Source organism: Phaeobacter sp. NW0010-22 (assembly GCF_040365955.1).
In the GTDB taxonomy this organism is placed as follows: domain Bacteria; phylum Pseudomonadota; class Alphaproteobacteria; order Rhodobacterales; family Rhodobacteraceae; genus OMPR01.
Genome location: NZ_BAABWT010000002.1, coordinates 450,337 through 507,108, shown reverse-complemented (window position 1 = coordinate 507,108; position 56,772 = coordinate 450,337). Strand labels below are relative to the sequence as shown.

At 52.5% G+C, this 56,772-nt stretch carries 57 protein-coding genes and 1 riboswitch (2 of these 58 cut by a window edge); of the genes, 33 read left to right on the top strand and 24 right to left on the bottom strand.

Features of this window, described 5'->3' with window-relative positions; translation table 11 throughout:
* Both mltA and ABWV33_RS06720 read right to left on the bottom strand, forming a co-directional pair.
* Positions 1-649, bottom strand: the 5' portion of a protein-coding gene (mltA, locus tag ABWV33_RS06725) for a murein transglycosylase A (RefSeq protein WP_353329559.1). 398 nt of this gene lie to the left of the window's left edge; only the first 649 of its 1,047 coding nucleotides appear in the window; its start codon is at positions 647-649; its stop codon lies beyond the left edge, outside the window.
* Positions 646-1,302 (bottom strand): Tim44/TimA family putative adaptor protein, encoded by a 657-nt coding sequence (locus tag ABWV33_RS06720; RefSeq protein ID WP_113823818.1) that lies wholly within the window; start codon positions 1,300-1,302, stop codon positions 646-648. Before ABWV33_RS06720 ends, mltA begins: the two co-directional genes overlap by 4 nt.
* 108 nt (positions 1,303-1,410) lie before the next feature.
* On the opposite strand from ABWV33_RS06720, the gene ABWV33_RS06715 reads away from it, so the two are divergent.
* Both ABWV33_RS06715 and secB read left to right on the top strand, forming a co-directional pair.
* Positions 1,411-1,926, top strand: a complete 516-nt coding sequence (locus ABWV33_RS06715; protein WP_353329629.1) for an FxsA family protein — start codon at positions 1,411-1,413, stop codon at positions 1,924-1,926.
* A gap of 55 nt (positions 1,927-1,981) precedes the next feature.
* Complete coding sequence (gene secB, locus ABWV33_RS06710) at positions 1,982-2,485, top strand: protein-export chaperone SecB (protein WP_113823820.1); 504 nt, start codon at positions 1,982-1,984, stop codon at positions 2,483-2,485.
* Positions 2,486-2,509: 24 nt separating this feature from the next.
* Here secB and dnaQ read toward each other — a convergent pair whose 3' ends face one another.
* Genes dnaQ through ABWV33_RS06690 form a run of 4 tightly spaced genes read right to left on the bottom strand, consistent with a single transcriptional unit; the run spans position 2,510 to position 5,247 of the window.
* Positions 2,510-3,235: a DNA polymerase III subunit epsilon gene (gene dnaQ, locus ABWV33_RS06705; protein WP_353329558.1), complete on the bottom strand. Its 726-nt coding sequence runs from the start codon at positions 3,233-3,235 to the stop codon at positions 2,510-2,512.
* Entirely contained in the window at positions 3,228-3,821 is a 594-nt protein-coding gene (gene coaE, locus ABWV33_RS06700) for a dephospho-CoA kinase (RefSeq protein WP_353329557.1), read from the bottom strand. The genes dnaQ and coaE overlap by 8 nt, the downstream gene beginning before the upstream one ends.
* Positions 3,818-4,651, bottom strand: coding sequence for a shikimate dehydrogenase (locus ABWV33_RS06695; protein WP_353329556.1), 834 nt, complete (start codon positions 4,649-4,651; stop codon positions 3,818-3,820). Before ABWV33_RS06695 ends, coaE begins: the two co-directional genes overlap by 4 nt.
* Positions 4,648-5,247, bottom strand: a complete 600-nt coding sequence (locus ABWV33_RS06690) for a Maf family protein (RefSeq protein ID WP_353329555.1) — start codon at positions 5,245-5,247, stop codon at positions 4,648-4,650. The genes ABWV33_RS06695 and ABWV33_RS06690 overlap by 4 nt, the downstream gene beginning before the upstream one ends.
* Before the next feature lie 403 nt (positions 5,248-5,650).
* Between ABWV33_RS06690 and ABWV33_RS06685 the strand changes: the two genes are divergently transcribed.
* The 7 genes from ABWV33_RS06685 (at position 5,651) to ABWV33_RS06655 (ending at position 13,013) form a co-directional block, all read left to right on the top strand.
* Positions 5,651-6,100, top strand: coding sequence for a CopD family protein (locus ABWV33_RS06685; protein WP_353329554.1), 450 nt, complete (start codon positions 5,651-5,653; stop codon positions 6,098-6,100).
* Between the two features lie 121 nt (positions 6,101-6,221).
* The gene (gene rho, locus ABWV33_RS06680) at positions 6,222-7,493 is read left to right on the top strand and encodes a transcription termination factor Rho (protein WP_113823826.1); all 1,272 of its coding nucleotides are present in this window, start codon (positions 6,222-6,224) and stop codon (positions 7,491-7,493) included.
* 28 nt (positions 7,494-7,521) lie between these two features.
* Positions 7,522-8,808, top strand: a complete 1,287-nt coding sequence (mnmE, locus tag ABWV33_RS06675) for a tRNA uridine-5-carboxymethylaminomethyl(34) synthesis GTPase MnmE (RefSeq protein ID WP_353329553.1) — start codon at positions 7,522-7,524, stop codon at positions 8,806-8,808.
* A 12-nt stretch (positions 8,809-8,820) separates the two neighbouring features.
* Complete coding sequence (gene mnmG, locus ABWV33_RS06670; RefSeq protein ID WP_353329552.1) at positions 8,821-10,692, top strand: tRNA uridine-5-carboxymethylaminomethyl(34) synthesis enzyme MnmG; 1,872 nt, start codon at positions 8,821-8,823, stop codon at positions 10,690-10,692.
* Positions 10,689-11,300 carry a 16S rRNA (guanine(527)-N(7))-methyltransferase RsmG gene (gene rsmG / locus ABWV33_RS06665; RefSeq protein WP_353329551.1) on the top strand — a complete coding sequence of 204 codons (612 nt, stop codon included), beginning with the start codon at positions 10,689-10,691 and terminating at the stop codon, positions 11,298-11,300. The genes mnmG and rsmG overlap by 4 nt, the downstream gene beginning before the upstream one ends.
* Positions 11,293-12,096, top strand: coding sequence for a ParA family protein (locus tag ABWV33_RS06660; protein ID WP_113824037.1), 804 nt, complete (start codon positions 11,293-11,295; stop codon positions 12,094-12,096). Before rsmG ends, ABWV33_RS06660 begins: the two co-directional genes overlap by 8 nt.
* A gap of 20 nt (positions 12,097-12,116) precedes the next feature.
* Positions 12,117-13,013 (top strand): ParB/RepB/Spo0J family partition protein, encoded by an 897-nt coding sequence (locus tag ABWV33_RS06655; RefSeq protein ID WP_113824036.1) that lies wholly within the window; start codon positions 12,117-12,119, stop codon positions 13,011-13,013.
* Here the strand turns inward: ABWV33_RS06655 and ABWV33_RS06650 are convergent.
* The 4 genes from ABWV33_RS06650 to rph are packed head-to-tail and all read right to left on the bottom strand — an operon-like array spanning position 13,003 to position 15,831.
* Entirely contained in the window at positions 13,003-13,356 is a 354-nt protein-coding gene (locus tag ABWV33_RS06650) for a YbaN family protein (RefSeq protein ID WP_353329550.1), read from the bottom strand. The genes ABWV33_RS06655 and ABWV33_RS06650 overlap by 11 nt on opposite strands.
* Before the next feature lie 3 nt (positions 13,357-13,359).
* A complete protein-coding gene (gene hemW, locus ABWV33_RS06645; protein ID WP_353329549.1) occupies positions 13,360-14,517 on the bottom strand; it encodes a radical SAM family heme chaperone HemW in 1,158 nt (385 codons plus the stop codon).
* Positions 14,507-15,121, bottom strand: coding sequence for an RdgB/HAM1 family non-canonical purine NTP pyrophosphatase (gene rdgB / locus ABWV33_RS06640; protein ID WP_353329548.1), 615 nt, complete (start codon positions 15,119-15,121; stop codon positions 14,507-14,509). Before rdgB ends, hemW begins: the two co-directional genes overlap by 11 nt.
* Positions 15,118-15,831: a ribonuclease PH gene (gene rph / locus ABWV33_RS06635; RefSeq protein WP_113824032.1), complete on the bottom strand. Its 714-nt coding sequence runs from the start codon at positions 15,829-15,831 to the stop codon at positions 15,118-15,120. Before rph ends, rdgB begins: the two co-directional genes overlap by 4 nt.
* A gap of 115 nt (positions 15,832-15,946) precedes the next feature.
* On the opposite strand from rph, the gene hrcA reads away from it, so the two are divergent.
* Both hrcA and ABWV33_RS06625 read left to right on the top strand, forming a co-directional pair.
* Entirely contained in the window at positions 15,947-17,011 is a 1,065-nt protein-coding gene (gene hrcA / locus ABWV33_RS06630) for a heat-inducible transcriptional repressor HrcA (RefSeq protein ID WP_353329547.1), read from the top strand.
* 9 nt (positions 17,012-17,020) lie between these two features.
* Positions 17,021-17,584 (top strand): nucleotide exchange factor GrpE, encoded by a 564-nt coding sequence (locus ABWV33_RS06625; protein ID WP_113824030.1) that lies wholly within the window; start codon positions 17,021-17,023, stop codon positions 17,582-17,584.
* A gap of 46 nt (positions 17,585-17,630) precedes the next feature.
* Here the strand turns inward: ABWV33_RS06625 and mutS are convergent, their stop codons facing one another.
* Positions 17,631-20,246 (bottom strand): DNA mismatch repair protein MutS, encoded by a 2,616-nt coding sequence (mutS, locus tag ABWV33_RS06620; RefSeq protein WP_353329627.1) that lies wholly within the window; start codon positions 20,244-20,246, stop codon positions 17,631-17,633.
* Positions 20,247-20,407: 161 nt separating this feature from the next.
* Here mutS and ABWV33_RS06615 point away from each other — a divergent pair, with 161 nt between their 5' ends.
* Positions 20,408-22,663, top strand: coding sequence for an NADP-dependent malic enzyme (locus ABWV33_RS06615; protein WP_353329546.1), 2,256 nt, complete (start codon positions 20,408-20,410; stop codon positions 22,661-22,663).
* A gap of 3 nt (positions 22,664-22,666) precedes the next feature.
* Positions 22,667-23,539 (top strand): ribokinase, encoded by an 873-nt coding sequence (locus ABWV33_RS06610; protein ID WP_353329545.1) that lies wholly within the window; start codon positions 22,667-22,669, stop codon positions 23,537-23,539.
* Here ABWV33_RS06610 and msrA read toward each other — a convergent pair.
* A complete protein-coding gene (msrA, locus tag ABWV33_RS06605; RefSeq protein WP_353329544.1) occupies positions 23,536-24,198 on the bottom strand; it encodes a peptide-methionine (S)-S-oxide reductase MsrA in 663 nt (220 codons plus the stop codon). The genes ABWV33_RS06610 and msrA overlap by 4 nt on opposite strands.
* 158 nt (positions 24,199-24,356) lie before the next feature.
* Between msrA and ABWV33_RS06600 the strand changes: the two genes are divergently transcribed.
* Positions 24,357-25,070, top strand: coding sequence for a sulfotransferase-like domain-containing protein (locus ABWV33_RS06600; protein ID WP_353329543.1), 714 nt, complete (start codon positions 24,357-24,359; stop codon positions 25,068-25,070).
* A gap of 62 nt (positions 25,071-25,132) precedes the next feature.
* Here ABWV33_RS06600 and ABWV33_RS06595 read toward each other — a convergent pair whose 3' ends face one another.
* Complete coding sequence (locus tag ABWV33_RS06595; RefSeq protein WP_353329542.1) at positions 25,133-25,414, bottom strand: SCP2 sterol-binding domain-containing protein; 282 nt, start codon at positions 25,412-25,414, stop codon at positions 25,133-25,135.
* A 79-nt stretch (positions 25,415-25,493) separates the two neighbouring features.
* On the bottom strand, positions 25,494-26,717 hold the full coding sequence (locus ABWV33_RS06590) for an argininosuccinate synthase (protein ID WP_113824023.1): 1,224 nt from the start codon (positions 26,715-26,717) through the stop codon (positions 25,494-25,496).
* Between the two features lie 141 nt (positions 26,718-26,858).
* Between ABWV33_RS06590 and ABWV33_RS06585 the strand changes: the two genes are divergently transcribed.
* Both ABWV33_RS06585 and ilvA read left to right on the top strand, forming a co-directional pair.
* Positions 26,859-27,599, top strand: coding sequence for a hypothetical protein (locus tag ABWV33_RS06585; RefSeq protein ID WP_353329541.1), 741 nt, complete (start codon positions 26,859-26,861; stop codon positions 27,597-27,599).
* Between the two features lie 58 nt (positions 27,600-27,657).
* Positions 27,658-28,884 (top strand): threonine ammonia-lyase IlvA, encoded by a 1,227-nt coding sequence (gene ilvA / locus ABWV33_RS06580; RefSeq protein WP_353329540.1) that lies wholly within the window; start codon positions 27,658-27,660, stop codon positions 28,882-28,884.
* A 3-nt stretch (positions 28,885-28,887) separates the two neighbouring features.
* Here ilvA and ABWV33_RS06575 read toward each other — a convergent pair whose 3' ends face one another.
* The gene (locus tag ABWV33_RS06575; RefSeq protein ID WP_353329539.1) at positions 28,888-29,214 is read right to left on the bottom strand and encodes an Hpt domain-containing protein; all 327 of its coding nucleotides are present in this window, start codon (positions 29,212-29,214) and stop codon (positions 28,888-28,890) included.
* A gap of 168 nt (positions 29,215-29,382) precedes the next feature.
* Between ABWV33_RS06575 and ABWV33_RS06570 the strand changes: the two genes are divergently transcribed.
* Positions 29,383-30,654, top strand: coding sequence for a PP2C family protein-serine/threonine phosphatase (locus tag ABWV33_RS06570; RefSeq protein WP_353329538.1), 1,272 nt, complete (start codon positions 29,383-29,385; stop codon positions 30,652-30,654).
* A gap of 13 nt (positions 30,655-30,667) precedes the next feature.
* Here the strand turns inward: ABWV33_RS06570 and ABWV33_RS06565 are convergent, their stop codons facing one another.
* Positions 30,668-31,117 carry an NUDIX domain-containing protein gene (locus ABWV33_RS06565; protein ID WP_113824019.1) on the bottom strand — a complete coding sequence of 150 codons (450 nt, stop codon included), beginning with the start codon at positions 31,115-31,117 and terminating at the stop codon, positions 30,668-30,670.
* 77 nt (positions 31,118-31,194) lie between these two features.
* Here ABWV33_RS06565 and hslO point away from each other — a divergent pair, with 77 nt between their 5' ends.
* From hslO to ABWV33_RS06525, 8 genes are all read left to right on the top strand, one after another.
* Positions 31,195-32,181 (top strand): Hsp33 family molecular chaperone HslO, encoded by a 987-nt coding sequence (gene hslO / locus ABWV33_RS06560; protein ID WP_353329537.1) that lies wholly within the window; start codon positions 31,195-31,197, stop codon positions 32,179-32,181.
* Complete coding sequence (locus ABWV33_RS06555) at positions 32,174-32,770, top strand: CoA pyrophosphatase (RefSeq protein WP_353329536.1); 597 nt, start codon at positions 32,174-32,176, stop codon at positions 32,768-32,770. Before hslO ends, ABWV33_RS06555 begins: the two co-directional genes overlap by 8 nt.
* Positions 32,767-33,930: a CCA tRNA nucleotidyltransferase gene (locus tag ABWV33_RS06550; RefSeq protein ID WP_353329535.1), complete on the top strand. Its 1,164-nt coding sequence runs from the start codon at positions 32,767-32,769 to the stop codon at positions 33,928-33,930. The genes ABWV33_RS06555 and ABWV33_RS06550 overlap by 4 nt, the downstream gene beginning before the upstream one ends.
* 191 nt (positions 33,931-34,121) lie before the next feature.
* Positions 34,122-35,960, top strand: coding sequence for an ABC transporter ATP-binding protein (locus ABWV33_RS06545; RefSeq protein ID WP_353329534.1), 1,839 nt, complete (start codon positions 34,122-34,124; stop codon positions 35,958-35,960).
* On the top strand, positions 35,957-37,789 hold the full coding sequence (locus ABWV33_RS06540) for an ABC transporter ATP-binding protein (RefSeq protein ID WP_353329533.1): 1,833 nt from the start codon (positions 35,957-35,959) through the stop codon (positions 37,787-37,789). The genes ABWV33_RS06545 and ABWV33_RS06540 overlap by 4 nt, the downstream gene beginning before the upstream one ends.
* 38 nt (positions 37,790-37,827) lie before the next feature.
* Positions 37,828-39,060, top strand: a complete 1,233-nt coding sequence (locus ABWV33_RS06535; RefSeq protein ID WP_353329532.1) for a class I SAM-dependent RNA methyltransferase — start codon at positions 37,828-37,830, stop codon at positions 39,058-39,060.
* Positions 39,061-39,080: 20 nt separating this feature from the next.
* Positions 39,081-39,866 (top strand): ion transporter, encoded by a 786-nt coding sequence (locus ABWV33_RS06530; protein WP_353329531.1) that lies wholly within the window; start codon positions 39,081-39,083, stop codon positions 39,864-39,866.
* Positions 39,867-39,927: 61 nt separating this feature from the next.
* Positions 39,928-40,446, top strand: coding sequence for a L,D-transpeptidase family protein (locus tag ABWV33_RS06525; RefSeq protein ID WP_113824011.1), 519 nt, complete (start codon positions 39,928-39,930; stop codon positions 40,444-40,446).
* On the opposite strand, the gene ABWV33_RS06520 is transcribed toward ABWV33_RS06525, so the two are convergent.
* The 7 genes from ABWV33_RS06520 to cysQ form a co-directional block, all read right to left on the bottom strand.
* Positions 40,443-41,879, bottom strand: coding sequence for a nodulation protein NodH (locus ABWV33_RS06520; RefSeq protein ID WP_353329530.1), 1,437 nt, complete (start codon positions 41,877-41,879; stop codon positions 40,443-40,445). The genes ABWV33_RS06525 and ABWV33_RS06520 overlap by 4 nt on opposite strands.
* 6 nt (positions 41,880-41,885) lie before the next feature.
* Positions 41,886-43,583, bottom strand: a complete 1,698-nt coding sequence (locus ABWV33_RS06515) for a DUF5927 domain-containing protein (protein WP_113824009.1) — start codon at positions 43,581-43,583, stop codon at positions 41,886-41,888.
* Positions 43,580-44,566 (bottom strand): glycosyltransferase family 2 protein, encoded by a 987-nt coding sequence (locus ABWV33_RS06510; protein WP_353329625.1) that lies wholly within the window; start codon positions 44,564-44,566, stop codon positions 43,580-43,582. Before ABWV33_RS06510 ends, ABWV33_RS06515 begins: the two co-directional genes overlap by 4 nt.
* Before the next feature lie 210 nt (positions 44,567-44,776).
* The gene (locus ABWV33_RS06505; protein WP_353329529.1) at positions 44,777-45,817 is read right to left on the bottom strand and encodes a glycosyltransferase family 2 protein; all 1,041 of its coding nucleotides are present in this window, start codon (positions 45,815-45,817) and stop codon (positions 44,777-44,779) included.
* Positions 45,818-45,824: 7 nt separating this feature from the next.
* A complete protein-coding gene (galE, locus tag ABWV33_RS06500) occupies positions 45,825-46,808 on the bottom strand; it encodes a UDP-glucose 4-epimerase GalE (protein WP_353329528.1) in 984 nt (327 codons plus the stop codon).
* Positions 46,809-46,820: 12 nt separating this feature from the next.
* Positions 46,821-47,621 (bottom strand): 3-deoxy-manno-octulosonate cytidylyltransferase family protein, encoded by an 801-nt coding sequence (locus ABWV33_RS06495; RefSeq protein WP_353329527.1) that lies wholly within the window; start codon positions 47,619-47,621, stop codon positions 46,821-46,823.
* Positions 47,621-48,418, bottom strand: coding sequence for a 3'(2'),5'-bisphosphate nucleotidase CysQ (gene cysQ, locus ABWV33_RS06490; RefSeq protein WP_353329526.1), 798 nt, complete (start codon positions 48,416-48,418; stop codon positions 47,621-47,623). Before cysQ ends, ABWV33_RS06495 begins: the two co-directional genes overlap by 1 nt.
* A 122-nt stretch (positions 48,419-48,540) precedes the next feature.
* Between cysQ and ABWV33_RS06485 the strand changes: the two genes are divergently transcribed.
* Entirely contained in the window at positions 48,541-49,362 is an 822-nt protein-coding gene (locus ABWV33_RS06485; RefSeq protein ID WP_113824003.1) for an ABC transporter permease, read from the top strand.
* Positions 49,359-49,979: an SH3 domain-containing protein gene (locus ABWV33_RS06480; protein ID WP_353329525.1), complete on the top strand. Its 621-nt coding sequence runs from the start codon at positions 49,359-49,361 to the stop codon at positions 49,977-49,979. The genes ABWV33_RS06485 and ABWV33_RS06480 overlap by 4 nt, the downstream gene beginning before the upstream one ends.
* Here the strand turns inward: ABWV33_RS06480 and ABWV33_RS06475 are convergent.
* Complete coding sequence (locus ABWV33_RS06475) at positions 49,976-50,578, bottom strand: alpha-ketoglutarate-dependent dioxygenase AlkB (protein WP_353329524.1); 603 nt, start codon at positions 50,576-50,578, stop codon at positions 49,976-49,978. The genes ABWV33_RS06480 and ABWV33_RS06475 overlap by 4 nt on opposite strands.
* 214 nt (positions 50,579-50,792) lie before the next feature.
* Here ABWV33_RS06475 and dnaK point away from each other — a divergent pair, with 214 nt between their 5' ends.
* The 6 genes from dnaK to ABWV33_RS06445 all read left to right on the top strand — a co-directional run.
* Positions 50,793-52,703, top strand: a complete 1,911-nt coding sequence (gene dnaK, locus ABWV33_RS06470) for a molecular chaperone DnaK (protein WP_113824000.1) — start codon at positions 50,793-50,795, stop codon at positions 52,701-52,703.
* Positions 52,704-52,778: 75 nt separating this feature from the next.
* Complete coding sequence (dnaJ, locus tag ABWV33_RS06465; protein WP_113823999.1) at positions 52,779-53,933, top strand: molecular chaperone DnaJ; 1,155 nt, start codon at positions 52,779-52,781, stop codon at positions 53,931-53,933.
* A 141-nt stretch (positions 53,934-54,074) separates the two neighbouring features.
* Positions 54,075-54,176, top strand: a riboswitch (TPP riboswitch).
* Between the two features lie 49 nt (positions 54,177-54,225).
* Positions 54,226-55,026: a bifunctional hydroxymethylpyrimidine kinase/phosphomethylpyrimidine kinase gene (gene thiD / locus ABWV33_RS06460; RefSeq protein ID WP_353329523.1), complete on the top strand. Its 801-nt coding sequence runs from the start codon at positions 54,226-54,228 to the stop codon at positions 55,024-55,026.
* Positions 55,023-56,000 (top strand): FAD-dependent oxidoreductase, encoded by a 978-nt coding sequence (locus ABWV33_RS06455; RefSeq protein ID WP_353329522.1) that lies wholly within the window; start codon positions 55,023-55,025, stop codon positions 55,998-56,000. Before thiD ends, ABWV33_RS06455 begins: the two co-directional genes overlap by 4 nt.
* Positions 55,984-56,178, top strand: a complete 195-nt coding sequence (gene thiS, locus ABWV33_RS06450; RefSeq protein ID WP_353329521.1) for a sulfur carrier protein ThiS — start codon at positions 55,984-55,986, stop codon at positions 56,176-56,178. The genes ABWV33_RS06455 and thiS overlap by 17 nt, the downstream gene beginning before the upstream one ends.
* Before the next feature lie 3 nt (positions 56,179-56,181).
* Positions 56,182-56,772: the 5' portion of a thiazole synthase gene (locus ABWV33_RS06445; RefSeq protein WP_353329520.1), read on the top strand. Its footprint extends 174 nt past the window's final position; 591 of the gene's 765 nt are visible here — the first part of the coding sequence; its start codon is at positions 56,182-56,184; the stop codon falls past the right edge of the window.

The window sequence follows — 56,772 nt, the reverse complement described above, 5'->3', positions numbered from 1 at the left end:
TGATGACCTGCGCACTCACTTGATGCGCCTTATAGACACCTCGGCGGACCAACTCGACCCCCACAGAGCGATAAGAATGACCATTTGCGCCGCCATAACCAACCCTTACGGATTGCCCGTCAGGCATACGTATTCGCCCTGATCCCTGAATCTGCAGAAAGAACAATTCAACCGGATCATCGACCCATGCGATTTCCAGACCACGATTATCCATCACTCCACTGGTCAGGATTTCCCGACGGCTCAACCAAGTTGAGGCTGCCTTTGCTTCGCGCGGTAGTTTATAGATCGGGTATTTAAATCGATCGGTCCGATACCGTGATCCATCGAGTTCGGGTTCGAAATATCCAGTAAACATGGCATCTTTCCCGTCTTCGATCAAAACAGGCCGAAAAAACAATTCGAAAAAAGAACGCGCTGTTTCTACGGTTTGAGATTGAGCAACCGCGCATAGCGACTGCCAATCCGGGTCATTAAAATCACCGCAGGTATTCATGAACACAGACAACGCCGCGCCATGATCATCTTTTGACCAGCCATCAAGCTGATCAAAAGATAGAATTTTATGTGAGAGTTCGGGGTCGGACGCTGCGCCCGATGCGGTCATCATGGCACCAGCCAATATAACCGACCGGAGCGCGGCAATCATGCGTCCGTGGCGACAAGCAGCCAGTTTGGATCATCTGTGCCCATCGCACGGGCAAAGGTCCAGCTGTCTTTCTGACGCTTGACTGTATTTGGATTACCTTCGACGATATCCCCGCCGCGATCACGCACAACCGATGTGAGCTCGGCGACAAATCGCATGGTTATTTCTGCTTTGTTGGTGTCTTTGTCGAACGCAACATCCACGATGCTGGTTTCGCGTACACCGATAAACTCAGCTTCGATGCTCAGACCCTGATCTTCGCGGTGGGACACCACCGAGACAAAGGTTTCGAATACATCCTCGGCGAGGAACGGTTGAATATCGTTCAGATCCCCACGTTCAAAGCCCATAACGATCATCTCATAGGCACCACGCGAGCCTTGTACGAAATCACTGACCGAGAAACCCGGTTCAATGCGCTTCATCGCTGCCAGATTTTGCGCCAGCTCGCTGTCTTCGGGAACATGGTCGGTAATATCGCGATCTGGTCCGCCGTCGATGACTTCAAAATCACGGCGCGTCTTAGACGCAGGTTGCATCGGTTCAGGCGGTTTTTCATAACCTTCCCGTGTGCCTAAAACGTTTTTAAGGCGCAGGATCAGGAATACGGCAATGCCGGCCAAAACCAAAAGCTGGATCAGGGGTGAGTTCATTTCATCCTCGTTTCAGGCATGAGGCTTTGTAAGCTGGGCCTCAGACCCTTATGTAGGTCACGGATAGGGGCAAGTCCACCGTCCAGCCTATAGGAAAGGAAAGTGAAAATGTATCTGTTCTTGGCTTTTTTGCTGGTTCCGATTGTAGAAATCGCCCTGTTTATTCAGGTGGGCGGGTTGATCGGGCTATGGCCAACGCTTGCAATCGTAGTGATCACTGCGGTTTTGGGTACATGGCTGGTGCGGACACAAGGTCGCATGGCAATGGGACAATTGCAGCAATCTTTCTCCACTTTGAATGATCCGACTGAACCTCTCGCGCATGGAGCGATGATCCTTTTTTCTGGTGCTCTGCTTTTAACGCCTGGATTTTTTACCGATGCGGTTGGGTTTGCCTTGCTGATCCCTGCCGTTCGTGTGGGTGTGTTTCGTTACCTCAGCTCCAAAGTGAAGGTGTCGCAATTCCAGATGGGAACTGGGGCACAATTCCACCAAACACGCCACGGTCAAGGCCCAGCTTACAAACAAGGGGATGTGATTGACGGTGATTTCGAAGAAGTCCGCAAGCCGCGTGATCCTAATGCCCCAGCATCAGGTTGGGTCGAGGGTCCTGACCGCCATTGAGGTGATCTGACCAAGCTGATAAGCATTGGCAGATTTGATTTTGAGGAGTAGTTCCATGGCCGACAACGGCGAAGATACAGCGGCACAAGCCCCAGCAGCACCGCAGGTCCAGATGAGCGTTTTGTCGCAATTCATCCGTGACTTGTCCTTTGAAAATGTGATGGCTCAAAAGGGCACTTCGGGCGAAGTTCAGCCTGACGTCAACGTTCAGGTTAATCTGGATGCCAAAAAGCGCCCGGCAGATCACCAGTACGAAGTTGCGATCAAACTGAACATACAGTCCAAAGCTAAAGGCATGGAAGACGTTCTGTTTGTGTTCGAATTGGACTATTGCGGCATCTTCCACGTCGAAGGTGTGCCGGAAGACCAGCTGCACCCGTTCCTGTTGATCGAATGCCCTCGGATGCTGTTCCCGTTCCTGCGTCGGATCGTCAGCGACATCACCCGTGACGGTGGCTATCCTCCGCTCAACCTCGACAACATCGACTTTGTTGCTTTGTATCGCAACGAACTGGCGCGCCTGCAGGCCGCACAAGCAAACCAAACAGCAGACGCCTGATCTGTTTAACGCACCTGATACCGATCAGGTGCGTTTCCACAGGGCGCCATCTCCCAATTTATCGACAAAACCCTGATGTGCCACGCGCTCTTCTTCAGTCACGCGCGACGGTAAGGGGTTGGGCCGCGCTGTCGGACGCCAAATCTCGGTCACGCCCTGCTCATTCGATGTAGCGGCACTGGATAGCGCAAAATCAGGTTGCCGCCCCCCAATAAGTTCAAGATAGACCTCGGCCAAAATCTCGGAATCGAGCAGAGCGCCGTGCAAAGTTCGCGACGTATTGTCGATGTGAAACCGTCGACACAACGCATCCAAAGTTGCCGGGGACCCCGGGAATTTTTTCCGGGCGATCGCCAATGTATCCAACGCTTGCGACATAGGAAGCTCTGGCAAACCCATCCAACGCAATTCGGCGTTCAGGAATTTCATATCAAAGGACGCGTTGTGGATCACCAGAGTTGAATCGCCAATAAAATCCAAAAACGCCTGACCAACCTGCGCAAACAGGGGTTTGTCTTTCAGGGTTACGGCCCCGGGCTTAGGCGGTTGCGGCGGTTCCAAAAGGTCCGGGCCGATACCATGAACCCCAAACGCGCCTTCGGGCATAGAACGTTGTGGGTTAATGTATTGATGATAGGTTTTGCCGGTGGCCATGTGGTTCCACAGCTCAACCGCCCCGATTTCAACAATCCGATCACCGCTATCGGGATCAAATCCAGTTGTTTCAGTATCAAGTGCGACTTCACGCATCTTTCAATCCTGCTCTTATCTTGGCCACGATGTCACGCACCTGCGAGCGTGCTTGGTCCAATGTATCTGTCTGGATGACATAATCTGCTTGGGCGCATTTTTCGTCATTGGGCATCTGTTTTGCCCGGATCTGTTCAAACTGGGCCAAGGTCATTGTTCCGCGCGCTAAAACGCGGTCCTGTTGAACCTCGGGAGAGACCGAAACACAGGCCACTGCGTCCATGGCTGCGTTGCCGCCCGTTTCAAACATCAACGGCACATCAAACACCAAAATGTCAGCTGTTGCGGTTTCCTTGAACTGAGCGCGATCCTGACCAACCAATGGATGCACAATCTGTTCAATCTGCTTTAACGCGTTTGGGTTTTCACCAATGATCCGCTTTAAGGCGACTCGGTTGACGGCGCCATCTTCGATAGCATCCGGAAACGCAGCCCCCATCGGGTCAACGGCAGCGCCACCAACCACATACAAGCGATGTACCGCAGCATCCGCATCCCAAAGGGCACAGCCCTCGTCGACGAACATCTGAGCTGTGGTGCTTTTTCCCATGCCTATGGACCCGGTCAGTCCTAAGAGAAAATTCATCTCAGGGCCGCTGCACGTGTTGCAGAATCCACCGCTGGACGTTCACCGAACCACCGTTCAAATCCAGGAACAGCTTGATGAAGCAACATGCCAAGCCCGTCTACAGTCACACAGCCTGCTTCTTCGGCTTCGAGCAATAGATTTGTTTTGAGCGGGGCGTAGACAAGATCGGTAACCACCGCGTCTTTCTGTAATCCATCAAGTGGGACACGTAATTCACGTTGGCCCATCATGCCCAAAGAAGTGGTGTTGACCACTAACTTGGCCTCTTCAATCACATTGCCGGCCTGAACCCATTCGACCACGCGTATTCTCTGACCGAAATCTTCACGCAGTTTGTCTGCCCGCAGGCGTGTTCGGTTGGTGAGAATGATTTCGGGCACGCCAACCTCGCACAGGGCTGAAACCACCGCCCGGGAGGCACCGCCAGCGCCAAGAACAACGGCAGGTCCCGAGGTCGGATCCCAATCCGGCGCCCCAGCGCGCAGGTTTTCCATAAACCCGTATCCGTCGGTGTTATCCGCGTGGATTTTGCCATCCGGTAGGAAAATCAGTGTATTTGCCGCTCCGATCAGCGTTGCGCGATCTGTAATCTGATCCGCGATCTGCATCACCGCCTCTTTGTGGGGAACAGTGATGTTCACACCTACAAATCCAGCCTTTGGCAGGCTGCGCAGAACTTGTTCCAAATTCTCAGGCGCCACATCCATTGGAATATAATGTCCATCAAGCCCATAGGTCTGCAACCAGTGACGATGAAGCCGCGGAGACCGTGAATGCGCGATCGGGTGGCCAATCACCCCGGCCAATGGAATCTTGTGTTCGGTCATTGTTCGATTACCCCCCGCAGCGTCAGGAAATTAAGTAGCTCCAGTAGGGGCATACCCAAAACGTTAAAATAGTCTCCGTCAATGTTCGAAAACAGACGAACACCTTCTTCTTCAAGTTTATACGCCCCAACCGCATGTTGAATACTGTGCCAATTTCGGTCGACGTAGTCTTGCAGGTAAGCATCAGAGCTGTCGCGCATCCGCAACCGAACTTGACCGACATGACGCCAAATTGGTTCACCATCCTGATAAATCACCGCAGCCGACAGCAACATATGCCGATTACCGCGCATCGCTTGTAGCTGTTGCACTGCATCTTTGGGTGATTTCGGTTTGGAAAGCAGCTGTCCGTTAAAGTCCAACACCTGATCACAGCCCAGAACCATGGCCCCGGGGGTTTTGTCACTGATCTTGCGCGCTTTCATTTCCGCCAGAGCATCGGCGATATCGCGCGGCGATGCCTGTTCAGCACGCAAAGCATGCTTAATAGTTTCTTCATCGACCCGTGCCACTTTAACTAAAAATGGGACGGCGGCGTTTTCCAGCAGCTGAGCCCGAATAGCGGACCCCGACGCAAGAATAAGGGGGATAGACATGTGGATAACCCCGTCTGCAAGGCGTTGAGTGTTCTTGCATGGTTTGTATGGTTTTACGCTTGCCACGCAACCCCAGAGGTTTCGTGAAAATCTTCTCTGAGTCGTTCAAGCTCTATCCTTTTGGGGTAAGGATAACTTTAAAACTTAGAATAACTCACAGACTCACACTCCATCAACAAGTTATCCCCAAAATGCGCTCACATACATCAATATTAAGACATTGATTTCAAATAACTAAATTCAAAAATTCCAAACATGTGTGTGAACCGAGATGGATTTACCCTCATGGGGATAAGCGCTTGGGTAACATAATTATCCACGAAAATTATCCTCCCTACAAAACCATCATCCTTTCTCTTCTTATATTTATTTAATAAGGACTCCCTGACACCGCGAGGATCACATGACGGATTTACTCTTCACGCTGTACCCTTGGGTAAAGTCACTGCACATCATGGCGGTTCTGTCTTGGATGGCTGGACTGTTCTATTTGCCCAGATTGTTTGTTCATCATGTTGAGCAGGCACAGTCAGTCGAAGGTGCATCAGAAATCTTTACAATGATGCAGGGAAAGCTGCTTTATATCATTATGAGACCAGCAATGATCGTCGCTTGGGTCTGTGGCCTGATCATCGTGGCAACGCCTGGGATTGTTGATTGGAACTATTTCTGGCCTTGGACCAAGGGCGCAGGGGTAATAGCTATGACAGGGTTCCATATTTGGCTCGCCAAGCGCCACAAAGACTTTGTTGCGGGTCAGAATACTCTGTCAGGCCGTCAGTACCGCCTCATGAACGAGGTTCCGACCGTTTTGATGATCATCATTGTCCTATCGGTCATTCTGAAATTCTGAGTGATATTTGACTCAGACGTTCAGCTCGCCTATGTAACCGCCAACACGCCCGTCCTGGGCGAAGTGTATTCCATTTTTGAATGTCTGTGACGCGCTACTGGCGCACAAAGGTCGTATATCCATGACAACTGAATCCCTGAACCTTGCTGATCTCAAGGCGCAAACCCCCAAGAACCTGCTTTCCATGGCAGAAGACTTGGAAATCGAAAATGCATCCACGATGCGCAAGGGTGAGATCATGTTCCAAATTCTGCGCGAACGCGCGGATGAGGGATGGGCTGTAGGCGGCGATGGCGTTCTTGAGGTGCTGCAGGATGGTTTCGGCTTTTTGCGGTCTCCTGAAGCAAATTATTTGCCGGGTCCAGATGACATCTATGTTTCGCCTGACATGATCCGCCAGTATTCGCTGCGCACCGGTGACACGGTCGAAGGTCAGATGAAAGCACCTATGGACACAGAGCGCTATTTCGCTTTGACCAACGTGACCAAAATCAACTTTGAAGACCCTGAAAGAGCGCGTCATAAGATTGCATTCGATAACCTGACACCGCTCTATCCTGATGAGCGGCTTAAGATGGAAGTCGAAGATCCAACGATCAAAGATAAATCAGCACGTGTGATCGATCTGGTGTCACCAATTGGTAAGGGTCAGCGATCCTTGATCGTGGCGCCGCCGCGGACTGGTAAAACAGTGATTTTGCAGAACATTGCGAACTCGATCGAGAAAAACCACCCCGAGTGCTATTTGATCGTTCTGTTGATCGACGAACGGCCCGAAGAAGTTACGGACATGCAGCGTTCGGTTAAGGGAGAGGTTGTGTCGTCGACCTTTGACGAGCCTGCCACACGCCACGTTGCTGTGTCTGAGATGGTTATCGAAAAAGCGAAGCGCCTTGTCGAGCATAAACGAGATGTTGTGATCCTTCTTGATTCGATCACAAGACTTGGTAGAGCATTCAACACCGTAGTGCCATCTTCGGGTAAAGTTCTGACCGGTGGTGTTGATGCAAACGCTCTGCAGCGTCCCAAACGATTCTTTGGTGCGGCCCGGAATATCGAAGAGGGTGGATCGTTGACAATTATCGCCACTGCTCTGATTGATACCGGCTCACGTATGGACGAGGTAATCTTTGAAGAATTCAAAGGGACTGGTAACTCAGAAATTGTTCTGGATCGTAAGATCGCTGATAAACGAGTGTTCCCAGCTATCGACATTCTTAAATCTGGAACACGTAAGGAAGAACTGTTGGTCGACAAAGGGGATCTTGCTAAGACGTTTGTGCTGCGCCGTATTCTTAATCCGATGGGCACCACAGACGCGATTGAATTCTTAATGTCCAAGTTGAAGCAAACCAAATCGAATGGTGATTTCTTCGACTCGATGAACACATAAATTCAGGCTAAAATCTCGGGGCCTTCGAATGGATACAATATTCGCCTTGGCCAGTGCGCAAGGGAAAGCTGGCGTAGCCGTGATCCGGGTATCCGGACCACGGTCTAAGTCTGCAGCTGAACAACTGTGTGGTTGTCCGTTACAAGATCGTGGTATGACGCTACGGTGTTTGCGTGGGTCTGATGACAACAGGCTGGACGATGCGCTTGTCCTAACATTTGCAGCGCCAGCCAGTTTTACCGGTGAAAATGTTGTTGAATTTCAAATACATGGAAGTGTTGCAACAGTAAATGCAGTGCTTCGTGCTTTGTCTGATATTGATGATCTACGTTTGGCAGAGCCAGGTGAATTCACCCGCCGTGCCCTAGAAAACGGTAAGCTTGATCTGGCCCAGGTTGAAGGGTTGGCTGACCTTATCGAGGCTGAAACCGAAGCACAGCGTAAGCAAGCGCAAAAGGTTTTGGCCGGTGACTTGGGTAGGTTGGCTGATCGCTGGCGCAAAGATTTGATTCGTGCGGCGTCCTTGTTAGAAGCCGTGATTGATTTTGCAGATGAAGATGTTCCCGTTGATGTGACACCCGAGGTGTTGGATTTGATGGCTTCTGTGATGGATGATCTAGAAAAAGAAGTTTCTGGTGTAGGTATTGCAGAACGGATTCGTACGGGATTTGAGGTTGCAATCGTTGGCCCACCAAATGTCGGAAAATCTACTTTGTTGAATGCCTTAGCTGGTCGGGATGCAGCGATAACATCCGAATATGCTGGCACGACGAGAGATGTGATTGAGGTTCGAATGGACCTTTCTGGATTGCCTGTGACATTGTTGGATACTGCTGGTATTCGCGAAACCGAAGACGTTGTCGAAGGTATGGGAATCGCTCTTGCCCGAAGACGGGCAGAGGCAGCGGATTTGCGGGTGTTTTTGGTTGAAGATATCAAAACAGTAGACGTGCAACGTCAACGCGATGATATTCATATACTTCCAAAAGCAGATGAGCGGAGCTGTGTAGATGGCGCGATCTCAGGAAAGACAGGGGTAGGGGTGTCTGAACTTGTAACATCTGTGTCTGATATCTTGTCTGAACGCAGTATGGGTGCAGGTACAGCAACGAGAGAAAGACACAGAACTTCCATGCTGTATGCGTTGCAATCAATGACAGAGTGTAGGGCTGTTTTGAATTCTGGGCCGGATATGTATGATATAGCGGCAGAAGAACTTCACACCGCCATCAGATCCTTGGAAGCCTTGGTGGGTCGGGTCGATGTTGAGAACTTGTTGGACGAAATTTTCGCGAGTTTCTGTCTTGGAAAATAGGGAGTGTTTCACGTGAAACATTCAGACTTTGATGTAATAGTTATTGGTGCCGGACATGCTGGCACCGAGGCGGCACACGCGTCTGCACGAATGGGCGCCAAGACCGCGCTGGTTACGTTCAGTAAAAATGACATTGGGGTGTTGTCCTGTAACCCAGCTATAGGTGGTCTTGGTAAAGGTCATTTGGTCCGAGAAATAGACGCGTTGGATGGCGTAATGGGACGTGTTGCCGATGCGTCTGGAATACAATTTCGCCTTCTGAACAGACGCAAAGGGCCAGCAGTCCAAGGACCGCGCACCCAAGCAGATCGCAAATTATATCATAAACATATGCTTCAAGAGACAATGTCCCGATCAAACCTACATGTAATTGAAGGTGAAGTGATTGATATAGGTGTTAAGGATAGTAAAGTCGCAGGAGTAATCCTTGCTAATGGTGATGAGATTTCTTCACTTAAAGTAATCCTCACATCGGGCACTTTTCTAAGAGGCAAGATACTAATTGGATCTGAATCCAATAGCGGAGGCCGAATGGGGGATAAACCCTCTATTCGTCTGGCGAAGAGGCTTGAAGATCTGGACTTGCCTTTAGGGCGCTTGAAAACAGGTACACCGCCTCGTCTGGATGGAAAAACGATAAAGTGGGAAGGTCTAGAAAAACAAAAGGGTGACGACACACCGACGTTCTTTTCTTTCATGACGAAAGCAACCAGTACGCCACAAATCTCATGTTCGATCACGCACACAAACGAACATACACACGAGATAATCAAGGAAAATCTCGAAAAATCAGCGATGTATGGCGGACATGTAGAGGGCGTCGGACCTCGATATTGTCCGTCTATCGAAGACAAAATTGTGAGATTCTCCGACAAGACTTCTCATCAGATTTTTCTGGAGCCGGAAGGAATTGATGACACGACTGTATACCCAAACGGGATTTCTACATCACTTCCTCTTGAGATCCAGAAGAAATATGTACGATCCATTTCAGGTTTGGAGAAAGTCGAAATTCTGCAACCTGGGTATGCAATCGAATATGACTACATCGATCCGCGAGTTTTAAGTGGAAACCTAGAGCTAGACCGGATTTCCGGCCTCTACCTAGCCGGTCAGATCAACGGAACGACCGGATATGAAGAGGCAGCAGCTCAAGGCTTGGTAGCTGGGTTAAGCGCAGTGCGCTCTCTTAGGGGACAGGAACCGCCGATGTTTGAGAGATCTTCGAGCTATATCGGGGTAATGATCAATGATCTTACGACACGAGGTGTTTCTGAGCCATATCGAATGTTCACTTCACGTGCTGAGTTCCGACTTTCCCTTCGTGCTGATAATGCCGACCAGAGGTTAACTGATTTCGGTTTGTCTCTTGGGTGTATTGAACAACCGCGTCAGGGAGTTGCGTCTGCTAAGATAGAGAAGCTCAAGGGCGTGACTCATTGTCTGAACAGTCAAAGCTTTACTCCAAAACAAATTCAAGATGTTGGGATATCAGTAAGCCAGGATGGAAGCCGCAGAGATGGCTTAGCTATCTTAGCTTTCCCGGATGTTCAATTCGAAGACATTCTGCGACTAATCCCACGTCTTGCCGATGTTGACCCAGAGACCCGCCGTCAAATAGAGCGAGATGCACTATATTCTCACTATATTGAACGGCAGGCCCGGGATATATTGGCGATGAAGCGTGATGAGGGCATAGAAATCCCACCTGATTTCGATTACTCCGCTTTGTCCAGCCTATCTAATGAGCTAAAAACAAAGATGGAACACCATCGACCTAGGAATCTCTCTCAAGCGTCTAAGATTGAAGGTGTAACTCCTGCGGCCTTGACGCTCTTGCTAGCACACATCCGAAAGTCTGAAAAAGTTCGGAGACGACAGTGAATATCACCGCAGATAACTTGGATGTTTCACGTGAAACATTCGAAAAATTGGAAGCATTTGATGAACTTCTGAAAAAGTGGAATCCCAAAATAAATTTAGTTTCTCGGAAGAGCTTAACTGATGTGTGGGTTCGGCATATATCAGATTCTCTTCAGGTCTACAGGTGCTTAAACGCCAGCGGACATTGGGTTGACCTGGGAAGCGGCGGCGGTTTCCCAGGAGTGATCGTCGCAATAGTAGCGTCAGTAGAAAACCCCGGGTTGAACGTTACACTTGTTGAAAGTGACCAGCGAAAATCGGCCTTTCTCAGGACGGTATTGCGTGAAACTGGATCGGTAGGCACGGTAATAGCTGATCGCATTGAGAATATAGAACCACTCGATGCCGATATCTTATCCGCACGTGCTTTGTCGGACCTTCCTAGGCTTTTGGAGTTTTCACAAAGACACCTGAAATCCACTGGCATTGCATTGTTCCCCAAGGGGGCAACATGGAAAAAAGAAGTCGAAGAGGCAAAGCAAGAATGGAACTTTGACTTTGAAGCAGTTAAAAGTGTGACAGAACCCTCTGCAGTTGTACTAAAGATCAAAGGAGTTGAACTTGCCTGATCTTTCACGCCCAAACGGACCGAGAATTATCGCCGTTGCAAATCAAAAAGGCGGTGTTGGTAAGACCACAACTGCAATAAATTTGGCATCTGCGTTGGTTGAAACTGGCCTGAAAGTTCTGATTGTAGATCTAGATCCACAGGGAAATGCGTCAACTGGGTTGGGGATTGAGGACCGGGCTGCCACTACCTATGAGCTGCTGGTAGATGATCTGCCGATAAATGATGTAATTCAAGAGACTGAAATACGGGGGTTGTCGATTATTCCCGCGACGGTTGACTTGAGCTCTGCAGATATCGAGTTGATTTCAAACGAAAAACGAAGCTTTCTGTTACATGATGCGCTACGCCAAACCGCGATGGATAGGTATGGGTGGGATTACATTTTGATTGATTGTCCTCCATCTTTGAACTTGCTCACTGTCAACGCGATGGTAGCTTCTGATGCTGTATTGGTTCCTCTTCAAAGTGAATTCTATGCACTAGAAGGGCTTTCACAACTTATGCTTACAATTCGTGAAGTACGTCAAACAGCTAATCCAAATCTCAGGATCGAGGGAGTTGTTCTGACGATGTACGACAAGCGAAATAACCTCTCTCAGCAGGTTGAAAAGGATGCACGAGACAATTTGGGTGAGCTCGTATTTGAAACTAAAATCCCACGGAACGTACGTGTTAGCGAAGCACCGTCATATGCAGTACCGGTGTTGAGCTATGATACGAACTCAATGGGTGCGGTTGCTTATCGCGAACTTGCCGCAGAACTGCTAAGTAGACACACGAACGTTGTATCTTAAGCAACTAGGAGGACTCTGAATTGGCATCCAAAAACTCAAAACCGCGTGGGTTGGGCCGTGGCCTCTCTGCTTTGATGGCTGATGTTTCTCAAGACTCAGGCATTCAGGAACCATCCATTTCCCGTCGACCGGATCAAACTGTCCCAATCGAGAAATTGAAGGCTAACCCTAATCAGCCTAGGCGAACCTTTAATCAAGGGGACTTGGATGATTTGGCGGCGTCGATCAAAGAAAAGGGCATTCTTCAGCCTTTGATCGTGAGGCCAATTTCAGGTGGAGATTATGAAATTGTAGCAGGAGAGCGGCGCTGGCGGGCAGCTCAAATTTCTCAGCTACATGATGTTCCTGTTCTGGTTCGTGAGCTAGATGACACCGAAGTTCTAGAGATAGCGATTATCGAGAACATCCAACGTGCTGATTTAAACGCTGTGGAAGAGGCGGCGGGCTTTCGGCAACTGATGGATAAGTTTGGTCATACGCAGGAAAAGCTAGCTGCTGCTTTGGGTAAAAGTCGTAGCCACATTGCCAATCTTTTGCGGTTACTCTCTTTACCCGAAGATGTTCAAGAACTCGTTGTCGCCGGGGATTTGTCAGCAGGGCATGCCCGTGCGTTGATTACGTCTGAAAACCCATCTGAGTTGGCAAAGATCGTCGTTCGTGATGGCTTGTCTGTCCGCGCGACTGAAGCTCTGGTAAAGCGCCAACAGCAGCCTGACACACCGGCAAATACCACGCCTAAGGCAAAGCCAACTGGCGAAAAAGATGCAGATACAAGAGCACTTGAACGGGATCTGTCAGCGATCTTGGCGATGAAAGTGGCAATCAATCACAAGGCTGGAACCGAAATGGGGCAGGTGACTTTGACCTATGAAAACCTGGATCAACTCGATGATTTGTGCGCTAAACTTAGCCGCTAGGGCGTGTCCAGATAAAAGTAAGAACGCCACCTAAGACGATGAATTGAATGGCAATGACATGAGAGGGCACTCCCATGATCACTGAAAATAGAAAAACGGCAGCTATCGAAATGGTAGCTGCCTTTTTAGCTTTCGGACGAATAGCGCCCGAATTTTGCCAATCTAGGATCATTGGACCAAACAGGCGGTGCGTGACCAACCAAGTATGCAGTCGCTCGGATGATTTCGCGAAGAAGAATGCGGCCAATAATAAAAATGGGACTGTTGGGAGAAGAGGGAGAACAACGCCGATCAGGGCTAATCCCACACACATCAACCCTAAGAGTGTCCATAGATACTTCATTGGTTAATCCGTGAGTAAATGGCGAATTACCGCGTTCAAAACAGCACGACCATCTTCTGTAGTTTTTAGCATGTGGTTCTCTAAAACGACCATGCCAATTTCGATAAGATGATCGACTTTTTCCTTGGGGAGTTCAGATCCAAGGATCCGTTGGTACCTGTCCAAATCTAGACCTGTTTTCACACGGAGCCCCATCATCAGGTATTCTTCCGCATGTTCTAGTGGATCTAAGGCCGTCCGTGTTTTTTCACCGGATCCCTGATCGACAAATTGCAACCAACGTTGAGGTGCTAAGGGGGCTTCGATCGCGTAGCGAGTTCCACCTAGGGTCAACCGCGCATGAGCACCGGGGCCAATACCTATGTAATCCCCATAATTCCAGTAGATCAGGTTGTGTCTTGATTCAGACCCTAATTTGGCATGATTAGAGACTTCGTAGGCGGGCATACCGTGCGCTTCGCAGATGTCTTGTGTCGCATGATACATATCGGCGGCTGAGTCATCTGTGGGCAGGCCGCGCAATTTTCCTATCGCATATCTGTCCGCGAAGGCCGTGCCTTGTTCGATGGTTAGTTGATACAGCGAAAGGTGATCGATTGCCATCGAGAGGGCGGAGGTCAGTTCGGTTCGCCATTGCGCTAGTGTTTGTTCTTGGCGGGCATAGATCAAATCAAAGCTGACGCGATCAAAACAGGACCGAGCGATATCAAAAGCGGCTCGGGCTTCTGATACTGTATGGATGCGGCCCAATCGGCGTAGGTCCGTATCATTGAGAGCTTGAATACCCATCGAGATGCGGTTCACGCCAGCCTGTTTAAAGCCTTGGAACTTGCCTGCTTCGACTGAACTTGGGTTCGCCTCAAGCGTGATTTCTATGTCGTTTGCCCCGGACCAGTGAGATTGAGCAGCTTCGATGACGACGGCAACTGTATCTGGATCCATAAGGGATGGGGTGCCGCCACCGAAGTAGATGCTGTTCAGAACCCGATTAGGGGTTTCAAGTGCGATCCTATCGAGTTCCGAAATATAGGCTCTAACCCAGGCCTTTTGGTCGATTTTTCGGACAACATGGCTGTTGAAGTCACAATAGGGGCATTTGGCCTCGCAAAAGGGCCAATGCACGTAGAGGCCAAAACCCCCATGGCGCCAATCATCCGTCAAAGCAGCCCTTTACAAATTGAGCGACCGCTTTTCCGCGATGGCTGATCTTGTTTTTTTCCCAGCGGTCCATCTCGGCGAATGTAATGTCATATCCGTCAGGGACAAACATTGGATCGTATCCAAAGCCATCTTTTCCACGCATGGGCCAGGTCAAGCTACCTGGGGCAACGCCTTCGAAGACTTCGTCATGACCATCAGGCCATGCAATGACAAGCGTGCTGCGGAATTGAGCCAAACGTGGGTGTGGCGCGTTTGCTGCCTCTAGCTCGGTATGGGCGCGGGTCATGGCCATGACGAAGTCACGCCCATTTCCAGTCTCTGCCCAATCGGCCGTATACACACCGGGCGCACCGTTCAATGCATCGATGGTGATGCCTGAGTCATCCGAAAGACAGGGTAGGCCGGTTGCTTTGGCCGCGGCATGTGCTTTGATCCGGGCATTGCCGACAAATGTATCTTCGGTTTCTTCGGGTTCGGGCAGATCCATATCGCTTGCTCCGACCACTTTGACGCCAAAGGGCTCAAGAAGATGTATCATCTCCTCAAGCTTACCTTTGTTGTGCGTGGCGAGAACAAGTGTCTCGCCTTCGAACTTGCGGATCATGCTGCGGCTGCCTTTTGCATCGCGGCCAGCTCGCCCACGCCTTTTTCAGCAAGGTCCATCAACTGGTTCATTTGATCACGGCTAAAGACAGAGCCTTCCGCGCTCATCTGGATTTCGATCAACTTGCCGGACCCCGTCATGATGAAGTTCCCATCAACGCCGGCTTCGGAATCTTCGGGGTAATCCAAATCCAAGACGGGCTGACCCGCATAGATACCACAGGAAACAGCGGCGACAGGATCCACCAGAGGATCGGAAATTACATCACCAGCTTTCATTAGCTTGTTTACGGCCAGACGCAGAGCAACCCAACCGCCAGTGATCGAGGCGCAGCGGGTGCCGCCATCTGCTTGCAGAACGTCACAATCCACGGTGATCTGACGCTCACCCAAGGCGACGCGATCCACACCAGCGCGCAGGGCACGACCGATGAGGCGTTGGATCTCAACGGTGCGACCGCCTTGTTTACCACTGGCGGCTTCACGGCGCATGCGGGTGTTGGTTGCACGTGGCAGCATGCCGTACTCAGCTGTGACCCAACCCAGACCCGATCCTTTGATAAACGGGGGCACGCGATCTTCGATTGTGGCAGTGCACAGAACGTGGGTGTCGCCCATTTTGATCAGGCACGAGCCCTCGGCGTGTTTGGTAAAGCCGGTCTCGAAAGATACGGCACGCATTTGGTTCAATTCTCGTCCTGAGGGGCGCATGGGATTTCCTTTGTTATCTAGGCTGGGGATAACGTCGTGCGGGGCGGGGATGCAAGCCCGATTGACCTTTGCTGCAAGTGCACTTTAATGGCAAACGAACTTAAGGTGACCTGATATGTCGGAAGCTGGCAAAATTCTGGAAGAGATGAACGATCGCTCGCGCGAAGTTTTTCGCATGGTCGTGCAATCGTACATTGATAGTGGTGAGCCAGTAGGCAGCCGCACGTTGACCCGCACCCTGAGCGAAAAGGTGAGCGCGGCAACAGTTCGAAATGTCATGCAAGACCTTGAGTATCTTGGATTGCTTGATAGCCCACATGTCAGTGCGGGTCGCGTCCCAACGCAGTTGGGATTGCGGATGTTCGTGGATGGGCTGCTAGAGGTTGGCGATTTGAACGCGACGGATCGCAAAAAGATCGACGCGACGCTTGGTGATAACTCACGCGATGTTGGCGGTATGTTGGACCGGGTTGGGGCGGCTTTATCTGGCGTAACCCAAGGGGCGTCGTTGGTCCTAACCCCAAAGCATGAGGCGGAAATCCGCCATATAGAGTTCGTGTCGCTCGCCCATGACAGGGCGTTGGTGGTTTTGGTGTTCTCGGACGGGCATGTCGAAAACCGGTTGTTTACACCGCCCCCAGGCCAAACGCCCAGTTCCATGCGCGAGGCGGCGAACTTCCTGAATGCGTTGATCGAAGGAAAAACTCTTAGCGAAGTGCGCAGTACAATTCAGCGTGAAATTCTGGCGCGACGTCAGGAAATCGATGTACTTGCCGGTGAGATGGTCGAAAGTGGATTGGCTGTTTGGGATGGTGAAGGCGAGGATTCAGAGCGACTCATCGTGCGGGGACGGGCGAATCTATTGGGGGACGCCGCACCCGAAGATGAGTTGGACCGTATTCGAACCCTTTTTGACGACCTGGAACGCAAACGTGATATCGCTGAATTTCTCGAGTTGACCGAGGATGGCGAGGGTGTGCGCATTTTTATTGGATCAGAGAACAAACTTTTTTCACTTTCGGGTTCCTCTCTGGTCGTGTCTCCCTATATGAACGCTGATCGAAAGATCATCGGTGCGGTTGGGGTCATTGGACCAACGCGCCTGAATTACGGACGGATCGTGCCGATTGTGGACTACACGGCGCAGCTGGTTGGAAAGTTGATTTCTGATCGGAGTTAGAGGTGAAAAATGGCTGAGCCCAAGAACGAAAATTTTCTCGATGATATCGACACTGCCGAGGCCGAAGAAATGGCTGAAGAGTTTGCTGAGATCGATGATGCGGCACTGGAAGTAGAAGAGCTGCGCGCGGAACGTGACCAACTAAAAGACCGCTTCATGCGGGCTTTGGCTGATGCCGAGAATTCCCGCAAGCGTGGCGACAAAGCACGCCGGGATGCAGAACAGTATGGCGGGTCCAAGTTGGCGCGTGATTTGTTGCCAGTGTACGACAATATGAAGCGCGCACTCGAAGCCGCCTCTGATGAGCAAAAAGAAGTGTCTGCGGGTCTGATCGAAGGTGTTGAGTTGACCTTGCGCGCTTTGGCTGGCGTGTTTGAAAAGCACGGTATTACGGTTCTGACACCAGAAGTTGGTGATCGTTTTGACCCGCAGTTCCACGAAGCGATGTTCGAAGCGCCGGTGCCTGGCACCAGAGCGGGCGATATCATTCAGGTCGCGGCCGAAGGTTTCATGCTGCACGACCGCTTGCTGCGTCCTGCGCAGGTTGGGGTGTCTTCAACACCTGCGGCTTAAATCGCATCCGCATAAAGCGGAGTTTGTTACAGTCTTAAAGAGGCGGTCAGGTTTTGGCCGCCTCTTTCAATTTGTAAATCAGATCCAGCGCATCACGCGGGCTAAGGTCATCTGGTTGGATCGTATCCAGCAATTCGACTGCTGGTGATGCTTTGGCAATGGGTGCCGGGGCAGGGGGCGCGATCGAAAACAAGGGCAGATCATCAATCAGTGCCTTTTGCTTTCCACCTTCGCGTTCGTTCTGTTCCAGCTGTTCCAGCACCACACGCGCGCGTTCAACTACAGTTGCGGGCAGTCCAGCAAGCTGGGCCACTTGAACACCGTATGAACGATCTGCAGCGCCTTTGCGGACCTCGTGAAGGAAGATCACCTCGCCTTCCCATTCCTTGACCGCAACAGTCGCGTTTTCTACGCCTTTTAGTTTGCCAGCAAGCGCAGTCAGTTCATGATAATGGGTGGCGAACAAGGCGCGGGATTTGTTGCTGGCGTGAAGGTGCTCCAACGTGGCCCATGCTATCGATAGGCCGTCATAAGTAGCTGTACCGCGACCGATTTCATCAAGAATGACGAGGGCTCGATCATCTGCTTGGTTCAGGATAGCCGCAGTTTCGACCATTTCGACCATGAAAGTTGACCGCCCACGCGCCAGATCGTCCGAGGCCCCAACACGGCTGAACAACTGGCTGATCGTGCCTATATGGGCGCTTTCTGCTGGAACATAGCTGCCCATTTGGGCAAGCAGCGCAATCAAGGCGTTTTGGCGTAGGAAGGTCGATTTACCAGCCATGTTAGGACCGGTCAGCAACCAGATCGCCGCGCCTTGATCTGCGTTCAGGACACAGTCATTTGCAACAAAGGAGTCGCCACTTTGCTGGCGTAGCGCATTTTCGACAACCGGATGCCGTCCACCGCTGATGTCAAAGGCACGGGAGTCGTCGACGCGGGGCAGGCACCAATTATCCCCGCGAGCAAGGTCCGCCAATGAGGCTGTCAAATCCAACTCTGCCAGACCGCGCGCGGCAGCGTTCAGGTGCGCTGCTTGAAACAAAATTGCGTCAGAAAGTACGGAATAGAGCCGCTTTTCGATGCTCAACGCCAGATTCCCAGCGTTCAATATCTTGGTCTCGATCTCGCTCAGCTCGACGGTAGTGAACCGCACTTGATTGGCGGTTGTTTGGCGATGGATGAAGGTTTCAGAAAACGGAGCAGACAGCATTTTTTCTGCGTGCGTCGCTGTGGTTTCGATAAAGTACCCCAGCACGTTGTTGTGTTTGATCTTGAGCGACGTGATACCGGTGAGCTCTGCATATTTCTGTTGGAACCCGGCGATGACAGACCGTCCTTCGTCACGTAACAGACGGGCCTCATCCAGTTCAGGATCATAGCCTGTGGCGATGAACCCACCGTCACGTGCCAATAGCGGTGGTTCGGCAACCAGTGAGGCAGCAAGCAATGCCGACAGATCTTCGAACCCGACCAGATTCTGAAGAGCCGTGCCTAAAAGAGGTGGCATATCCAGAGTTTCACAAAGACCGGAGATTGCGGCGGCTTGTTCCAATCCGTTGCGGATAGAAGCCAAATCGCGAGGCCCTCCCCGATCCAAGGACAGCCGAGACAGTGCCCGGTCTAGGTCTGGTGTTCTGCGCAACGCATCACGCAGGTCGTTGGTCATCACAGTTTGATCAATCGCAAAACTGACCGCATCAAGACGAGCGTGAATTGCGTCAAGACTTCGCGATGGGCTGGATATCCGTTGTTCTAACAATCGGGCGCCACCCGGGGTCACGGTGCGGTCAATGACGGACAATAACGACCCAGCACGCCCCCCGCTGAGGGACCGTGTTAGTTCCAGATTTCGTCTGGTCGCAGCGTCAATCTGAACCACACGATCTTCGGCTTCTTTCAGTGGGGTTTGCAGCAAGGGCAATTTGCCCTTCTGCGTGATCTCCAGATAGTCAATCAACGCGCCCATGGCGGAAACTTCTGCGCGTTTGAAGCTGCCGAACGCGTCCAAAGCGCCAACATTGAACAACCCACAGATCCTTTTTTCTGACGCTGTGCTGTCGAAACTGGATCGACCGACTGGGGTAAGTGGAATGCCCAAATCAGACACTAATTCGAAGATTTTGGGCTCAACATTGTCTGCAACGATCAATTCCGAGGGGGCGAGACGAGCCAGTTCGGGGCTTAGTCGAACCGAAGCAAGTGGCATCACATGGAATGACCCGGTCGAAATGTCTGCCCATGCAAGCGCCGCCTCGTCGCGGACCTCGGCATACGCGGCCAGAAAATTGTGTCGACGGGCTTCGAGCAGGGCATCTTCGGTCAAGGTACCGGGGGTGACAAGACGTACAACTTCGCGTCGGACGACGGATTTGGACCCGCGCTTTTTTGCCTCGGCTGGGCTTTCCATTTGCTCGCAGACCGCAACGCGAAATCCTTTGCGGATAAGCGTTAGAAAATATCCTTCGGCGGCGTGATGGGGAACGCCACACATAGGGATATCATCGCCGTTATGCTTGCCCCGTTTGGTTAGGGCAATATCCAGTGCTTCGGCGGCATTGACCGCATCCTGAAAGAACATCTCGTAAAAATCACCCATGCGGTAAAACAGCAGGGCATCGGCGTGAGCCTCTTTGATTTCGAGGTACTGTGCCATCATAGGTGTGACGCTGGACAAGGTGTTTACTCCGACTGGACCGAGCGGGACATTACAAATCCGTCCAGTCGGGCGAAAGCCGAAATCGCATTGTCGTTGAGGCTTTGACTAAGCTGAGGTAAGAGGCGTAAAGCCCCGCAGCATTCAAGAAGTACATATCATCCATGCCCAAAGCTAAAGTTACCGCCGAAGAAGCGCTCGCCTTTCACCTTGAACCTACCCCTGGTAAGTTCGAGATTTCAGCAACTGTTCCGATGACCACTCAACGGGATTTGTCGTTGGCTTATTCGCCCGGTGTTGCTGTGCCTTGCGAAGCGATCGCCGAAAACCCAGAGCTGGCGTATGACTATACCAACAAGGGCAATCTTGTTGCGGTGATTTCCAACGGGACGGCGGTCCTTGGTCTTGGAAACTTGGGTGCCTTGGGCTCTAAGCCGGTGATGGAAGGTAAGGCTGTTCTGTTTAAACGCTTTGCTGATGTGAACTCGATCGACATCGAACTCGACACCGAAGACCCAGATGAGTTCTGTCGCGCGGTCAGGCTGATGGGGCCGACCTTTGGTGGTATCAATCTGGAAGACATCAAAGCACCCGAATGTTTTATCATTGAACAACGTCTCAAAGAAGAGATGGATATTCCTGTCTTTCACGATGACCAGCACGGTACAGCCGTGATTTGTGCAGCGGGCTTGCTGAACGCGTTAGAGATTTCGGGTAAAAAAATTGAGGACGTGAAAATCGTCCTAAATGGTGCGGGCGCTGCTGGGATTGCCTGTATTGAATTGCTGAAATCGATGGGGGCACGGCACGAACACTGTATCGTTTGCGACACGAAAGGTGTTATTTATCAAGGCCGTACCGAAGGAATGAACCAGTGGAAATCGGCGCATGCTGTCACCACAGAGTTGCGTACCCTCGAAGAGGCGATGAACAGTGCTGACGTCTTTTTAGGTGTTTCCGTCAAGGGTGCCGTGACTCAGGCCATGGTTGCATCAATGGCGGACAACCCTGTGATCTTTGCAATGGCTAACCCCGATCCTGAAATTACACCAGAAGAAGCCCACGAAGTTAGGGTTGATGCAATTGTTGCCACAGGTCGCTCGGATTACCCGAACCAAGTGAACAACGTGTTGGGTTTCCCGTATCTGTTTCGTGGTGCCTTGGATATCAATGCCCGCGCCATCAATGACGAGATGAAGATCGCCTGTGCGCATGCCCTCGCCCAGCTTGCGCGCGAAGATGTGCCAGACGAGGTTGCAATGGCCTATGGTAAATCGCTGACCTTTGGTCGTGATTATATCATTCCAACGCCGTTTGACCCGCGCTTGATCTATCGTATACCGCCTGCCGTCGCGCGTGCTGGGATGGATACAGGCGCCGCACGCCGTCCGATCATTGATATGGACGCGTATGAACTTAGCCTGAAATCGCGGATGGATCCAACCGCGAGCATTTTGCGTGGTTTGAATGCACGGGCACGTGCGGCGCAAAGCCGGATGATCTTTGCCGAAGGTGATGACCCACGCGTATTGCGTGCAGCCGTGATGTATCAGCGATCTGGTTTTGGCAAAGCGATGGTTGTTGGTCGCCCTGATGAAGTTAAAGAAAAGCTAGAGGCAGCCGGTCTGGGAGATGCGGTTCGAGAACTGACCGTTGTCAATGCGGCCAACACCCCGCATTTGGAAACGTACAAGGGTTTCTTGTATGAGCGTTTGCAGCGCAAAGGTTTTGACCGGAAGGATATCCATCGCCTGGCAGCACGGGATCGTCATGTCTTTTCTGCGTTGATGCTTGCGCATGGACACGGTGATGGTCTGGTGTCTGGGGCGACGCGTAAATCAGCGCACGTTCTGGATCGCGTCAACCATGTCTTTGATGCGGATGCATCACATGGCGCGGCTGGTGTAACTGCGTTGTTGCACAAGGGGCGTATCGTTCTGATTGGCGATACGTTGGTTCATGAATGGCCAGATGAAAACAATCTTGCTGATATTGCTGAGCGGGCTGCTGCCGTTGCACGGCATATGGGGCTTGAGCCGCGAGTGGCGTTTGTTAGCTTTTCGACCTTTGGATATCCGGTTTCTGAACGGGCCGAGAAAATGCATATCGCCCCCGAAGTATTGGACAGGCGTGGTGTAGATTTCGAATACGAGGGTGAAATGACTGTCGATGTGGCGCTGAATTCCAATCAGCAAGAGGCATATCCGTTCTCGCGCTTAACCGGGCCAGCGAACATTTTGATCGTACCTGCGCGTCACTCGGCCAGCATCTCGACCAAGTTGATGCAAGAGATGGGCGGTGCCACGGTTATCGGTCCGATCTTGTCAGGAGTAGATAAGCCGATTCAGATCTGTTCAACGGGCTCGACCGCGAACGATATTCTGAACATGTCCATCATGGCCGCGTGCGATATCGGCTAAGCTATGGCGATTTGGAACCTCGGATCAATCAATGCGGACATGGTATATGCGGTGTCGCATTTACCCGGACCGGGGGAAACCTTGGCCGCTCTGGAGCTATCTCAGTTTCTGGGCGGTAAGGGTGCAAATATGTCCGTCGCTGGAGCGCGGGCGGGATCGCATGTGCATCATATCGGTGCTGTTGGGGCCGACGGACAATGGGCTGTCGAACGCTTGACTGAGTACGGTGTAGACACGCGCCATATTGCTGAGCTTTCCGTACCAACAGGGCATGCAATTATTGCGGTCGATGCTGCAGGCGAAAACCAAATCCTGCTTTATCCAGGGGCAAATCAGGCTATTTCGACTGACCAGTTAGGCCAGGCGCTGTCGCAGGCTGAAACAGGTGACATTTTGATTCTACAGAATGAAACCAATTGCCAAGTCGAGGCGGCAAAGCTGGGCCGAGAGCTGGGATTGAAGGTGTGTTACGCTGCAGCACCTTTTGATGCGGATGCTGTTAAGTCGGTTCTGCCCTATTTGGACTTCCTAATCGTGAACGAAGTCGAAGCCACGCAGTTGGAAATAGCCAGTGGGTTGCCCGCGGCAAAACTGCCTGTCGCGCAAGTCATCGTCACTTTAGGAGCCGAAGGCGCGCGGTTTTTCGATACGAACACGGATGAGGCGCAGGATTTTCCCGCGTTTCAAGTTGATGTGGTCGACACCACTGGCGCTGGGGATACATTTACCGGCTATGTTCTGGCTGGAATGGATCGCGGAATGCCTATGGCACAGGCGATTTCTCAGGCAATGCGAGCCGCGGCTATTATGGTGACACGACGCGGCACTGCTGATGTTATCCCGGACCTCAAAGATGTCCGGGAAATGAAACTTTAGCTACCGGTAAAAGGCGCATCTTTGCCCCACAATTGCTTCACACGTGCATCGCGCCCGCAAGCCTTGCGATAAGCTTTGTAGGCGCTGTTCTGGCGTTTGGGGCCAAAGCGGGTAAAGACCAGTTTTGAACCTTTGTAGTAATCTTGATGATAGGCTTCGGCGGGATAAAACTCTGATGTGCTTAGGACCGGAGTTACGATTGTCTGACCTAAATCGGCCTGTGCTTGCGTTTTGATTCGTGTTGCTAGGGCCTTTTCTCCCGCATTAGAGACGAATATCGCAGTGCGATAGCTGTCACCACGATCACAAAACTGTCCACCAGCGTCAGTGGGGTCGACCGAACGAAGGAACATTGCAAGCAGTGTTTCACGCGAAACTTTGGCTGGATCAAAACTGATCTCTACCGCTTCATAGTGACCTGTGTTGCCACCCGTTACCTGTTTGTATGTCGGGTTATCAAGGGTTCCTCCGGTGAACCCAGATACGGCTTCGATAACTCCCGGGACGCTTTCGAAATCAGACTCAACACACCAAAAGCAGCCCCCGGCAACAGTCAGGGTTTCTGTAGGAGCCGCATGCGCCGGAAGGCAGCGCAGCATTGCGGCGAGAACCAGCAAAAAGAACAGGGCTGCCGGCTTAAAGGTTTCAGAAAAGGTCATGGCGTGTCTCCTTTCCGCACAGGGTGCCGCCCATTTCCCGGATCAGCAAGCGGGTGTCATGGGATCTCACGCAGTGGTGAGAGAATTTTATCCCTTGGTCTTGCCGCGCACAGGAATTAGCGTGCCGCCAAGGTCGGTCTCAGGGAGAGAGAGCAGAAATGAAAATCGCAATGTGGTCTGGACCACGGAACTTGTCGACGGCACTGATGTATAGCTTTGGTGCGCGTAGCGATTGCGCCGTGATTGATGAACCGTTTTATGCGGCCTATCTGAAAAAGACGGGATTTGATCACCCAATGCGGGCGGATGTTTTGGACAGTCAATCCCAAGACCCGGATCACGTCATTTCTGAAATATGTGGCTCTAATCCAGGGCAAAAACCGTTGTATTACCAAAAGCACATGACACAGCACATGATACTGGGCATCTCACGGTCATGGATGAAAGAGGTGCGGAATGTGTTTCTTATCCGTCATCCCGCACGGGTGATTGCCAGCTATGCTGCCAAGAGGGAAAGCCCGACATTAGATGATATTGGGTTCCGACAGCAGGCAGAATTGTTTGACGAAGTGCTGGAATGGGGTGGTGATCCGGTTGTGATAGACAGCCATGATATTCGCGATAACCCCGCTGAAATGTTAGAGCGCCTGTGCGAGGCGATCGATATCGCATTTTCCCCCAACATGCTGAATTGGCCACAAGGAGGACATCCCCAAGACGGGGTTTGGGCTTCTCACTGGTATGGTGCGGTTTGGCGTAGTTCCGGCTTTGCGGGTGCCGAGGGACCACTGCCCGATGTGCCCGAGCATTTGCAGCCTGTGTTGAAGGCTGCGTTGCCGTTCTATGAAAAGATGACCAGGCTGAAGCTGTAGTTTCTGATTGATCGGACTGAGCGGAAAACGGTGTTGAAATGGTGGGTGCAGATGTTTTGGGTTTAACCTAACAACTGCCCCAACTTCATTGCTACACCCATATTGCCTGTCACTTTGAGCTTACCCATGGCAACGCCGGTCATCGGGTTCAGCTTACCAGTGAGCAATTTGACTAGATTGTCTTGGCTGATACGGATGGTGCAATCGGTATCACGATCCACGATTGAGGCCTGATTGTCGGCCAAGACAACAACGCCATCATCACCGCAGTCGAACTTCAAGGAACCGTCAAAGGTCTTTTCGCTCAGACCTTTTTGAATGCCATCCGCAATTTCCTGCAACATTTTGTGCTCTCCAATAAAAATGCCCACCTAGCTGACTAGGCGGGCATTCAGAATACAGCAACAGTGACGTTGCAGGAGCTTAACCGACCCGTTTGTTGCGTGCGGCCAGCAGTTTCAGACGCAGCGCGTTCAGCTGGATAAAGCCTGCTGCATCGGTTTGGTCATAAGCACCGGCGTCTTCTTCGAAGGTCACGTGAGCTTCGGAATAGAGCGAATGCTCGGACCAGCGACCAACACAAGTGGCCGAACCCTTGTAGAGCTTGATGCGGACGGTGCCGGTGACGTGGGTCTGCGAGGCATCGATTGCCGCTTGCAGCATTTCACGTTCAGGCGAGTACCAGAAACCGTTATAGATCAGCTCTGCGTATTTTGGCATCAGCTCGTCTTTGAGGTGCATTGCGCCACGATCCATGGTGATAGATTCAATGCCACGGTGCGCTTCGAGCAGAACAGTCCCGCCTGGTGTTTCATAGATGCCGCGCGATTTCATGCCAACAAAACGGCCTTCGACGAGGTCGAGACGACCGATGCCGTGCTTACCACCGTATTCATTCAGCTTGGTCAGAATGGTGGCTGGGCTCATCGCTTCGCCATTGATGCTGACGGCGTCGCCTTTTTCGAATCCGATCTCGATAAATTCGGGTTCGTTTGGCGCGTCTTCAGGATGAACAGTGCGCTGATAGACATAATCCGGTGCTTCGACTGCCGGATCTTCGAGTACTTTGCCCTCGGACGAGGTGTGCAGCAGATTGGCATCGACCGAGAATGGTGCCTCGCCGCGTTTGTCTTTGGCAACCGGGATCTGGTTCTGCTCTGCAAACTCCAACAGGCGGGTCCGGCTGGTCAGATCCCATTCACGCCATGGAGCGATCACTTTGATATCTGGGTTCAGCGCATAGGCGGCCAGTTCGAAACGAACCTGATCGTTGCCTTTGCCGGTAGCACCGTGCGCGACGGCATCGGCACCAGTGGCTTCAGCGATTTCAACAAGGCGTTTGGAAATCAGCGGGCGTGCGATCGACGTGCCCAGCAGGTACAGACCTTCGTAAACTGCATTGGCGCGGAACATTGGGAACACGAAATCGCGTACGAACTCTTCGCGGACGTCTTCGATATAGATATTTTCAGGCGCGATGCCCAACAGTTCGGCCTTGTGGCGGGCCGGCTCCAGCTCTTCGCCCTGACCAAGGTCAGCGGTAAAGGTTACAACTTCGCAACCGTACTCGGTCTGCAACCATTTCAGGATGATAGAGGTATCAAGACCACCGGAATAGGCCAGGACAACTTTCTTGGGCGCGGACATCGGCATTTCCCCTTAAACGTATGACGCTTGGCCCCTAACCGGTTTTGTGTCCGGGGGCAAGTTGTGAGGATTGACGCGGCATAAGATTTGAGGTGAAACATATGTGGTGAAAACAAGTAATGGTTGAAGGGGGCTGTTTTGATGTTGGCTTGGAAGATTTTTGTACATTCTCTCCGCATGGTTTTCAGTGATATTAGCACCACTTTGCGTGTGTCCTCGCCGGTTATTGCCACGTCACTCTTAGGAGTTGTCCTGACCATCACTTATGGGGCTGAATTTACCACGGGAGAAACTGACGCTTACGGGAGTTTGGTAGTTTTCTTTGTGTTTAGCTACATAGCCGCGCTTTGGGTCGCAGTTTCGTGGCACCGTTATTGCTTGTTAGAAGAGTTTCCGGACAGTGTGCTTCCTGCCTTCAACGGGTCGCGTATATTGGCCTATTTCGGCTGGGGTCTTTTGCTGGCTCTTATTTTTGTGGCTGCGTTTGGAGTTTTGGGGGGTCTTATGGCTCTTTTCGGGGGATTCGGTGGTCCTGATTTTTCTCCGATAGGGCTGGTGGTATTTGGTATCGGGGCGATTTTCATGCTTTGGGTGGTTCAGCGCATTGCTCTTGTGCTTCCTGCAAGCACAATTGGAAATCCCATTACATTTGGCGAATCTTGGCGTGCGACACAATCGGTTGGTTTGGCATTGATCGTGACACTTTTTCTGATTGCTGCTTTCGGCTTTGGCACTGGGTTCATTGCTGGTTTTCTTGGGTCTTTCTCACTTTTACTCGGTCAACTTCTTCAACTTGTCTCGAATTGGCTGATTACTATGGTGAGCTTGAGCATTCTGACCACATTTTACGGCTTCTGCATCGAAAAGCGTGAACTGATCTGACGCTCGTACACATATGTATTCCTTGCCCTTTTGAGAGGGATGCGCCACAGAAATCAGCATGACAGATTTTATGACCCGTGCCCGTGCTGCCGAACAGGCGATGCGTTCTGTGTTCCCTGCAACGCCGTTGCAGCGGAATGTTCATTTATCCGACCGGTTTGGCGCGGATATCTGGCTTAAACGCGAAGACCTGAGCCCGGTGCGGTCTTATAAAATCCGCGGCGCTTTCAACGCGATGCGTAAATTGCCCGACCAGGATCTTTTTGTTTGCGCGTCTGCTGGGAACCACGCGCAGGGCGTGGCCTTTATGTGTAAGCATATGGACGTAAAGGGCGTTATTTTTATGCCTGTCACCACACCGCAGCAGAAAATCCAAAAAACGAAAATCTTTGGCGGTGATAACATCGAGATACACCTCACTGGTGACTATTTTGACGATACTTTGGCCGCTGCCCAAGCTTGGTGTGCGCGCGAAGGGGGGCATTTTCTATCTCCCTTTGATGATGACGATGTAATCGAAGGCCAAGCGTCTCTTGCCGTTGAAATTGAAGCTCAACTAGGGAAGGTTCCGGATCATATCATGTTACCAGTTGGCGGCGGCGGTATGTCTTCGGGGGTTAGCACATGGTTTGGGGAAAGGACGCATTGTCTGTTTGTCGAGCCGGCCGGGGGGGCATGTTTAAGAGCTGCGATGGCGGCGGGGCATCCCGTCGCATTGGATCATGTAGATACATTTGTTGATGGCGCGGCTGTTGGCCAAATTGGTGCTAAGCCATTTGAGTTGCTCAAAAACCGTCATCTGTCGGATGTCCTTGTGCTGTCAGAGGATCGGATATGCGCAACGATGATTGAAATGCTCAATGTCGAAGGCATTGTTCTTGAACCTGCTGGTGCACTTGCGGTTGAAGCGATTTCTGATGTGCAGACTTTCATTCGTGGAAAAACAGTTGTCTGCGTCACATCAGGTGGCAACTTTGATTTTGAACGCTTGCCAGAAGTCAAAGAACGGGCCCAACGCTATGCTGGTGTCAAAAAGTATTTTCTTTTGCGGCTGCCACAGCGGCCTGGCGCGCTAAAGGAGTTTTTGGGAATCCTTGGCCCCGATGACGATATCGCTCGTTTTGAATATATGAAGAAATCGGCGCGAAATTTTGGTTCTGTCCTCATCGGTTTAGAAACCAGCAGACCAGAGAATTTTGTACGATTATTCGCAAAATTAGATGAGGCTGGATTTGCGCTAACAGATATCACCAATGATGAGACTTTGGTGCAATTCGTAATTTAGTGCTCAGAACCGGCTCGGAAGTTCTGCTAAAAAAACATCTCTGGATTGGGTAAACTCGTTTACGATTGCATCGATATCGACTGAATCCGCAGATCCCCCTGCGGACCGCCGCTCTCCATCTTGGCATAGCTTGGAAAACGTATCGAAACCAAGACTCAAGGCGCTGCCTTTAAGAAAATGTAGATCTTGTTCTAGTTGGGATCGATCGGTGTTGTCTTGCAATTTGGTTATCACTTCCCCGACTTCTTCCAGAAACAGTGCAACAACTTCTCCAAAATCTTCGACGCCAACCTCGTCGCGCAACTCACCCACACGTGACCAATCCAGCATTTTGTTCCCCTTCTTCAGCGCGCCGATACCTTGTTAGAGCGTTTTACGTAAAGGTCTGGTTAACGTCTGGAGGAAAGGGAATTTCAAGCCGGGTTTCACGCGTTGTTAACGATCTGGTGGCTATCTTCGGATCAGTCAGTTTCGGGACTGAATGTAAGGACGTGATAAGTGCTCCAGGGTAAGGAATTGGTGGCGGAGGCAGAACCGGTGCTTGGTGCGATCCGGACGGTATTGGTTGTTGATGACAGCCGATTGCAGCGCCGTATTTTGGCGAGTTCTCTCAAAAAATGGGGGTTCATCGTCGTTGAAGCTGACAGCGGCGAAGCAGCGATGGAAATTTGCAAAGCCGATCCACCAGATTTGGTATTGAGCGATTGGATGATGCCGGGAATGAGCGGCGTTGAGTTTTGTGAAGCATTTCGCCAACTCAAATCTGAACGCTATTCTTATTTCATTTTGTTAACGTCAAAGAGTGAGAAAAACGAAGTTGCTCAGGGCTTAGATGCTGGGGCGGACGATTTCCTCATAAAACCAGTTAACTCGGATGAGTTGCGTGCTCGTATTTCGGCGGGTGATCGAATTCTGGGGATGCAGCGGGAATTATCCGCCAAAAACAGTCTAATTGCTACCGCGTTGGACGACCTTAAAGTGGCACATGACGCGATCGACAAAGATTTAAAGCAGGCACAGAAGATCCAGCAATCCCTAGTGCCTGAGCTGACGCGTGATTTTGGCGCGTCTCGGATTAGCCTTTTGCTAAAGCCTTGTGGCCACATCGGTGGGGATCTGGTTGGAATGTTTTCACCAGGCCTGAACCGAGTTGGATTTTATAGCATCGATGTTTCCGGGCACGGCATTACGTCTGCGATGATGACTGCGCGCTTGGGGAGTTACCTTTCCAGTCATTACTTTGAGCAAAACGTCGCGATGGAGCGGCGGTTCAACCGCTTTTACGCCCTTCGTCAACCAGAAGACGTAGCCGCCACTCTCAATTCCCGGCTGATTGCAGATACCGGGATCGAAGAGTATTTTACGATGGTGTACGGCATCGTAGACCTGCGCAGTGGTGTTCTAAAAATGGTTCAGGCCGGGCACCCGCATCCGCTGGTCCTGCGCCAAGATGGAACTAAAGAGTTCTTGGGTGAGGGGGGCGTGCCAATCGGTTTGCTACCCGATATTCCCTTCGAACAGTTCGAAACGACCCTGGAAGTTGGGGATCGCCTGCTGCTGTATTCTGATGGTTTTACTGAATGTCGTTTGGAAAATGGTGAGATGTTGGAACCTGAAGGGTTGCTGGATCTGGTAGACGACTGTGAACCTAATCAAGGTGGGCCAGAGTTTCTAGACGACTTATTCTGGCGATTGTCGCAAGTCATGTCGCCAGATTATGGAATGGAAGATGATGTTTCAGCGACGTTCTTTGAATACAACGGGCCCTAGTTGTCATTGGCTCCTATCTCAGGGAGCTGACATGTTGCTGGGCAAAAAAGCGGTCTCCTGAATTTCCAAGCGCCTGAGTTGCAGCCTCTGCGTGCATCCAACGCGCTTCATGAAACTCTTCCCGAGGGGGGCCCATGCGCCGAACCGGCATTGCGCGGTAGATCATGCAGATTTTTTCGGCCCAGAGATCATATTCCGGCATAAAGACAAACCGCCGAAAGGTTCCCACCCGACGTGGTGTCGCGATCAGCCAGCCGGTTTCTTCAAAAACCTCTCGGTGCAGGGCGGCAATCGGGGATTCCCCTGGGTCTATGCCTCCGCCAGGAAGCTGCAATTCAGGGTTTTTACCGTCATCATACCAAGTGACTAACAAAGAGCTCTGACGCGGTAAAAGCGCATAAGCGCCCGCACGGCGAATGTACTTTTGGCCGGGTTCAGGGCTTTCGCCAAAACGTCTGATCATGTAATGACCCCTTTTATCACGGCTTGTTCCACCTATATGGACGCGGTATGCCAATCTGTGGCGTGTAAGGAAACCCCATGACTATCGGATCAAAAATCGCGTGGGACGACACCGTCCTACCCTTTCAACTTGATTTACCAGATATGCGCGGCCGCGTTGCCCGTTTGGATGGTGTGCTTGACGGCATTTTAAAGCAGCATGATTACCCGCCTCAGGTTGAGGCGCTGGTTGCCGAAATGGCACTGTTGACTGCATTGATCGGTCAAACGATCAAATTGCGGTGGAAACTGTCTTTGCAGGTGCAGTCCAAGGGCGCTGTGCGGATGATCGCAACCGATTATTATGCGCCGCAGAAAGAGGGTGAAGCAGCCCGAATTCGGGCCTACGCGACTTATGATGCAGATCGTTTGACGGATGCTGTACCTTTTGATCAGGTCGGCGAAGGGTACTTCGCGGTTCTGATCGACCAAGGTGAAGGCAACAAGCCGTATCAGGGGATTACCTCTTTGGATGGAGCCACGTTGAGTGAATGCGCCGAAGCCTATTTTGCGCAATCAGAACAGTTGCCGACACAGTTTAACCTGAGTTTTGGAAAGTCTTCGGCACCCGGTGTGGCCGAGCATTGGCGTGCAGGCGGCGTTATGTTGCAGCACATTCCCAAAGCATCGCCCTTTGTGGCGCAAGAAGGCGGCACTGGTGAAGATCTGAAACCCGCAGATTTGCTTGCGGGTGAAGAAAGCGAAAACTGGAACCGGGTGAACATGCTGTTGGCAACTGTCGAAGATCTTGAACTGATCGGCCCATCGGTTGCACCGACCGATCTATTGGTGCGTTTGTTCCACGAGGAACAGCCGCGGATCTATGATGCGCAATCAGTGCAGTTTGGGTGCACTTGTTCCGAAGACCGAGTGCGTCAAAGCCTGTCCATTTATTCGGCCAAGGATATTGCCACGATGACCACTGACGAGGGCGAGGTGACTGCTGATTGTCAGTTCTGTGGGGCGCATTATGTGCTTGATCCCAAGTCCGTTGGATTCGAAGCGGAACAGCTAGACAGTGAGTGACATCGTATCCGATCTGAGGGCGGCACTGGAGCGACCGGGGCATGGATCAAGTGATTTTGATCTGAATCCCGAAGTTGTGCTGCCTAAAGGTCGGCGTCTGCGTCCTGCTGGTGTGTTGATTGCAGTGTCGTTAGCCACTGACACACCCCGTGTGATTTTGACCAAGCGTTCATCGGCCTTGAAACACCACCCGGGGCAAATCGCATTTCCCGGTGGCAAGCAGGAAGACTCTGACGAGGATGTTGTTTTTGCCGCTTTGCGCGAGGCCGAAGAAGAAATCGGTTTGCCGCGTACGGTGCCAATGGTTCTGGGCCCATTACCCGAGCATGAAACTGTAACTTCATTCCAGGTCACACCGGTTCTGGCGATTATCGACCAACCTTTTGTTCCCACACCCGAAGCGGGTGAGGTTGAAGAAGTGTTTTCGGTTCCATTGGCGCACCTGTTGAACCCGGATAACTACATTGTTGAGTCGCGGCGGTGGCGCGGGCAGCGACGTCGGTATTTTACGGTTCCGTTTGGACCCTATTATATTTGGGGTGCAACAGCGCGAATGTTGCGGGGGTTGGCAGCTAGGGTGCAGCCGTGACCCGGATTTCAGACAAATGGATATTTGACCCTTCAACACAAAAGGTATGCTCGGCTTTGACGGGTGACGGTGCAATTGCTCTATTTGTTGGGGGGTGCGTGCGCAATGCGTTGTTGGGGGTACCGGTCTCGGATATCGACATCGCCACAGATGCAACTCCGGATCGCGTGATGCGACTGGCGAAAGCCGCGGGAATTCGCGCCATTCCAACCGGAATAGAGCATGGGACTGTTACACTGGTGCAGGATGGCATCCCGCACGAAATCACAACATTTCGTCGCGATGTCGCAACGGATGGAAGACGTGCCGTTGTGGCGTTTTCTACAGACGTCGCCGAAGATGCTGCACGGCGCGATTTCACTATGAACGCGCTTTATGCCTGTCCTGATGGAGAGATTTTAGATCCTCTTGAGGGACTGCCGGATTTGCAGGCCCGACGTGTCAGGTTTATTGGCAATCCGCGCCATCGCATACAAGAGGATTACCTGCGCTCGATGCGGTATTTCCGGTTTCATGCATGGTATGGCGATGAATCGGCTGGGCTAGACCCCGAGGCGCTGGGCGCAATTGCTGAAAACCTTGAGGGGTTGGAAACGCTATCGCGCGAACGGGTGGGGGGTGAGTTGCTTAAGTTGTTGCAGGCGACAGACCCGGCCCCAGCGGTTGCTGCGATGAGGTCGACGGGAGTGTTGAGTGCAATCTTGCCGGGCACAGATGATCGTGCGCTAGCCCTTGTTGTCCACAATGAATTCTTAGCAGGTGTCGAACCAGACGGCCTACGCCGGTTAGCGGTCCTAGGTGATATCGACCCTATGGCGCAGCTGCGATTGAGCAAGGCACAAGCTGGGCGATTGAAGCGACTTCGGACAGCTGCTTTAGACACAACCCTGATGGCTGCTGCGTTGGCGTATCGATTTGGGTCCGATCTTGCGCGCGATTCGTTGCTGGTTCGTTCAGCTTTGCTCGAACAGCCTTGGGATCCCAACGTTGAACAACAGATTGCGCTGGGCGCCCTAGCTGTGTTTCCAATTCGGGCTGTTGATCTGATGCCCGACCTTCAGGGCCAGGCGCTTGGGGCGCGACTAAAGCTGCTTGAAACTGCTTGGATCGCGTCGGGGTTCACTTTGGGGCGGGAAGAATTGCTATCCCAAAAAAAGTAACGTCCATTCCTAATTTTTTTGAGTGACAAGCTTAGATCTTTGCAGCTAGGTTTCGCGTGCTACATAACGGAGGGCAGCGAATGTATTACGGGATTTGGTTCACTTAATCTGAGGTGATCGCCCCGCTCGGGTGGTGCCTTGGCTCCGCCTCTTTCGCACGTCCAAAATTTAGCTCATCCGGAGCAATTGTTATGTTTCGCTTTTTCGAAAACCTTGTTGATCCCTATATCGCCTATCCAGAGGAAGACACACCGCCAACGCGGCTGTGGCCATTTATGTTGGCTTATTCCAAGCCGTTCTTACGGGTGTTTTTCTGGGCCGGCTTGTTGTCGTTTGTTGTGGCCGCCGTCGAGATTGGTCTGATCTATTACATGGGTCGGATTGTTGACCTGTTGGGTGGCACACCTGCCGAAGTCTGGACCAATCACGGGACGGAATTCATTGTTCTGGCTTTGTTTGTGCTTTTCGTACGTCCGCTACTGCACGTTGCAGATGTGTTGCTTCTGAATAACTCTATCTTGCCAAATTTCGGAACGCTGATCCGTTGGCGTGCGCATAAACATGTGCTGCGGCAGTCCGTTGGTTGGTTTGAAAATGATTTTGCCGGGCGTATTGCTAACAGGATCATGCAAACCCCACCTGCCGCTGGCGAGGTGGTTTTTCAGGTTTTTGACGCCATTTCATTCTCGATAGCCTACCTGATCGGGGCTGCAATCCTGTTGATGGCTGCGGACGTGCGGTTATTGGTGCCATTGATTGGTTGGTTTGTGCTGTATGCGGCGCTTGTAAAATGGACAGTCGCGCGCGTTGGTCCCGCCTCTCAGGCCGCCTCAGATGCGCGGTCTACCGTGACGGGGCGCGTAGTGGACAGTTACTCGAACATCCATTCGGTCAAGATGTTCGCCCACCATGATCATGAACTGATTTATGCTAAGGAAGCGATTGAAAACACGCGTAAAACGTTTCAGGCCGAAATGCGGATCTTTACCGTGATGGACACGGTATTGGTATCGCTGAACGGTGTATTGATCGTTGGCGTTGTTGGCTGGGCGATCATGTTGTGGATGCAGGGTGAGGCCTCTGTTGGTGTGGTGGCTGCGGCAACGGCGCTGACGTTGCGCTTGAATGCTATGACTGCTTGGATCATGTGGGCGCTGACGTCGTTCTTTCGGCAACTTGGTGTGGTGGCTGAAGGGATGGAAACCATCGCCAATCCAATTGCGCTGGTCGATGCGCCTGAGGCAAAGCCGTTGATGTTGGATCGGGGGCAGATCGAACTCCAGAACTTGTCGCACCATTATGGTCGGGAAACGGGGGGCTTGGATCAGATCAATCTGACAATCGCAGCCGGTGAAAAAATTGGCCTGATTGGGCGATCTGGTGCGGGCAAGTCGACCTTGGTTAAACTGTTGTTGCGGTTCTATGACGCCGACAAGGGCACAATTTTGTTCGATGGTCAGGACATCCGCAATGTCACCCAAGACAGCCTGCGCAGTCATATCGGGATGGTACAGCAAGACAGCTCGCTATTGCACCGCTCCGTGCGGGACAACCTGTTGTATGGTCGCCCCGACGCAAGTGAAGAAGAGGTCATAGCGGCAGCCAAACAGGCCGAGGCGCATGAATTCATTCTGGATCTTGAGGATCCGCAGGGTCGCACTGGGTATGATGCGCATGTGGGTGAACGGGGCGTGAAACTGTCAGGCGGTCAACGACAACGCGTGACTTTGGCGCGCGTGGTGCTCAAGAACGCTCCAATCCTATTATTGGACGAGGCGACTTCGGCCCTGGATTCCGAGGTTGAAGCTGCCATTCAGGATACTCTATATGGCATGATGCAAGGCAAAACGGTGATCGCAATTGCGCACCGACTCAGCACAATCGCGCAGATGGACCGGATCTTGGTAATGGATCAGGGCCGCATTGTAGAACAAGGCGGGCACGATGAATTGCTGGCGCAGAATGGGCTATACGCTCAATTCTGGGCACGGCAATCAGGTGGCTTCCTTACACCGGAGGCTGCAGAGTGAACGTTGCAAATCTGATTGATCCCTTCAGACCCACGAATACCCCACCTCCTGAAACCCTTGGCGCATTCTTCAGATGGTGTCTGGCCGGGGCTTGGCCCATGTTGTTTGTGGCTGCCTTCTTTTCTGCCTCTGCCGGGGTGATGGAGGCGGGCACGGCTTGGGTATTAGGTCTTGTGATCGACAGCGCTGTGGACAACGGCCCGGATGTCTTCTTTTCTGCTACGAACCTCGGTTTGATAGTGGGGTCCGTCGCGTTTTTCTTGTTGGTGCGACCAGCGTTGTTTGGATTGTCTTCAATTTCGAACGCGATGATTGTTCAGCCCAATATCCCACCTTTGGTTCTTGCTAAATTGAACCGTTGGACCTTGGGTCAGTCCGTCACGTTCTTTGATGATGATTTTGCAGGCCGGATTGCGCAAAAGCAGATGCAGACAGCCAATTCTGTCGGCTCGGTTGTGTCCGAGGCGATAAGTGCCATCGTCTTTGCGTTGGCGTCGCTGGTTGGGTCACTTGCTTTGCTTGGCCTTATTAACCCATGGGTCATAGTCCCGTTTTTGCTGTGGCTTGTTACGTATTTCAGCCTGATCCGTTGGTATATGCCGCGTGCCCGGAAACTGTCAGCGGCCAGGGCCGGGGCAAAGGCCTTGGTTACGGGGCAAGTGGTCGACACGATCACCAACATCAAGACGGTTAAGTTGTTTGCTCTTTCTCAGCACGAGGATACCGTGGCGCGCAATGCCATGGGTGGTTTGCGGGACAAGGCGATAGATTTTGGCCGTATGTCAGCCAGTTTCCGGATTCTGTTGATGACATTGGCGGGGGTTTTGCCTGTGTTGCTGATTGGTGCGACGCTGTTGTTGTGGAAGGTCGGGAATGCCACGGCCGGTGATGTTGTAGCAGCCGGTGCAGTGTCGATTCGGATCGCCCAAATGACGGGCTGGGTTAGTTTTACGCTGATGGGGCTATATTCCAGTGTCGGTGAGATCGAGAATGGGATGAAAACGCTCACCCGGCGGGACCGGGTCGAAGATGTCGCCAATGCCGCAGCGTTACAGGTCGCTGGTGGTCAGATCGAACTGGATCGGCTGTCTTTTGCGTATGGTCGTGACGTTGGCGGGATTCAGGATATTTCGCTGACTATAAAGCCGGGTGAAAAGTTGGGTATTGTCGGTGCGTCTGGGGCCGGGAAATCAACGCTCGTGTCGTTGTTGTTGCGGCTCTATGATGGGGAAAAGGGCCATATTCGCATCGATGGTCAGGATATTGCCGCTGTTACGCAGGACAGTTTGCGGCGCCATATCGGGATGGTTACGCAAGAGACAGCGATGTTCAACCGATCTGCGCGCGACAACATTTTGTATGGCAATCCAGGCGCGACCGAAAAACAGATCATAGCGGCGGCACAAAAGGCCGAAGCGCATGAATTCATCCAGATGTTGCAGGATGCAAAGGGTCGCAAAGGGTATGATGCCCATTTGGGCGAGCGCGGCGTAAAACTGTCTGGTGGTCAGCGTCAGAGAATCGCGCTTGCGCGCGCCATTTTGAAGGACGCGCCGATTTTGGTCTTGGACGAAGCAACCAGCGCGTTGGATTCCGAAGTTGAGGCGGCGATCCAAACCGCTCTGCATCGCGTGATGGAGGGCAAGACTGTGTTGGCCATCGCGCACCGCCTGTCGACCCTCAGCGAGATGGATCGGATCATTGTAATGGACCAAGGGCAAATTGCGGAAACTGGCACGCATGAGACATTGTTGGGGCGGGGTGGTTTGTACGCTCAGTTCTGGCACCGTCAATCCGGCGGGTTTATCCAGACAGAAGCCGCAGAATAAGGCTTTTGCCGGAGCTCAAGCCCCGGTATCAGGCTACTATGAGCCAGCAATACAACATAGCCAGACTGGGCCACCAAGGCGACGGGATCGCCGATGGCCCGATTTTTGCCTCTCGGACATTGCCGGGAGAGATCGTCTCTGGAACATTGGAGGGCGGTCAGCTCACTGATATTCGGGTTGAGGCGCCCTCGGATGAGAGGGTGAAAGCCCCCTGTCGCCACTACAAATCTTGTGGTGGATGCCAGTTGCAGCACGCCTCAGACCGTTTTGTGGCGGATTGGAAGCTGGGCGTTGTACGCAAAGCGCTCGAGGCGCAAGGGATAGAAACCGAATTTCGCCCAATTCATACTTCGCCAGCTGCGTCCCGACGTCGGGCAACCGTTTCGGTACGGCGGACGAAAAAGGGCACGCTGGCTGGTTTCCATGGACGTGCGTCTGGTGTGATTACCGAAATACCTGACTGTCAATTGTTGGACCCGGTGCTGATCGCGGCAATTCCATCGGTCGAAGAGTTGGCGATGATTGGTGGCAGTCGCAAAGGTGAACTGGCGGTGACGCTCACTTTGTCCGAAGTTGGATTGGACGTTTCTGTACGCGGCGGCAAGCCGCTGGATGGTCCATTGCAAATGACCTTGGCGCAGGTGATTGCCCATAAGGGGTGGGCTCGCTTGGCTTGGGATGACGAAATCATTGCCATGGCAAACCCTCCGCGGCAGCGATTTGGCGCGGCGTTGGTTGTGCCGCCGCCCGGCGCATTTTTGCAGGCAACCAAGGATGGAGAGCAGGCGTTGCTGGCCGCCGTTCTTGAAATCACCAGCGGTTCAAAGCGGGTGATTGATCTGTTTGCCGGGTGCGGCACCTTCAGTCTGCCGCTGGCGGAAACGGCCGAGGTTCTTACCGTTGAAGGCGAGGCCGAAATGACGGCGGCCTTGGATCAGGGGTGGCGCATGGCGCGGGGCCTAAAGGCGGTCACCGCAACGACACGCGATTTGTTCCGTCGCCCCTTCATGCCTGATGAGCTGGCGAAATTTGACGCTGTTGTGTTGGATCCCCCGCGTGCCGGGGCCGAAGCACAAATTTCGGAACTCGTACAGGCCAAGCGGCCAGTGATAGCCTATGTCTCTTGCAACCCGGTGACGTTTGCGCGGGACGCCGAGCGACTTGTTTCGGCGGGGTATCGCCTGAATTGGGTGCAAGTGGTCGATCAGTTTCGCTGGTCTGCACATGTGGAACTTGCAGCGTCGTTCACCTTGTCACATATGAACGACTGAGCAGTCAGGAGCAGCAGGTTATGAGTTTTAGGCAAAAATTAGATGCCTTTGTCACCGGACCACGGTTTGGACAATTCATCACCCTGGTGATTATTTTCAACGCAATTTTGCTGGGTCTTGAAACGTCTCCCAGCGTTATGGCCAAAGTTGGACCACTCGTTAAAGTTCTGGACAGTGTTTGTCTGGGGATCTTTATCGTTGAAATTGCGATGAAGTTGTTCGCGCAGGATCGACGTTTTTTTACCAACGGCTGGAACATCTTTGATTTCATCATCATCGGCATCGCGCTGGTTCCAGGTGGTGGTGGTCTGTCGGTGTTGCGGGCTTTGCGTATCCTGCGGGTGCTGCGTGTCATATCAGTCGCGCCCCGCTTGCGACGCGTGGTTGAAGGGTTCATTACCGCGCTTCCTGGCATGGCCAGCGTATTTTTGCTGATGGCAATCATCTTCTATATCGGGGCTGTAATCGCAACCAAGCTCTTTGGCACATCATTTCCTGAGTGGTTCGGCGATCTGGGGCGAAGCGCCTATTCACTGTTCCAAATCATGACGTTGGAAAGCTGGTCGATGGGAATTGTGCGTCCTGTCATGGAGATTTACCCCTACGCGTGGGCGTTCTTTGTTCCGTTCATCATGATCACGACCTTTGCTGTCGTGAACCTTTTGGTGGGCTTAATCGTGAATTCCATGCAAGATGCCCACCAAGAAGAAGATCACGAGCGTACGGATGCGTACCGGGATCAGGTATTGGCCCGATTGGAAGCGATCGAAGCCATGGTGTCCGAACGTAGTCAGACAAAAAAGTGATTTTGACAGCGCGAACAGACAGCGTATGTGAGCAGAAAGAAACAAAAGGCAGTATTGAGTAATGGATCGTCGAGTATTTGGCCTTGGGGCAGTGGCTACGTTGGGTTTGACCGCTTGTAGCAGCGGGAAGAGCAAATTTCGCCGTTACAATGGGCCCGAAGTCACTTCGGTCGTGGTCAACAAGGGCGCGCGAAAATTGTACGCCTTGCACAATGATGAAGTTTTGAAGTCTTTTGATGTGGATCTTGGCTTTGCACCCGCAGGTGACAAAAACTTCGAAGGGGACGGCAAAACCCCTGAGGGAACGTATTTGATTGACCGCCGAAACCCGAATAGCAGCTACCATCTGTCCATCGGTATCTCGTACCCGAACTCACGCGATGTTGCAGAAGCACGTGCCATGGGGAAAAGCCCGGGTGGTGAAATCTTTATTCACGGTCAACCCAACCGTCTGAAAGAGCTGGCACGGGCCAAGAAAACGCCGGATTGGACCGCTGGCTGCATCGCTGTGACGAATGATGAAATCGAAGAGCTCTATGCCATGGTTAAAAATGGCACTGTAATCACCCTGCGTCCTTAGTTGGTCGGGCGCCAAGGCCCAAACCCAAACATTTGATAGTCCCGCTGATAGACAGATGCGCACATGGATTCGAGCTTGTCGTCGTAGATGTCGGCCAAACTGTAGGGCTGATCCAAGGGGGCTGTGTTGGGCACGGCTGGGTCCGGGTGCCCGTATCTTTGAGCGAGCGGCGGTAAGACGGTTGCCAGCTCATCTTCGCGGAATACATAGTCCAAAATGGCAAATTCGGAAAACATGCTAAGCGCTTGTGCTTGCGTGCACCAACGTCCGTCCACGCGAATTGCGGTTTGCCCTGCGAGGTTCATTCGGAGAAAACCAAGAAAGACCTCAAACGCAGCGCGATGATCCGATTTCGAATAACTGGAATCAATTTTGCCCTTGGGAAGCGGTAAATTGAACTGATTCCGCAGGGTCTCCCTGATCTTGACAAATGCGCCACGCTCTTTGGACAGGATTTTATTGCAAAATACCGTATGCGCGCGCGCCAGAGGGTGACGCAACACAGTAAAGCGCCGGTTTTCTTGATTGCCGCGCATCCATTGCCGCGCTTGTTTCTGATTCAAGCCCGTGATCAATGACTCAGTTGGAACCCCGTCCAGATCAGCCATCCATTGTTTAACCTGATGTTCTGGTCCGCCTTTGATGGGCATGAAAAGCAGTGGTGTGACCGCGCCCAGCACATAAGTTGGGACAGCAGCCCCACGCCGGGGTTCGAAATTAGGTGTTCGAGTTAAGTTGAAGCGATCCAACCCGCTTAGGGCTTCGGTCATTTCCTCAAGGTTCGCGACCTTCGAGGTGACCGGGCTTGGGTTCTGTGGCTTTAGGCTTTTATCTAAAGCGTCCAGTTGGCTAGGAACACCAAGCCATTTGGCCAGTCCGTTCACCACATCAACGCTCTGTAAATCCTCGTAGGCGAGATAAAATGCCGTTTGGCCCGTTTGTTGTAATGTATTCAGCAAGAAGACTTGAAAATCTTGCAAGGTTTCTACAAAGCGCGAGAATTCATTGGCATTGAAGGTCGCCTGCGCTTCTCTTCGGCGCTTGATATTGGTCAGTTTCCATTGCCCGGTTTCTTTGGCAATTTTCCACGAAACATAACTGTCCAACGGGTTGCGTGTCAGAATGATTTTGGCGCAACGGGGATCTTCCATCGCGATCTCCAAAACCCGGGGGTCATGGTTATGAAAGTATCGAAACCCGCTCAACTTATCAGGAGTATCCCGGATGGCGTTAACCAGGCACATGGGGTCTGAGTCCCGCATTGCCTGTGACACTTCAAGAATCTCTGTTTTGTCTGGATACCCTATGAAATGCGGGTTGAAAGCTTCGCCGTGACAGCTGAGCCCATCCAAGGCATTCAGGTTGGTTTCTAGGAAATTGGACCCGGTGCGCATTTCAGCAAACACGATGAAATAGTCAAAGTTCGTGGTCATTCAGATTTATCGCACCAAATAGGGTTTGCGGCTTGGTCGGCTCATATTAACGGGGGCTTGTTCAACAGGAAAGTCCCCCATCAGGTAGGGGTGCATCCCTTGGTTCTTAAGGTTCTGCAGGAACTGCCCAAATCCAGTCAGATCCACCATGGTCGGGGCTTCGGATAGCCGTCGGGGAATAGTTGGGCCAATTTCATCCACAATGGTTTGGATCGGCTCCATCGGGGCCTCAACAAACTCGGCCATTTTCCAGATCCGCACCCGCGCTTTGGTCCAAACTGACCGCAAGATTTCCAAATGGTCGCTTTCGATCTTTTGCAACAAAGCCGCTTCTTTGCGGATATCCGCGAAATCTCGGTTTGATTTGAACAGAGGGACGGCCCAGGCTCCTGCAATCACTGAAATCTGGGCATTTGGGTCACGTGCGGAAAGCCAATTGATATCTTGCGTGTCCGCCGGCCCGAATTGAAAGCACTGCCTTTCACCACGTGTGTTCCAGATCAGACTGGTTAGAAAGCTCTGCGGATCATAGTCTCGCTTTTTCGCGCTGTCGCTGAGAGCCCCATTGATTAGGGTTTGACCGCCTGAAAATTCCACCCGTTCAGGGCCGAACAAGTGGCCATGGACGCGCGCGCCGGTAGCTTTGGCCAACCAAGGTTCAAAGTCTTCGAACAATTCCGTAAAACCCTGAAAGATTGAATAAGGGTTCGAGGTCAATCCGTTTTCATTGCCGTGCCGGGGGAACCGGCTCTGCATGTAGAGCCCATCACGCCCTCTGGTCCGACGCTCAACGGCCTTGGCAAAGATGCGGTCGATTTTTCCGGGGTTGGGTTCGGTTTTCTTCATCGCCCCGGCTTGATCCGTCAGAAATGCTTGATATAGCCGGTTTGCCTTTGGCCAGATTTTGCGCGCGACAAAGCAATCTGAACGCCGCAAAAGCTGAAGATGATCATCATAAAAGATGTGGGGCTTGCCCTGGAAATCGAATTTGGACAGCGTCAAAGAGCGGCTTTCGATATTCGAAGAATATTGCCGTGCGAGGGTTTGAAAATAGCTCTCGTCAGGAATCCAGACACGTTTGAAATAGCGATCATATGTTTCACGTTCGGGATCCTGCAAAATGGCAGAAAGCGTTTGGCGGGTGAGACACCACCATTGACTGCCCATGTGTGGGATCAAGCCGGTCGGGATCTTACGTTTGATCCGCAACCGTCGTTGCAAATCAACGTATCGGTCAAACAGAAATCGCCGCTTTTTCCAAGAAAACGGAAACCGCAGCGTAAATCGTTCGTGGTCAAGGCCGCCAACGGTCCAAGGGACATCTGCTGTTGTAGCGCTTTCTATAAAGTCGGTGCGCGGGCGGGCAGCGAGATAATCAATCAACTCCTGAACCGGGCGCAGCGGTAGGCAAGAACCAGATGCCAGGTAAACATGGCGAACGTCGGGAAAGTTCTGCAACATCAATTCAGAGGCTGATTGCGATGCTGCGACCAAGCCCCAAGCGCCCCATTCACAGCGATGGCGTTTGCAGAACACGATCAGGGAATTGTCGGAACAGGATTTTTGAAACGCGGCAAAGGTCTTTTTAGGGACATTCATGTCGACATGCATGACAACAGGACAGCCTGCTGCCGTCCAGTGGCGCGCAACTTGTTCTGCGCGATCCAGTGTGTTGTGCACCAGCATGACGATCCCGATAGTCATGCCCAATTCCCCTTGGACATCAGACCTAAGATTTCGAGCTGACGCCAGTTGATGTATTTCTCAGACCACTTGCACCAAAGCTCGGGATGCTCGCTCAACTTGTCGGCGTATGCAGCGTATTCACGCGATCCAGCATAGTGCTGCTTACGGGATTGCTCCTCTTGTGCTTTTGCGGTGAAAGTGTCCAAAAACTTGGTATGCAGCAATGCGCCGCTGGCCTTTTCACCGCCCCATTCATCGTAAACCTGATTGAGACCACGGGGCAGCAACGCATGAGTGGAACTCACGTAGGCGTATCGCTTGGTCCATTTGACCAACGGGATTTTGTTCAGAGCGGGCGCGCTTTTGGGGGTTTCGGGAAAGAAAACCCGACTGCGTGGGCCACCTTGAATCCAAAGGTTCCCGTAAGTCGCGTTCTTTTTGATTGTGTAGTTGCCAGAGTCGAACCAGCTTGCGATCTCGAGCGGGTTTTGCCCTTCCTGATATGGGTTCTCGTCCAGCCTTCCCTTGGGATACACATCAACAAGCATGGCGCTAAAACTGCGTATTGACGAATTGTCGAGCCAATCGGTCAATGCCTGAATGGGCCGTGTATCGCAGAACGGATAAACAAAGAATTCATCCGGGTCGACCACCAGCGTCCAGTGATCATTGCCGTATGTGCGCTGGAGCCAGTTCATCCAATCGACGCCAAAATTGGCGCGTTTGTAGCTGTGTTTGGTGTTCCAAACAGAAACATCCCGCTGCCCGTTTAGATAATCCAGCGTTCCGTCGGTGCTGTCATTGTCCACGAATAGGAAATGATCAACACCCAGATCGCGGTAGTACCGCAGGAAATACGGTAGTCGTACTTTTTCATTTCTAAAGGTGCTGACGAGAATGACATCGTTGGGGCGAATGGCGGCGGAGTTGTTTTGAACCGAGCGCAACTCTCTGGACTTGCGCATGCAGCGCAACAGGCGACGCCGGCGCCGCACTCTCATCCGATAGGAGTCCCAAAGGCTCACGTGTCGATCCAACTTTCACTTTACCGCCCCTAGCACCGAATACGTCGTGTAACAGGACAAAACGGGGCGAATATCAACTTATGTCATCTTTTCTTTCATGGAATCAACGGATTTAGAAAGAGTTACGAATGGGGAATGAATTTGTCATAACGTCATATTTAGGTTGCCAAGATCTATTCTTGGGTGTCACCACCCACCAGAGCACATCAAGCCTAAAGATTCCAGTTGTTGCCAACCGGTATAACGCGTGGAATTTGTTGTCCATAAGTCGGGCGATTCAGTGATCTGGTCATAATAATCATCAAAATCAGACGGCGTATGAAAGTGTTGTGCACGCTGTTTTTCGATCGCGGATTTGGAAACAATCTCGGGTAGGAATTTGGTGTGAAGTAAGACGCCAGAAGGGGATGCTCCGCCCGGGCCTTCGTATGTGCTGTTCAGATGTCGGGGCAGGGCTGAATGGCATGAGTTTACATAAGCGTAGCGCCTGTTCCATTTGACCAAGGGGATTTTGTTCAATGTGGGTGACCGGTTAGGGATTTGGGCAAAGAACATACGTTCGCGCGCGCCGCCTTGGACCCATAGATTGCTCAAAGGCTGTTGTCGCTGTGCACGATACGGCGCGGCATCAAACCAAGGCAAAGCGCGGACAGGGTCTTCGCCAGCGGTATAGGAGCACCCGTTCAGCGGTCCCTTTGGATATAGATCCAACAAATGGGCTCCGAAACTGTGACGCCCCTGTTGTTCCAACCAAGCGGTTAAGTCCTGAAGGGCCCGGCTTTCGTGGTGGGCATATACCAATAGCTCGTCTGCATCCAACATCAGGCACCAATGCCCGTCCATGTACTTGATTTGCAGCCATGTCATCCAATCCAAACCAAAGCGGGCGGCATGGTAGCTGTGTTTCGTGTGCCACAGCGAAACATCAGGCTGTTCCGTCAAAAAAGCGCGTGTGCCATCGTCGCTGTCGTTGTCGACGATCAGGAAATGCTGCACACCCAATTGGCGATGATAGTCCAGCACGTAGGGCAGGCGTGTGATTTCGTTGCGCTGGGTCATGACCGCGAGCACATCATTGGGTTTGATCTGATCCGTGCGATCTGTGACGAGCGACAATTGATGGCGACTGCGAAAAGAGCGCCACAGCAACCGTCGACGTTTCCACCGCAGACGATAGGCATCTGCCCATCCAAGGTTGTCCAGTTCTGCGGTGGTGGTCTGCGTCATGCCTGTCCTAGTGGTTGTAATGCCCGGTCTGGTGCCATCGCCACGCATCGGTGATCATTGTCTCAAGCGTTGAGCGGGTCGGAGACCACCCTAGTTCTTGTTCTGCCCGTGTCGAACCTGAAACAAGCTTGGTGCAATCACCCGCCCGACGCGCCCCAATGTTGAAAGGAACTTGGTGGTTGGTCATGGCTTTGGCAGCGCCCATGACCTCTAGCACAGAAAACCCTGTGCCGGTTCCCAGATTGAACACGCGGCTGCCTTTGTCATCTTGAAGCCACTTTAGGCCCAGAACATGGGCATCCACCAAATCGCAAACATGCACGTAGTCACGGATGCAGGTTCCATCTGGTGTATCGTAATCTGTGCCGAAAACGGTCAACGCATCGCGCTTCCCGTCAATCGCATCCAGAATGAGCGGCACGAGATGTGTTTCAGGGCGATGGAATTCGCCTACCTGCGCCTCGGGATCCGCACCGGCGACGTTGAAATAGCGAAAGATAACACTGCGCAATCCGTATGCGGCTTCGAAGTCACGCAAGATGTCTTCGATCGCTCGCTTAGAGGCCCCATAGGCGTTCAGCGGATGTTGTGGTGTCGTTTCGTCCAGCACCACGTTGTCATGTTCGCCATAGGTGGCGCAGGTTGATGAAAAGACGAAATTCAGACAGTTCGCGGCAACGGCTGATTCGATCAGCGTCAGGGAGCCTGTTACGTTATTGGACCAGTATTTGCCGGGTTCTGACATCGCTTCGCCGACCTGGCTGAGAGCGGCAAAGTGCACGACAGCGACCGGGTCATATTTGGCAAACACCTCATCCAGCTTGCCGCGATCCAGCAGGTCACCCTGTTCAAACGGGCCAAATTGAACGGCATCCTGCCAACCTGTAATGAGGTTGTCGTAAGTAACGGGTGTAAATCCCGCTTGGGCCAATGCCTTGCACGCGTGAGAGCCGATATAGCCCGCGCCCCCTGTAACCAGAACATGAGACATAAAAGTACTTTCTTAATCCAAATTCATTTCGGCCATCATGGCCTGTATCTTGGGAACGTCTTCGGGGTTGTTCAATTCCCAGAACTGACGCCCTTTTGCGGCAACCTCAACACACAGAACCTTGCGACCATTTTCCATAAACCGCAGCTGTTCCAACCCTTCAAGGGTTTCCAACGGGCCGGTTTCCCATGTCGGGTAAGCCGCAAGCGCTTCGGGGCGATAAACATAGACACCCACGTGATGAAAAACAGGGGTCCCGTCGGCGTCATCGTAGGTCTTGGAGGTGAACGGAATCACTTCTTTTGAAAAGTACATCGCGCTGTTGTCTTGGGCGAAAACAGCGGTAGTGCCACCAACGCGCCCTTCTTTGCGGTCATTCAAAAGCCCATTCAGTGCGGTGCCATCACAGCGCAAGACTGGTGTTGCGACACCCGCATCTGGCGCGTTCCTCAGCCGGGTTACCAGATCTTCGACAAACCAATGCGGTGTCAAAGGTGCATCCCCTTGCAGGTTTACCACGATGTCGAAATCACCCCCCAAAGCGGCATGCGCTTCAGCACAGCGTTCAGTTCCGTTTGCGCAAGATTCCGATGTCATGACAACTTCGGCGCCAAACGCTTCTGCAGCTTCGCGAATTCGGTCATCGTCCGTGGCGACAACAACCTTATCGACGCCTGACACTGCCTTGGCTGCACGCCAAGACCGTTCGATCAGAGTTTGCGATTGACCAGAGGCACCGGTCAACGGAACAAGCGGCTTACCGGGGTAACGGGTTGATGCATAGCGGGCGGGGATTGCGATCAGAACAGACATCAGGCCTCCTTCAGGTCAACGCCGGGGGCCAAAGCGATGAAAAACGGATTGGCATATCCATCTTTGCCGTATTTCAGCGGGCTGTGGTCATCGAACCGCACAACCTGCCCACCGGCGCCGGTCAAAACAGCGTGACCCGCGGCTGTGTCCCATTCCATGGTGCGGCCTACACGCGGGTAAAGATCCGCCTCGCCTGTCGCAATCAAACAGAACTTGAGCGATGACCCGGCGCTCTTGCTGTCTTTGACGTTGTATTTGTTGATGTAATCATCGGTCGCTTGATCGCGGTGCGATTTGGAGGCAACCACCAGCAATGCGGCGTTATCCGCATCTGATACGGATATCGGTGTGATCTCGCCAACAGTGTTTTTGTCCAGCGCGCCAGTTTCTTCCACCGATTGCCCATCTGCTTGAGTATAGAACATACGGTTTTTTGCAGGTGCATAAACGACGCCGCGTGTGGGCACGCCGTTTTCAACCAGCGCAATGTTCACCGTGAAATCACCTCGGCGGTGGATAAATTCTTTGGTGCCATCCAGCGGATCAACGATCAGAAACGTATCGCCGGTTGTTGAATGCGACTCAGCCTGTTCTTCGGTTACCAGCATCACATCAGGAAAAGCGGCGCGCAGCCCGTCGGAAATTAACGCATCCGCGGCCTCGTCTGCGGCAGTGACAGGGCTGTTATCGGATTTGACCTTAACCCCGAAATCGGCTGAGTCATAAATTTCCATGATTTTGTCACCGGCCTCAAGCGCCAGCGTGCGAATTACCGGAATTAGGTCGTCATAGGTCACAAAAATGCTCCGATTTCGTGATTTGTTGATCTGAGAGACTGATGTTCTTATGCTTTGCAAGAAACGGAACAGCAAGAATTCCGTGTCAGTTTCTGAGCAGTGCTACGAGAAAGACCACATATATGTTTCGTTATCGACGTCATGATTCCCTTCTGAGCGGCGCGCTCACAATGAGTGAGCTGATCTATCATGCGGTGGTCCGGAGTGTTCGGTCTGGGCACAGCAATGCGATTATCGCCTTGGGCAAGAACATGTTGCAGGTCGTGATCTTTGTTGGTGCGTTCTACATGCTGTTTATGATTTTGGGCATGCGGGGGTCAGCGCTGCGTGGTGATTTCGTGCTGTATATCATGTCTGGAATTTTCCTTTACATGACGCACATCAAGGCTGTCGGGGCTGTTGCCGGGGCTGAAGGGCCAAACAGTCCAATGATGCAGCACGCGCCGATGAACACCATTATCGCCATCGCTGCGGCTGCGTTTAGTTCACTTTATACGCAGTTTTTATCGCTTAGCATCATTCTTTTTGGCTACCATGTGGTTGTAAGGCCAATCGAAATTGATGATCCAGGTGGCGCCTTTGGTATGCTGATTTTGGCCTGGTTTACGGGATGTGCTGTTGGATTGATTTTCTTGGCTTTGAAGCCTTGGTTCCCGACAGTTGTTGGTATCATGTCTACACTATACCAACGTGCCAATATGATCGCATCCGGCAAAATGTTTGTTGCAAATGCGCTGCCAACTTTCATGTTGAAGGTTTTTGATTGGAACCCTTTGTTCCATGCCATTGATCAGTGCCGTGGGTTTGTGTTCCGCAACTACTTTCCGCACAATAGCAATTGGCACTATGCGTTGGGTGTAGGGTTGGTTTTGTTGATGTTGGGGTTGATGGGCGAATTTTATACCCGTCGGCATGTGTCTGTTAGCTGGTTTGCACGCCGATGAAGATTCCCGCTCTTGCGATTGCGTTGTTTTCCCTTTGCGGGTCGGCTTGGGCGGAAACGTTCCCGGCGTTGTATGAAGTGACGGGTGTTGCCGCTGATGATGTTCTGAATGTTCGAAGTGCCCCAAATGCGGGCTCACCCAAAGTTGGAACTTTGGTACCTGATCAAAAGCAGATTGAAGTCGTCTTGATAGATGATGCTGCAAAGTGGGGGTTGATCTCTCAGGGTGAAGGGGCTGGATGGGTTGCGATGCGGTTTATGCGCCGGATGGATCAGTCCGCTTGGCACAGCTTAAATCAACCCTTGTCGTGTTCTGGGACGGAGCCGTTTTGGTCGCTCGGTTTTGATCCGGCGCAGCGTGCAATTTCGTTTGATTCGCTTGGTGAGTCCCCAGATCTGTTTGAATTGGAGGCGGGTGCTGTACCGCAGGGGCGGCCTCCCTCCACATTAGGATGGCATGCGCTTTCACAAACCGCATCGATGTTTGCCACACTGCATCTGTCAGCTTGTTCTGACGGGATGTCAGACCGGGCCTATGGCTTGTCCGTCGATCTGTTCATCCAGCAACCGGATGGGTTGGTTGGGTATTCTGGCTGCTGCTCCTTGGAAGCACCTTAACCCGCAACACGCAGGGTCAAGTTGATGCGCCCCCCCTTGGGGAGCAGGCGGGAAGATTTGTATCGGATCCGGTCAATCCCGTGATAGGCCAACCGAGCTTCGCCACCCATTACAACAACATCCCCTGAGCTGAGCCAGATCGAATCTGATTTACCACCCCGCGTTGCGCTGCCCATACGGAAGAGGGCATCGTCCCCCAACGAAATAGATACCACCGGCCAAGAAAAATCTGCTTCATCCTTATCTTGGTGCATCCCCATCTTTGCTTTTTCGCCATAATAGTTGATCAAGCAGCTGTCGGGCAGGCGATCTTGTTGGGTTACAAGCCGCCAAACATCCAGAATACGCTGCGGGATATCTGGCCACTCTGTGCCTTTTGGGTGGGCGTCGGCGTAGCGATATCCCTCTGCGTCAGATGTCCAGCCCAGGTCCCCGGCAGACGTCATTCTGACCGACATCGGTTTGCCTTTCGGGGTCGTGGGGGAAAACAAAGGGGCGGTTTTCAGAATAGGGCGCAGCGCCTGAATCAGTTCTGCCTGCCAAGCGTTATTCAGCGCTGTTTTGTGAATCTCAAACCCTCGGAGAACAAGTCGGGTCATGAAAGAAGCTCCATTCGTTATCAAAGCCTTGCCAAAAAAGGACGAAGAATCACAAAAAGCCGCATTTCACAGTGCTTGCAGCCCTCTTGTCTCGTCCCTATATACGCCGAGACGCGCGATGGTGTAGTGCTATTGCGCAACACGGATCGGGGCCAGAATGCCGTAATGGGTTCAGGCCTCGGGTAATCGCCTTGAAGAGAAAAGGGATCAAAGCATGAGCAAGGTTATTGGTATTGACCTCGGGACCACAAACAGCTGCGTTGCCATCATGGACGGCTCGCAACCCCGGGTTATTGAAAACGCAGAAGGTGCACGCACCACTCCGTCGATCGTCGCATTTACCGACGACGAGCGTCTGGTAGGTCAGCCGGCAAAACGCCAGGCCGTCACCAACCCTGATAACACCGTTTTCGGTGTTAAGCGCCTGATTGGCCGTCGTAATGACGACGCGCATCTGGCCAAAGACAAGAAAAACCTGCCATTCAACGTCATCAATGGTGGCAACGGTGACGCATGGGTCGAAGCCAAGGGTGAGAAGTACTCTCCCTCGCAGATCTCAGCGTTTATTCTGGGTAAAATGAAAGAGACCGCCGAGAGCTATCTTGGCGAAGACGTGACGCAGGCGGTTATTACCGTTCCCGCGTACTTTAACGATGCGCAGCGTCAGGCGACCAAAGACGCCGGTAAAATCGCTGGCCTTGAAGTTCTGCGTATCATTAACGAGCCGACCGCGGCTGCGTTGGCCTATGGTCTCGACAAAGAAGAAACCCAGACCATCGCGGTATATGACCTTGGTGGTGGTACCTTCGATGTGACCATTCTGGAAATCGACGACGGTTTGTTCGAAGTTAAATCGACCAACGGCGACACCTTCTTGGGTGGCGAAGACTTTGACATGCGCATCGTCAACTACTTGGCTGAGCAGTTCAAAAAAGAACACAACGTTGATCTGACCAAAGACAAAATGGCCCTGCAGCGTCTGAAAGAAGCTGCTGAAAAAGCCAAGATCGAACTGTCTTCTGCGAACCAGACCGAAATCAACCAACCCTTCATCTCGATGGATCCGTCCTCGGGTACGCCGTTGCACATGGTTCTGAAACTGACACGCGCCAAGCTGGAATCTCTGGTTAGTGATCTGATCAAAGCTTCTATCAAGCCTTGTCAGGCTGCGTTGAAAGACGCCGGTTTGTCCGCAAACGAGATCGACGAAGTCGTTCTGGTTGGTGGTATGACCCGTATGCCGCGCGTTGTTGAAGAAGTGACAAAGTTCTTTGGCAAAGAGCCGCACAAGGGTGTGAACCCGGACGAAGTTGTTGCGATGGGTGCTGCCATTCAGGCCGGTGTTCTGCAGGGCGACGTCAAAGACGTGGTTCTGTTGGATGTGACGCCATTGTCCTTGGGTATCGAAACCCTGGGTGGTGTATTCACACGCCTGATCGACCGTAACACTACGATCCCGACCAAGAAATCTCAGGTATTCTCGACTGCCGAAGATAACCAGAATGCTGTGACTATCCGCGTGTTCCAAGGCGAACGCGAAATGGCTGCAGACAACAAGATTCTGGGTCAGTTCAACTTGGAAAGCATCCCGCCCGCACCGCGCGGCATGCCGCAGATCGAAGTGACTTTTGATATCGATGCCAACGGTATCGTATCGGTTGGGGCGTCTGATAAAGGCACCGGCAAAGAGCAAAAGATCACGATCCAAGCGTCTGGTGGTTTGTCGGACGCGGACATCGAAAAGATGGTTCAGGACGCCGAAGAAAATGCCGAGGCTGACAAAGAACGTCGTGAGCTAATCGAAGCGAAAAACCAGGCCGAGAGCCTTATCCATTCGACTGAAAAGTCGATGGAAGAGCATTCGGACAAGGTGGATCCAACCACAATCGAAGCCATCGAGCTGGCAATTGTTGCGCTGAAAGACGAGATCGAAACGGACAATGCCGAAAAGATCAAGTCTGGCATCCAGAACGTAACCGAGTCTGCGATGAAGCTGGGTGAGGCAATTTATAAGTCGAGCCAAGCCGAGGCTGACGAAGAGCCAACAGCTGCAGATGCGGGTCCGGGCGAAGATGATATCGTCGATGCGGAGTTCGAAGATCTGGACAACGACAAACGTAAGTAACGGGTAAACCGGGCCAAATTGGGCCGGTCCGGGATCCGGACCGGCCCGATTTCGTTGAGGCAGAAGGAAAAACCGATGTCAAAACGTGACTATTACGATGTGCTCGGCGTGTCCAAGGGCGCGTCTGCGGCTGAGATCAAGAAGGGCTTTCGCGCAAAGGCCAAAGAACTTCACCCTGACCGCAACACAGACAACCCTGACGCCGAAGCTCAGTTCAAAGAAGCTGGCGAAGCGTATGAGGTCCTGAAAGACGAAGAGAAAAAAGCAGCGTATGACCGCTTTGGTCATGCCGCCTTTGAAAACGGCATGGGCGGTGGCGGTCAGCAACGACCGGGCCAAGGCTTTGGCAGCGGCGATTTTTCATCTGCGTTTTCGGATGTGTTTGATGATCTGTTCGGCGACTTTATGGGTGGCCAACGTCAAGGCGGTGGTGGTCGTCGTGCAGCGCGTGGGTCTGACCTGCGTTACAACTTGCGGATCTCACTGGATGATGCCTTTGCGGGCATGCAAAAGACCATCAATGTGCCGACTGCCGTGGGCTGTTCTTCGTGTGACGGAACCGGGGCCGAAGGTGGTGTAGAACCCACTACTTGCCCGACCTGTTCGGGCATGGGGAAAGTACGTGCACAGCAGGGGTTCTTTACGGTTGAACGTACTTGCCCGACCTGTTCGGGTTTAGGGCAAATCATCAAGAACCCATGTAAATCGTGTCAGGGTGCAGGTCGTGTCGAAAAAGACCGCGCGCTGTCTGTCAACATTCCAGTTGGCGTTGAAACCGGTACGCGTATTCGTCTCGCTGGCGAAGGCGAAGCTGGCATGCGCGGTGGTCCTCCGGGTGATCTCTACATCTTTGTAGAGGTGACGCAGCACGATCTGTTTGAACGCGATGGGGTGAACCTTTATTGCCGCGTACCGGTGTCTATGGCCAAGGCTGCGTTGGGTGGGGCTATCGAAGTTCCCACGATTGACGGCGGGCGTGGTCGCGTACAAATCCCGGGCGGTAGCCAATCAGGGCGTCAGATGCGTTTGCGTGGCAAAGGTATGCCAGCCCTTCGTGGTGCAGGCGTTGGTGATATGTTTATTGAGCTGGCTGTTGAAACGCCGGTCAATTTGACAGCACGTCAAAAAGAGATCCTGCAAGAGTTTGAGGATCTGAGTGAAGACAACAACCCTGAGAGCAAATCGTTCTTCTCTTCCGTCAAATCCTTTTGGGACGGCATGAAGGGTTAAGTACTCTTGGTTTTGAAAAGAAGGGGCCGCCTTGTCAAAAGGGTGGCCCTTTTTGCATCTGGAATACATGATAAGTCCAGTTTTCCTATCCAGAACTTACATTTTGGATATTGAAACCTCTGCCAACCCCTGTGATGTAGGTGCCAACCGTTGGGGTGCCTCTAAGGCTGAGAGATGTTCGCGCATTAACCCATCGAACCTGATCCGGGCAATTCCGGCGTAGGAAACGGTAAATGTGTCAAGACGACCCTCCCGTGCCCGGCGTTGCCCCTTTATTTTGGTGGAGCAACATATGGCGCAAATCGCCCTAACAATTGCAGGATCTGATAGCGGAGGCGGGGCCGGTATTCAGGCTGATCTCAAGGCGATGTCAGCGTTGGGCGTGTATGGTGCCAGTGTCATTACCGCGGTGACCGCACAAAATACACAGGCTGTGACGGCTGTGCATGGCATTCCTTTGGACGTGATCGCGGCCCAGATCGATGCGGTGCTGTCTGATCTGAATGTCGGGGCCATCAAGATTGGCATGCTGGCCACACCAGAGATTATTCAAACCGTTGCCGATGGCATTGCCAGTTTTTCTGGGCCGATTGTGCTGGACCCGGTGATGATCGCTAAATCCGGAGATGCATTGTTGGCGCGAGAGGCTGTGCAAACATTGCGCGATGTGTTGCTGCCACGCGCGACAGTCCTAACACCGAATTTACCTGAAGCTGCTTGTTTGTTGGAATGCATGGTCGCAGAGACTCCTGCTGAAATGGCTCAACAAGGGGCGGCGCTTTGTGGCTTAGGGGCACAGGCAGTTCTGATGAAAGGCGGACATGCCGAAGGAGCTGTGTGTCACGATTTGCTGGTATCTGCCGACGCCATTCTGGGGGATTATAGCGCACCCCGGCGCGAGACCAAGAACACACATGGCACAGGCTGTACGCTATCCTCATCGATCGCTGCTGGTTTGGCCAAAGGCTTGGATCTGCCATATGCGATAAAAGGTGCGCATGATTTTCTCCAAGGTGCAATTGCGCAAGCCGATACCTTGGGCGTGGGCCATGGTCACGGCCCAGTGCATCATTTCCATCGGACTTGGGGATGAGCGATGTTGCTGTTATAGGCGCCGGTGTTGCCGGTCTTGCTGTTGCAACCGAATTGGTCGCGGGTGGGGCAAAGGTTGACGTGTACGATCCGGCTGGTCTACCGGGTCCGCATGGCTGTTCTTGGTGGGCGGGTGGTATGCTTGCACCATGGTGTGAGTTTGAAAATGCCGAAGAACCTGTTTTGCGGTTGGGTCAAAAGGCCATTGAGTGGTGGGCGAGCAAAACTGAGATCACGCGCAAGGGCACGTTGGTCGTCGCCAGCGCCAGAGATCTGCCAGATCTGCGCCGGTTCGCACGGCGGACCGAGGCGTTCTCTGAGGTCGCGCGTGAAGACATTGCCCAATTAGAACCTGATTTGTCCCGTTTCGGAAAGGGGCTGCATTTCGAACAAGAGGCACACCTTGATCCACGCAAGGCGCTACAGGATCTGTACCGAGGGTTGGTCGACAACAAGGTAACGTTTCATCGCCAACTTGCGCCACCTCGATTGCCGCTTTCTGTGGATTGCCGGGGACTACATGCACGTGACACGTTGCATGATCTGCGCGGGGTCAAGGGTGAGATGTTGATCATTCGCTGCCCAGATCTGACTCTAACAAGGCCTATTCGCCTGCTTCACCCGCGCATGCCACTGTACATCGTCCCGCGAGGGGATGGAATCTACATGCTGGGCGCGACGATGATTGAAAGCGAAGACAGCAGCCGGATCACTGCGCGATCGATGCTGGAGTTGCTGAGTGCGGCCTATGCCCTGAATCCCGCCTTTGGCGAGGCTGAGGTGCTTGAGATCGGCGTTGATCTGCGGCCTGCCTTTGCTGACAACCTGCCTCGTATTCGAAGGTTGGGGCGAACCGTTTATGCCAACGGTCTCTATCGTCATGGCTATTTGCTTGCGCCTGCCTTGGCGCAAGGCGTGGCGGATCTGGTGCTGGAAAATAAATATTCGGAGATGGTCGATGAAGATCGTGCTTAATGGTGAACCCCGTGTCGTGGGCGCTGATACCTTGTCTGCCTTGCTAGAGGAGTGTGGCTTTTCAGGCCGCGTTGCCACGGCAGTAAACGAAGGGTTTGTGCCAGCGTCCTTGCGCATCGCGCACATACTAAAAGATGGCGACCGGGTCGAAGTGCTCGCGCCGATGCAGGGGGGCTGAGGGATGCGGACCTTTTATGGGACGGAACTGGCGAAGCCTTTGATGCTGGGCACGGCACAATATCCCAGCCCCGCAATTCTTGAGCAGGCGTTTCGTGAAAGCGGCGCGGCGGTGGCAACGGTGTCTTTACGCCGTGAAGGCGGCGCTGGGCAGACATTTTGGCAAATGATCCAAGATTTGGGTGTGAATATCCTGCCAAACACGGCCGGATGCCACACAGTGAAAGAAGCGGTCACAACCGCTCATATGGCCCGCGAGGTGTTTGATACCCGTTGGATCAAGCTGGAACTCATCGGTCATTCAGACAGCCTGCAACCGGATGTGTTTCAACTGGTCGAAGCAGCGCGCATTCTGACCGAAGACGGATTTCAGGTCTTTCCCTACACGACGGACGATTTGGTCGTGGGCGAACATCTGCTTGAGGCCGGATGCGAAGTGTTGATGCCTTGGGGGGCCCCGATCGGGTCTGGACGGGGTTTGAACAATGAATACGCCCTGCGCGCGATGCGGTCTGAATTCCCTGATACCCCGCTGGTTGTGGATGCTGGGATAGGTCGCCCCTCCCATGCCGCCCATGCGATGGAGTTGGGATAT

What these genes read in the sequence shown, in the direction of transcription:
- ABWV33_RS06720 (WP_113823818.1), bottom strand. Translation starts at nt 1,302, where the DNA reads ATGAACTCACCCCTGATCCAGCTTTTGGTTTTGGCCGGCATTGCCGTA.
- ABWV33_RS06715 (WP_353329629.1), top strand. Translation starts at nt 1,411, where the DNA reads ATGTATCTGTTCTTGGCTTTTTTGCTGGTTCCGATTGTAGAAATCGCC.
- secB (WP_113823820.1), top strand. Translation starts at nt 1,982, where the DNA reads ATGGCCGACAACGGCGAAGATACAGCGGCACAAGCCCCAGCAGCACCG.
- dnaQ (WP_353329558.1), bottom strand. Translation starts at nt 3,235, where the DNA reads ATGCGTGAAGTCGCACTTGATACTGAAACAACTGGATTTGATCCCGAT.
- coaE (WP_353329557.1), bottom strand. Translation starts at nt 3,821, where the DNA reads ATGAATTTTCTCTTAGGACTGACCGGGTCCATAGGCATGGGAAAAAGC.
- ABWV33_RS06695 (WP_353329556.1), bottom strand. Translation starts at nt 4,651, where the DNA reads ATGACCGAACACAAGATTCCATTGGCCGGGGTGATTGGCCACCCGATC.
- ABWV33_RS06690 (WP_353329555.1), bottom strand. Translation starts at nt 5,247, where the DNA reads ATGTCTATCCCCCTTATTCTTGCGTCGGGGTCCGCTATTCGGGCTCAG.
- ABWV33_RS06685 (WP_353329554.1), top strand. Translation starts at nt 5,651, where the DNA reads ATGACGGATTTACTCTTCACGCTGTACCCTTGGGTAAAGTCACTGCAC.
- rho (WP_113823826.1), top strand. Translation starts at nt 6,222, where the DNA reads ATGACAACTGAATCCCTGAACCTTGCTGATCTCAAGGCGCAAACCCCC.
- mnmE (WP_353329553.1), top strand. Translation starts at nt 7,522, where the DNA reads ATGGATACAATATTCGCCTTGGCCAGTGCGCAAGGGAAAGCTGGCGTA.
- ABWV33_RS06650 (WP_353329550.1), bottom strand. Translation starts at nt 13,356, where the DNA reads ATGAAGTATCTATGGACACTCTTAGGGTTGATGTGTGTGGGATTAGCC.
- rdgB (WP_353329548.1), bottom strand. Translation starts at nt 15,121, where the DNA reads ATGATCCGCAAGTTCGAAGGCGAGACACTTGTTCTCGCCACGCACAAC.
- rph (WP_113824032.1), bottom strand. Translation starts at nt 15,831, where the DNA reads ATGCGCCCCTCAGGACGAGAATTGAACCAAATGCGTGCCGTATCTTTC.
- hrcA (WP_353329547.1), top strand. Translation starts at nt 15,947, where the DNA reads ATGTCGGAAGCTGGCAAAATTCTGGAAGAGATGAACGATCGCTCGCGC.
- ABWV33_RS06625 (WP_113824030.1), top strand. Translation starts at nt 17,021, where the DNA reads ATGGCTGAGCCCAAGAACGAAAATTTTCTCGATGATATCGACACTGCC.
- mutS (WP_353329627.1), bottom strand. Translation starts at nt 20,246, where the DNA reads ATGATGGCACAGTACCTCGAAATCAAAGAGGCTCACGCCGATGCCCTG.
- ABWV33_RS06615 (WP_353329546.1), top strand. Translation starts at nt 20,408, where the DNA reads ATGCCCAAAGCTAAAGTTACCGCCGAAGAAGCGCTCGCCTTTCACCTT.
- ABWV33_RS06610 (WP_353329545.1), top strand. Translation starts at nt 22,667, where the DNA reads ATGGCGATTTGGAACCTCGGATCAATCAATGCGGACATGGTATATGCG.
- msrA (WP_353329544.1), bottom strand. Translation starts at nt 24,198, where the DNA reads ATGACCTTTTCTGAAACCTTTAAGCCGGCAGCCCTGTTCTTTTTGCTG.
- ABWV33_RS06600 (WP_353329543.1), top strand. Translation starts at nt 24,357, where the DNA reads ATGAAAATCGCAATGTGGTCTGGACCACGGAACTTGTCGACGGCACTG.
- ABWV33_RS06595 (WP_353329542.1), bottom strand. Translation starts at nt 25,414, where the DNA reads ATGTTGCAGGAAATTGCGGATGGCATTCAAAAAGGTCTGAGCGAAAAG.
- ABWV33_RS06590 (WP_113824023.1), bottom strand. Translation starts at nt 26,717, where the DNA reads ATGTCCGCGCCCAAGAAAGTTGTCCTGGCCTATTCCGGTGGTCTTGAT.
- ABWV33_RS06585 (WP_353329541.1), top strand. Translation starts at nt 26,859, where the DNA reads ATGTTGGCTTGGAAGATTTTTGTACATTCTCTCCGCATGGTTTTCAGT.
- ilvA (WP_353329540.1), top strand. Translation starts at nt 27,658, where the DNA reads ATGACAGATTTTATGACCCGTGCCCGTGCTGCCGAACAGGCGATGCGT.
- ABWV33_RS06575 (WP_353329539.1), bottom strand. Translation starts at nt 29,214, where the DNA reads ATGCTGGATTGGTCACGTGTGGGTGAGTTGCGCGACGAGGTTGGCGTC.
- ABWV33_RS06565 (WP_113824019.1), bottom strand. Translation starts at nt 31,117, where the DNA reads ATGATCAGACGTTTTGGCGAAAGCCCTGAACCCGGCCAAAAGTACATT.
- hslO (WP_353329537.1), top strand. Translation starts at nt 31,195, where the DNA reads ATGACTATCGGATCAAAAATCGCGTGGGACGACACCGTCCTACCCTTT.
- ABWV33_RS06545 (WP_353329534.1), top strand. Translation starts at nt 34,122, where the DNA reads ATGTTTCGCTTTTTCGAAAACCTTGTTGATCCCTATATCGCCTATCCA.
- ABWV33_RS06535 (WP_353329532.1), top strand. Translation starts at nt 37,828, where the DNA reads ATGAGCCAGCAATACAACATAGCCAGACTGGGCCACCAAGGCGACGGG.
- ABWV33_RS06530 (WP_353329531.1), top strand. Translation starts at nt 39,081, where the DNA reads ATGAGTTTTAGGCAAAAATTAGATGCCTTTGTCACCGGACCACGGTTT.
- ABWV33_RS06525 (WP_113824011.1), top strand. Translation starts at nt 39,928, where the DNA reads ATGGATCGTCGAGTATTTGGCCTTGGGGCAGTGGCTACGTTGGGTTTG.
- ABWV33_RS06520 (WP_353329530.1), bottom strand. Translation starts at nt 41,879, where the DNA reads ATGACCACGAACTTTGACTATTTCATCGTGTTTGCTGAAATGCGCACC.
- ABWV33_RS06515 (WP_113824009.1), bottom strand. Translation starts at nt 43,583, where the DNA reads ATGACTATCGGGATCGTCATGCTGGTGCACAACACACTGGATCGCGCA.
- ABWV33_RS06510 (WP_353329625.1), bottom strand. Translation starts at nt 44,566, where the DNA reads ATGAGAGTGCGGCGCCGGCGTCGCCTGTTGCGCTGCATGCGCAAGTCC.
- ABWV33_RS06505 (WP_353329529.1), bottom strand. Translation starts at nt 45,817, where the DNA reads ATGACGCAGACCACCACCGCAGAACTGGACAACCTTGGATGGGCAGAT.
- galE (WP_353329528.1), bottom strand. Translation starts at nt 46,808, where the DNA reads ATGTCTCATGTTCTGGTTACAGGGGGCGCGGGCTATATCGGCTCTCAC.
- ABWV33_RS06495 (WP_353329527.1), bottom strand. Translation starts at nt 47,621, where the DNA reads ATGTCTGTTCTGATCGCAATCCCCGCCCGCTATGCATCAACCCGTTAC.
- ABWV33_RS06485 (WP_113824003.1), top strand. Translation starts at nt 48,541, where the DNA reads ATGTTTCGTTATCGACGTCATGATTCCCTTCTGAGCGGCGCGCTCACA.
- ABWV33_RS06480 (WP_353329525.1), top strand. Translation starts at nt 49,359, where the DNA reads ATGAAGATTCCCGCTCTTGCGATTGCGTTGTTTTCCCTTTGCGGGTCG.
- ABWV33_RS06475 (WP_353329524.1), bottom strand. Translation starts at nt 50,578, where the DNA reads ATGACCCGACTTGTTCTCCGAGGGTTTGAGATTCACAAAACAGCGCTG.
- dnaK (WP_113824000.1), top strand. Translation starts at nt 50,793, where the DNA reads ATGAGCAAGGTTATTGGTATTGACCTCGGGACCACAAACAGCTGCGTT.
- dnaJ (WP_113823999.1), top strand. Translation starts at nt 52,779, where the DNA reads ATGTCAAAACGTGACTATTACGATGTGCTCGGCGTGTCCAAGGGCGCG.
- thiD (WP_353329523.1), top strand. Translation starts at nt 54,226, where the DNA reads ATGGCGCAAATCGCCCTAACAATTGCAGGATCTGATAGCGGAGGCGGG.
- ABWV33_RS06455 (WP_353329522.1), top strand. Translation starts at nt 55,023, where the DNA reads ATGAGCGATGTTGCTGTTATAGGCGCCGGTGTTGCCGGTCTTGCTGTT.
- thiS (WP_353329521.1), top strand. Translation starts at nt 55,984, where the DNA reads ATGAAGATCGTGCTTAATGGTGAACCCCGTGTCGTGGGCGCTGATACC.